Below are 56,690 nucleotides of genomic sequence, written 5' to 3' on the forward strand. Positions count from 1 at the left end.
TTCGCCATCAGGTGGCGGGTCTGGCTCAACACGCGGCTGGTTGATGACTGGATGAGCAAGGATGCCTTCTACCGCAACCGTTTTCTGGATCCGCCGGTTGAGAACCCGGATCAGCGGATCCAGAACGACATCGAAACGCACACCACCAAGTCGGTGGATCTAGTGCTCGGCGCCGTGAACAAGACCCTGCTGATTGTCATGTTCACCGGGGTGTTGTGGCAGCTCTCGGGTCCGCTGCTGTTGTGGGGATTCGAGATTCCGCGAGCCATGGTGTTCATCGCCTTCGTGTTCTCGATCACTGTCACCGTGCTGGCGTTCTGGATCGGTCGGCCGCTGGTGCGTCTGAATTTCCTAAACGAGCGATACGGCGCGAGCTTTCGATACGCGCTGGTCCGTCTGCGAGACAGCGCCGAACGAGTCGCGTTCTACCGCGGCGGGGAACGTGAACGGCGACTGCTGCATTCGCGGTTCAACGAAATCATCGCCAACATGTGGCGCATCGTGTTCGCGCAGTTGAGACTCAACGGCTGGAACCGGGGCGTCGGGGACGTGACGACGGGCATGATCCCGTACATCGTGCAGGCACCGCGCTTCTTCGCCGGCCAGATCAAGGTCGGCGATCTGCTGCAGACCGTCGCCGCGTTCGGGAATGTCTGCGGTGCCATGTCGTTCTTTCGGGACAGCTATGACGAATTCACCGTCTATCGGGCCGCCTTGCTGCGTATCGATCAGATGCTCGACAGTGACCACCGGGCTCGCGAGTTGCCCCGCATCGCCGTGACCGACGCCGACGCGGTCCTGACGCTCACCGACGTGGCGGTGCGGAACCTGCAAGGACAGGACATGATCACCGATCTGAATCTCGCGCTGACCCCGGGCGGCAGTGTCGTGGTGAAGGGGCCGTCGGGATGCGGCAAAACCACCCTGTTGCGCAGCCTGGCACAGTTGTGGCCACAGACCTCGGGCTTGGTGGCGCGTCCAGATGGATGGGCGACGTTGTTCCTGCCGCAGCTACCGTATTTGCCGCTGGGCAATCTCCGCGAGACCATCGTGTATCCGCTTCCCGTGGAAGAAGTTTCGGATGAGGAGCTGAAGCAGGCCCTGCGCGATGTCTCCCTCGGGCATCTCACCGAACGGCTGGACCAGGAGGCCGACTGGGCGGCTGTGCTCTCGCTGGGGGAGCAGCAGCGGGTCTCCTTCGTGCGGGTGCTGCTGGTGCGGCCCACAGTGGTGTTCTTGGATGAGTCCACCTCGGCCCTGGACGAAGGGCTGGAGGATGCGATGTACGCGTTGGTGCGCGAGCGGCTGCCCGCCTGCGCGGTGGTCAGTGTGGGGCACAGGTCGACGATTGACCGCCATCATCAGTCGCGGTTGGTGCTGACCGGAACCGGGGCATGGGAACTGTCCGCGACCGGAGCGTCGCCGTCTCGCTGATCGTTTGCGGAATGGAGCATCTCGGATGCTCGAAGATCATTGTCCCGGATTCCGCGCTGCTGGCAGAGGTAACATTGGGAAAGATTGCCCAGCTCCTGCGCTCCAGGGCTGTGGCGAGGTCGGCGGTGATGGTTCAGCTTGGCTGACCAATCTATATTCTCCAGTTGACGTGGCTGTATATCGATGTCACTATTTCGCTAGATCGGGGCTCCATCGATGGATATCGATGGATGCGGGGTGATGCATGCGCGCATATATGGCCGGCACGGATGTCTATGTTGCTGTATATCGCGCAAGGAAACTTCGTTGGGCTGGGGAAGATGTCGAATAGCCGGACGCGGTCCATTGCGCTGCGAGGTTCGCTACGTCCGATCAATGCGGATAGCCGGAGTTCAGACTGAGAGGCCGAAATGACCGAACCACACCTAGCGCAGCCCGTCCTTACAACGCCGGAAAAACCGACGTGGTGGAAGAACAGAAAATTCTGGACCGTCGTGGGCGTCATCCTGGCGATTGCACTTGCCGCGGGCCGATTTGTCTTGCGTGAGCACAGGGCCGAGGAACGTAGCCGCCATTCGGCGGAGAAGGAGCTGGACAGCTTCGCGGTCGGTGACTGCGTGACGATGAGCCAGAGCAAGAGCGGCACCGACCTGACCAAGACTGGCTGCGAGGTGGACCCGAGCTACACGGTCGGCCTGCATATCGACGCGAGCGCCGAATGCTCCGACGGGAAGTACACCCAGTACAGCATCACCATCAAGGATGCGGCGGTGGGGAAGCTCTGCCTGGCGAAGAATCTTGTTGTGGGGCACTGCTATCAACAGGGCGGGCCCGGGGGCAGCACCCAATTGGTCGACTGCGCGAAGGCCGGAGAGAACGCATATCGGGTGGTGCAGCGGTTCGAACTGGACGACGAGAAGCGTTGTCCGGAGGATACGACGCCCTCGCGCTACTCGGCTCCACCGCGGACCTACTGCCTGGCTTTACCGACCGGATAACTCCGACACGTCGCCCGGGTGGAAGAAGCCGGGAACTTTTGGTCACCGGCGTACGACTGATGTAGTGACGGTGCCCGCGGGCTGGGTGCGCGTCGATCGCGGTGGCGCCATGCGACGGATGTCACCGCGGAGTTCCTGACCATCGAATGAAAGGAATCACCATGCGCGACATCGCTGTAGAGATCGTTGTTGAGGACGAGGAAATCGTCACCGCGACGGAAATGGTTGCCAGCCACTAAGAGTGGTTGCCGGGGGCGGGCGGTTATCCCATTGGCCGTCCGCCCCCGGAAGCACGCATGGAGACGAAATAGTGTTCGTCCAGGATCCACGTTGGCGTCAATTCGTCGCCGATCATGCTCCGCGCTATGAAGAGACGGTCTTTCTTCCCGCATTGGTCCCGTCGCCCTCGGCGTTCAGCGAACGGATCACGGCAGCGGTCACGTCTGCGACGTCGAGCGGCGCAAAAGGATTGAGGCTGCGCGGATTCCGGGGCAGCGAGTTCGATTTCAAGCTCACCGAGCGACTCTCGCGTACGCCCCCGACGGACGGGCAGTCCCTGACCGAGTGGCTTTCCGGTGCGGCTGACGGTCGTCCGGCGTGTGTCGCCATCAACGACGTGTCATCGTGGGATCTAGGCCTCGCCGCACTCGCGCAGTCGGTGGTGCGTAGCCTGGTCCCCGGTCGGGATCTGGTTTCCGGTGCGGATATCTATACCTTTATCGCCGATGTGGAGTGGACGCCCTTCGGCATCCACAAGGATGACGAGCCGTCGTTGATCTTCCACCTAGGCCCGGGTCTCAAGGAGCTCTGGGTATGGCCGTCGGGCGGCATTGGCCAAGATCAACTGTTCGAAAACCCGTCGCTGGGCCGGGTGTCGTTCGACTTCGAACGGCTGCTGCCCGGGGCGAGCCGCTACACGCTGCGCCCTGGTGACTTCGTGTGCATTCCCCAGGGGCGCTATCACCTGTTTCGCAACGTGGGTCCGTCGATGTTCCTGGGAGTCACGCTCTTTCCGCCCGACATCCGGAAATCCTTCTCGGACTTGATGGTCGGCCACTTCGGCGCGCGGCTTGAGGAAGCGGGTGAGCCGTGCAGCTTCGCTGATGTCAGCCGGACGGTCATGGACGTGCTCCGCGATCCCGAGGCTCTCGCCGGATTGGCCACGACCATGGAATTGGCCGCGGCCAAGCAGCGCACCGCCGGATATCTGCGCGCGCCGAAGGCTGCCGCCCTGAGAATCGGTGCCCCGCCTGCCGATGCCACGCTCGCCTGGGCCTACACGGGAGTGGTGGAGTGTGTTGCCGGCGCGGACCGCACTCATCTGGTGGCCCGGGGCCGGGAGATCGTCTTCGGTGGCGCTGTGAATCTTGACGAACTTCTAGCGCTCGACGGTGAGTTCACCTTGCGCGATCTTGATGCCGTCCTGGCGCCGCAACTGGACGATGAGGACCGGCGCCGCCACGTGGTGAATGCGCTGTGGCGGTTGGGCGCCCTGTCCTTGGGTCGAGCCCCGTCTAGCGCTCTTCCAACGACTCGCGCCGCTTGCGCCGCTTCCGCTTGACGTTGACGCCACCCCACAGCGAGAACCCCTTCACTGTCACGTGGGGGGCGCCTTGTACACCATTGCCGCTCGCCGAGTGATCGAAGCCACCCATGACGGCCACGCCCTTGACGTCCACGTTGACCTCGGGTGGCAAGAGAATCGTCTGTCCGCCCATGATGGAGAAGGACCTGATCTCAACCTCGTTGGAGGTGAAGTCGGCGTAGCGCAGATCCAGCACGCCGCCACCCCACAGCGCGAATGAGGTGAGCTTGCCGGGAACATTCCAGCGGCCGCGTCGTTCGAACCCGCTCATGATGGCCATCAGCACCGTCGATGGCGCTGGCTTGCTGCCTTGACCCCGGACCGGGGAGGTGGCGACGTCGGGGAGGTCCGCGCTGAGCTGATCAAGCTCACCGTAGGTATTTGCCGAGTACACCTTGGCGAGGCGCTGCTCGAACTCGGAGAGCTCCAGCCGGCCCTGCGCGGCAGCGTCGGATAACAGCTGCGCGACACGCATGCGATCGACGTCTGCGGCCCGCATCGATGCGGTCACCCGCTCAGGGAGGTTGCTCATCACCGCCGAGCCTACGACGAACGGCGCTTAAAGGCACGCGGTTCAATAGTGTTGCTCAGCGCACTACATACGTAGTGGCGCGTGGTTCACACTTGCCAGGCGGGAGGCCGCTTCTGGAGGAACGCCAGCATGCCCTCCTGTGCCTCGGGCGACACGAACAGGCGCGCCGAGGTTTCCGTCAACTCGACTGCACGCGCGTCGAAATCGGCGAGGATCGGCGCAGTGGTGAGCCGCTTCGACTCGGCCAGTCCCTGTGGTGAACCCAGCGCGATGTCGTCCACCAACGAGGTGACCGCGGCCTCGACAGCCTCGGCGCTGTCGACGGACTGGGTGACCAAACCGATCTCCGCGGCCACCCGCGCGTCGAACTTCTCGCCGGTGACGAAGTAGCGTCCCGCGGCCCGGCTGGTGAGCCGGGGCAGCAGGGTCAGCGAGATGATCGATGGCGCCACCCCGATGCGTGCCTCGGTGAGCGCGAACGTGCTGTCCGGACCCGCCACCGCGATATCGGCCGCACCGACGAGACCGAAACCGCCGGCCCGCACATGGCCATTGACGGCGATGATGACGGGCAGTGGCAGCTCCAGGATGTCGCGCAGCAGTGCGGTGAGCTGACCCGCCCGGTCCTTGGCGATGTCCTGCGGTGACCCCTCAGAGGCCTCAGACAGATCCGCTCCGGCACAGAAGGTGTTGCCGGTGTGGGTGAGTACCACGGCGCGCACCGTCTGGTCCGCGGCGGCCCGCTGCAGTCCCTCCCGCAATTGCCGTACCAGCCCGCTGGACAACGCATTACGGTTGTGCGGCGAGTCGAGCGTCAGGCGTGCGGCACGGCCTTCGACCTCGTACTGGACCAGGGTGTCACTCATCGGGGCGTCTCCTTGAGTACGAATCAGTACGAACGGGGCAGGCCAAGGGAGGTCTGCGCGACGAAGTTGAGAATCATCTCGCGGCTGACCGGGGCGATACGCCCGAAACGGGACAGGTTCAACAGCGGTGCCACGCCGTACTCGGTGGTCAACCCGTTGCCACCCAGTGATTGCACGGCGCGGTCCGCCGCGCGGCAGGCCACATCAGCGGCCGCGTACTTGGCCATGTTGGCGGCCTCCGCGGCGCCCCAGTCATCGCCGCAGTCGTACAGTGTGGCCGCCTTCTGCATCATGAGCTTGGCCAGCTCCAGTTCGACCTTGATCTCGGCCAGCGGGTGCGCGATGGCCTGGTGTGCACCGATCGGGGTCTTCCACACCTGGCGGGTCTTCACATACTCGGTGGCCTTGTTCAGTGCGAGCCGAGTCAGGCCAACACCGCTGGCAGCGCCCATGATTCGTTCCGGGTTGAGACCGGCGAACAGCTGCATGAGTGCGGCGTCCTCGGAACCGACGAGCGCGTCACCGGGCACGCGCACATCGTCGAGGAATACCTGGAACTGCTGCTCGGGCAGCGTCAGCTGCATATCGATGGGGGTGTACTCGAATCCCTTGGTGTTGGTGGGCACCACGAACAGCGCAGGCTTGAGTTTTCCGGTCTTGGCTTCTTCGGTGCGGGCCACCACCAGCACCGCGTTGGCCTCATTGACACCAGAGATGAAGACCTTGCGTCCGTTGAGGATCCAGTCACCGCCGTCGCGCTTGGCGGTGGTGATGATGTTGTGCGAGTTGGAGCCGGCATCGGGCTCGGTGATCGCGAACGCCATCTTGAAGCTGCCCTCGGCCATCGCCGGTAGCCAGCTCTTCTTCTGGGCGTCGGTGCCGTACCGGGCGATGATGGTGGCATTGATCGCGGGGGAGACGACCATCAACAGCAGTGGGCAACCGGCCGCGGAGAGCTCTTCGAAGACGAGCCCGAGCTCGTACATGCCGGCGCCGCCGCCACCATACTCCTCCGGAATGTTCACCCCGAGGAAGCCGAGTTTCCCTGCTTCATCCCACAATTCGGCCAAGGGCTCGTGAGTCTTGGACTTCTCCAGGTAGTACTCGTGGCCGTAGCTGGCGGCCAGAGACGCCACTGCCTGACGCAGGGCCTTGCGCTCGTCGGACTCGACGTACGGGTTCGGCTGGGTCATGCTGGCTCTCCTTCTGTGGTGGCCTCGGCGGCCAACTGGGCAAGTACGGTGCCGAGCTCGACCTGTTGGCCGGGTTCGACATTCAGGATTTCGACGACACCGTCCGCGGGCGCGACGATGGTGTGTTCCATCTTCATGGCCTCCAGCCAGACGATGGGGGTCCCCGCGGTGACGGCGTCACCCACGGCGGCGCCGAGGCGCAGTACCACCCCCGGCATGGGTGCGATGAGCGATCCCGCCGCCACCTCGGTGCTGGGGTCGGTGAACCGTGGAACCACCGTCAGCGCCACCGGGCCGAGTGGGGAATCGATGTCGACGGTGTCCCCGTAGTTCGCGACATCGAAACCGCGCCGCACGCCATCGATGACGAGTGCCACGTGTTCCGGTGTCGCCGAGACCAGTTCGATAGTGGGCCAGGCCGTGTCGGATGCGCCATCGAGCTCGAGGCCGGTGCGTGTCAGGCGGTATCTGACGCGCACGGTGCTGTCACCGGCCACGAATTCCTTGGTCTGGAAACCCGAAGACGGGCCTCGCAGGTTGCGCCAGCCGCTCGGGACGGCGGCGCAGGCCACCGCCGCGGCCCGGTTCGCGGCGGCATCGGCCAGCGCGGCGGCGAGGGCCGAATACTGATGTGCGGCTTCGTCCGCCAACGGTCTGGCCAGCGTGTCCAGACCGTGTTTGTCCAAGAACGACGTATCGGTATCGCCGTCCAGGAACGCCGGATGGCGCAACACGTTGACCAGCAGGTCGCGGTTGGTGGTGAGCCCGTGTATGCGCGCGCGTTCCAGTGTCGACGCCAGTAGCCGTGCCGCTTCGGTGCGGGTGGGCGCCACCGTGATGACCTTGGCGAGCATCGGGTCGTAATGCACCGAGACGGTGGAGCCGCGAAGCGGGCGACCTTCAACCTCCGCGCCGGTCTCGATCATCGAATCCAGGCGGACGCCATTGCGTCCCGGGTGTCCCGGAAGATGGAATTCGGCAGTGGCGCCGGGGATGTCGAAGCGCCGCACCGTGCCGCTCTGCGGCTGCCACCCCGCCGCGGGATTCTCCGCGTATAGGCGCGCCTCGATCGAATGGCCCTGGATGGCGGGTGGCTCGGCGGGCAGTGTGCCGCCATCCGCCACCTGAATCTGCAGGGCCACCAAGTCAAGACCGGTGGTGCACTCGGTGACCGGATGTTCCACTTGCAGACGGGTGTTCATCTCGAGGAAGAAGAACTCACCGTCCTCGGTGGCCAGGAACTCCATGGTCCCGGCTCCGACGTAGCCGATGGCCGCCGCGGCGGTGCGAGATGCCTGGAAGAGCCGCTCTCGCATGCCGTCAATCCGCGTGACCAGTGGTGAGGGAGCCTCCTCGATGACCTTCTGGTGGCGGCGCTGAATGGAGCATTCACGTTCGCCCACCGCCCACACGGTGCCGTGGGCGTCGGCCATCACCTGCACTTCGATGTGCCTGCCCGTACCCAGGTAACGCTCACAAAAGACGGTTGGATCGCCGAACGCCGATTGTGCTTCCCGTTGTGCCGCAGCGATTTCGGCAGGAAGTTTGTCAAGTTCGGAAACGATGCGCATGCCGCGCCCGCCGCCACCGGCGGAGGCCTTGACCAGCACCGGGAGCTGCGCGGTGGTCACGGTTTCCGGATCGAGTTGGCCCAGCACCGGCACGCCCGCGGCATCCATGAGCTTCTTGGACTCGATCTTTGAGCCCATCGATTCGATGGCGGCTACGGGAGGGCCGATCCAGGTAAGGCCGGCATCGGCAACCGCCCGTGCGAAATCGGCATTCTCCGAGAGAAATCCGTAGCCGGGGTGGATCGCGTCGGCTCCGGTGGCTTTGGCCGCGGCGATGATGAGCTCGCCACGCAGGTAGGTCTCGGCGCTTGAGGTGCCGGGTAGGTGAACCGCGGCGTCGGCCTCGGAAACGTGCGGGCTGTCGGCGTCGGCATCGGAGTAGACGGCGACAGTTCCCAGGCCGAGCTTGCGACAGGTGGCGAAGACGCGACGGGCGATCTCGCCGCGGTTGGCAACCAGAACGGAGGTGATTGAAGGCACTGTCATCGATTCCTTACGTGTCACATCCGGAAGACGCCGAAGTTCGACGTCCCCTCGATGGGTCCATTGGCGATGGCGGACAGGCACATACCGAGTACGGCCCGGGTATCACGGGGATCGATAACCCCGTCGTCGTAGAGACGTCCGGACATGAACATGGGCAGCGACTCGGCCTCGATCTGCGCCTCGATGGCCGCCTTCAAAGCAGCATCAGCGGCGTCGTCGACCTGTTGGCCGCGTGCTGCCGCGGCGGCACGGCTGACTATGGAGATGACGCCCGCAAGCTGGGCGCCACCCATAACAGCGGACTTGGCACTGGGCCAGGCGAACAGGAACCGGGGGTCGTACGCGCGTCCGCACATGCCGTAGTGCCCCGCCCCATAGGAGGCGCCGACGATGAGCGACAGGTGCGGCACCGTCGAGTTCGACACGGCGTTGATCATCATCGATCCGTGTTTGATCATGCCGCCCTCCTCGTACTCCTTGCCCACCATGTACCCGGTGGTGTTATGCACGAACAACAGTGGCGTGTTGGTCTGGTTGGCTAGCTGAATGAACTGCGTGGCCTTTTGCGCCTCTTCGCTGAACAGCACGCCACGTGCGTTGGCGAGGATGCCGATCGGGTAGCCGTGCAGGCGTGCCCATCCGGTGACCAGCGAGGAACCGTACTGTTCCTTGAATTCGTCGAACTCGGAGCCGTCGACGATGCGCGCGATGACTTCACGTGGATCGAACGGGATGCGCAGATCACCCGGGACAATGCCGATCAGCTCTTCCTGATCGGCGATCGGCTCGATGACCGCGGCGGGCTTCGGCCCCTTCTTCACCCAGTTCAGGCGCGACACGATCTGGCGACCCAGGCGCACGGCATCCTGTTCGTCCACGGCCAGATAGTCGCCCAAACCGGAGACGCGGGAGTGCATCTCGGCGCCACCGAGAGATTCGTCGTCGGACTCTTCGCCGGTCGCCATCTTGACCAGTGGGGGACCTGCCAGGAAGACCTTGGAGCGTTCCTTGATCATCACGACGTGGTCGGACATGCCCGGGATATAGGCGCCGCCTGCTGTCGAGTTGCCGAACACCAGCGCGATCGTCGGGATACCGGCGGCGGAAAGCCGGGTGAGGTCGCGGAACATCTGCCCGCCCGGCACGAACACTTCCTTTTGGGTGGGCAGATCCGCGCCGCCGGACTCCACCAGTGAGATCACCGGCAAGCGATTCTTGAAGGCGATATCGTTGGCCCGCAGGACCTTACGCAGGGTCCAGGGGTTGCTGGTGCCACCCTTGACGGTGGGGTCATTGGCCACGATCATGCACTCGACACCCTCGATCACACCGATACCGGTGACCAGGGAGGCGCCCACGGTGAAATCGCTGCCCCATGCGGCGAGCGGGCACAGTTCCAGGAATGGCGAGTCGGGATCGATCAGCAGCTCGATGCGCTCCCGCGCCAGTAGCTTGCCGCGTTCATGGTGACGGGCAACGTATTTCGGCCCGCCGCCGGCAAGGGCCTTGGCGGTCTCGGCATTGACCTCGGCCAGCTTGATCAGCATGGCCTCGGCGGCGGCCATGTACTCGGGCGAGTTGGTGTTGACGGCGGTGCGCAGGACGGTCATGACTGGAATCCCAGGAGCTTGGCGGCCAGGGAGGTGAGGATTTCGGTGGTGCCACCACCGATCCCGATGATGCGCATATCGCGATACTGCCGTTCGATTTCGCTCTCGGCCATATAGCCCATGCCCCCGAATAATTGGACGCCTTGATTGGCCACCCATTCACCGGCCTCGACAGCGGTGTTCTTGGCGAAGCACACCTCGGCGATCAGGTTGCTCTCGCCCGCGATGGCACGGTCGACCAGCGCGTGTGTGTACACCCGTGCGACGTCGATCCGGCGTGCCATCTCGGCGAGTGTGTTCTGCACGGACTGCCGGGAGATGAGTGGCCGACCGAACGTCTCCCGGTTGCGGCACCACTCCACGGTCAGGTCCAGGCAGCGCTGCGCGCTCGCATACGCCTGCGCGGCAAGACCGATGCGTTCCGAGACGAAGGCGCCCGCGATCTGTGCGAAACCGGTGTTCTCGGACCCCACCAGGTTTTCGGCGGGTACACGCACGTCGGTGAAGGACAGCTCGGCGGTGTCCGAGGAACGCCAGCCCATCTTGTCGAGCTTGCGAGCCACCTCAAATCCCGGTGTGTCCTTGTCGATCAGGAGCAGCGAAACTCCGGCGGCTCCCGGGCCGCCGGTGCGGACCGCGGTCACCACATAGTCGGCGCGTACACCGGAGGTGATGAAGGTCTTGGCGCCGTTGACGATGTAGTGGTCGCCGTCCCGCTTCGCCGATGTGGTCAGGTGACCGACATCGGACCCGCCGCCGGGTTCGGTGATGGCAAGCGAGCCGATCAGTTCCCCGGCCAGGGTTGGCTTCACATAATTGTCGATGAGCCGCTGATCGCCGGAGGCGATCATGTGCGGGGTGGAGATCCCACAGGTGAACAGGGAGGCGAACACGCCACCGGGCACGCCCGCGTAGTGCAGTTCCTCGCACACGATCACCGGGTCGATGGCATCGCCACCTCCGCCGCCGACCGCTTCGGGCGAGCCGGGCCCGAGCAGGCCCAGATCACCGGCCTTGCGGTGCAATTCGCGCGGGAGCAGCCCCTCACGTTCCCATTCGTTGACATTCGGCAGGATCTCGCGCTCGGCGAAATCACGCACGGTCTCCCGAAGTGCCTTGCGTTCGGGCGTGTTCCAAGAATTCACGGCGGTCACTTTCCTTCTAACAGGGATTCAGGGATGTCGATCTCGCGGGAACGCAACCATTCGCCAATGCCCTTGGCCTGGGGATCGAACCGGGCTTGATACGCCACGCCCTTGCCGAGGATGTCTTGGATGACGAAGTTCACGGCTCGCAGTTTGGGCAGCAGATAGCGCGCGACCTCGAGGTGCTCGGTTTCCGGTAGCAGCTCGCGCAGGGCGTCGACCGTCAATGCGTGGGCAAGCCAACGATATTCCTCGTCGGTGCGCACCCAGACGCCGACATTGGCGCTGCCGCCCTTGTCGCCGCTGCGGGCGCCCGCGAGGATGCCCAGCGGTGCGCGACGCACCGGCCCGGCGGGTAGCGGTTCCGGCAATGCCGCCGCGGGGGCCTCGGCGAGTGGCTGGGTCTGCGTCGCCTGGGCGATGTCGATTCGGGTGCCATCGGCCAGCACCGCCACATGCGGAACCTTTTCCGCGGGGACGTATCCCGGGGTGAAGACGCCGTAGGGCTCGCCGTCCTTGGGCGGCGTGGTGACGTGGAAGCCCGGATAGCCCGCCAGTGCCAGCTCAACCGCCGCGTTGGAGAACTGCCGGCCCACCTTGTTCGGATCGGAGTCACGCACCATCACATGCAGTAGTGCGCTGGCGGCTTGCTCGGTGTCGGCATTCGGGTGATCGGTGCGTCCCAGGGTCCACTGGATGTCCTCGGGCGGGGAAGTCAGCGCGGCCTCCAGCTGCCTGCGGGTCAGGTCGGCCTTGGCGTCGATGTCCAGGCCGGTCAACACGAAGGTCATCTGATTACGGAAGCCGCCCAGTGCGTTCAATGACACTTTGAGATCCGGAGGCGGCGCCTCGCCCGTCACACCCGAGACACGCACTCGGTCGGGGCCTTCCTGACTCAGCTCGATGCTGTCGATGCGGGTGGTCACGTCCGGATTGGCGTAGCGGCCGCCGGTGATCTCGTAGAGCAACTGCGCGGTGACCGTGCCTACGCTGACCGCGCCGCCGGTACCGGCGTGCTTGGTGATCACGGAGGATCCGTCCTCGTAGACCTCGGCCAGGGGGAACCCGGCGTGGGAGAGGTCGGCGATCTCGGTGAAGAACGCGTAATTGCCACCGGTGGCCTGCGTGCCGCACTCGATGATGTGCCCGGCCGCGACCGCTCCGGCCAACTTGTCGTAGTCGTCGCGGCGCCAGCCGAAGTGCGCGGCGGCGGGCCCGACGATGACCGAGGCGTCGGTGACCCGACCGGTGACCACGACGTTTGCCCCGGAATTGAGGCATTCGACGATGCCCCAGGCCCCCAGGTAGGCGTTGGCGGTCAACGGTGAGCCGAGCCCGAGTTCGGCGGCGCGGGGCAAGAGATCGTCGCCCTCGACATGGGCGACGTTGGTCGGGACGCCCAGCTTCTCGGACAGCGCGCGAATGGCATCGGCCAGACCCGCGGGATTGAGTCCTCCCGCGTTGGCGACGATCCGTACACCCTTGTCTTGGGCCAAACCGAGGCACTGCTCGAGCTGGCGCAGGAAGGTCTTGGCATAGCCGCGTTCGGGCGCCTTGGCGCGATCGCGACCGAGGATGAGCATCGTCAGCTCGGCCAGATAGTCGCCGGTCAGGTAGTCCAGCTCACCGCCGGTGAGCATCTCGTGCATGGCCGATATTCGGTCACCGTAGAAGCCTGAACAGTTCCCAATTCGTGCCGGCGCAGTAGTCACGATTCCTGATCCTCTTCGCGCATGCGGCTCATCGGAAGTCCTCTCGAGGTCGGCGGCGACTGCTCGTGCGCTGCCAAATTACCCCACCCGCTAAAACGTCAATCTAGCGGTCCAACCAAGTGGTTGGCCGAGCTGCCGTGGCTGCCTCGACACGCCGTCTTATGGTGAGAAAATGCGATACGTCGTCGCCGTGACGCGGCGTGTCGGCGCGGAGGGAACAGGGCAAATTTGCAGCTCATGCCCGCTACCGGCTATCGTGTGCTGATTGTCGCTCGCTGCGCCCAACATGCTGGCGCGGCGCGGGCGAATAAACCAGAAACCTGAGAAATAAGGAGAGGGCGCGACCATGGCCGTCCCCAAGCGGAGAATGTCCCGCTCGAACACCCGTAGCCGGCGCTCGCAGTGGAAGGCCACCGCCACCGAGCTGGTCAACGTCACTGTCGGCGGACAGAACCACAAGGTTCCGCGTCGCCTGCTGAAGGCTGCCCGCCTCGGGCTCATCGACCTCGACCGTCGCTGATCGCTGATCGAGCCGATTCTCAGGCTTCCTCAGTAATATCTCAGCCGCACGGTTAACACTGTGCCTGTGCGAATTCTTGTAGTCGACGACGATCGTGCTGTGCGCGAGTCGTTGCGGCGTTCCTTGTCCTTCAATGGGTACTCGGTCGATCTGGCCGAGGACGGTGTCGATGCGCTGAACGTGATCGCCAATGATCGCCCCGACGCATTGGTGCTCGACGTGATGATGCCCAAGCTTGACGGCCTTGAGGTGTGTCGTCGCCTGCGCAGCACGGGGGATGATCTGCCGATCCTGGTCCTTACCGCTCGCGATTCGGTCTCGGAGCGGGTGGCCGGGCTGGATGCGGGCGCCGACGACTACCTGCCCAAGCCCTTTGCGCTGGAGGAGCTGCTGGCCCGGATGCGCGCGCTGCTGCGCCGCACCACGATCGATGAATCGGCCGATGCCGCCACGCTCAGCTTCGGCGACCTGACACTGGACCCCGTCACACGTGAGGTGCATCGAGGCACCCGGTCGATCAGTCTGACGCGCACGGAATTTGCGCTGCTTGAAATGCTCATGGCTAATCCCCGGCGGGTGCTCACCCGCAGCCGCATCCTCGAAGAGGTATGGGGGTTCGACTTCCCGACGTCCGGTAATGCCCTCGAGGTGTACGTCGGCTACCTACGACGCAAGACCGAGGCCGAAGGGGAGCTCCGGCTCATTCATACCGTTCGCGGTGTCGGCTACGTGCTGCGGGAGACCCCTCCGTAATCCCCATGTCGACACTACGGATGCCGAGGCGGATGCGAGACTCCAGCACGGCCATATTTACTCCACTGCGGGCAACCAGCTCATCGGTATCGCTGCGCTGGCGCGTGATGCTGCTCGCAATGTCCATGGTGGCGATGGTCGTGGTGCTCATGGCCGTCGCTTCGTACCTGCTGGTGTCCACCGCGTTGTATCGCGATGTTGACAAGCAGCTCAACGATCGCGCCAACCTGCTGATCGGCAGTGGGTTGCTCTCGGTCGATCCACGCCGCGCCATCGAAGGCACCGCATATTCGGCCGACGTCAACGCCAAGCTGATCTTCCCGGGGCTCATCACCTTCTCGGCGACGCAGCAGGGTCAAACCATTCCCTACGGCACACCCGAGCAGGCGGTAACCCGGGGCGATCTGCAGCAGTCGCTGCGTACCGTCAATCACCAACGCGTGCTTGCTCTTCGTCTCGACAACGGCAGCACGCTGATCATGGCCAAATCGCTCGATCCCACCGACACGGTGCTGCGGCGGCTGGGCTGGGTGCTGCTGATCGTCGGTGGCGTGGGTGTCGCGGTGGCAGCCGCGGCCGGGGCCATGGTGGCCGGCACCGGGCTACGTCCTGTGGCGAGGCTCACCGATGCCGCCGAACGCGTGGCCAGAACCGATGACCTGCGCCCTATCGCCGTCACCGGCAGCGACGAGCTGGCGCGGCTCACTATCAGTTTCAACACGATGCTGCGCGCCCTGGCCGAGTCTCGGGACCGCCAGGCGCGATTGGTGACCGACGCCGGCCACGAGCTGCGTACCCCGCTCACATCGCTGCGCACCAACACCGAGCTGCTGATGGCCGCCATGCAGCCGGGTGCTCCCAGGCTGCCTGACGAAGAAATGCAGGCGCTGCAGCAAGATGTGATCGCCCAAATCGAGGAATTGTCCACGCTGGTGGGCGATCTGGTCGATCTGGCACGGGGAGACGGCGCCGACATCGTGCACGAGCCAGTCGACATGGTTGAGGTGGTGGAGGGCACACTCGAGCGAGTTCGTCGCCGCCGCAACGATATTGAATTCGATGTCGTGATGCAGCCCTGGCAGGTGTACGGCGATGCGGCGGGACTGTCGCGGGCCGTCCTCAATTTGCTCGACAACGCGGCCAAATGGAGCCCCTCGGGAACCGCGGTGTCGGTGCGGCTGGCGCAGGTTGATGCCGCCCATGCCGAACTCGTCATTTCCGACCACGGCCCGGGAATCCCGCCGGCCGAACGCGACCTGGTCTTCGAGCGGTTCTACCGGGCCACCCCGGCGCGGGGAATGCCCGGCTCCGGCTTGGGGTTGGCCATCGTTAAGCAGGTAGTGCTCAAACATGGTGGCGCCATTAAGGTTGAAGAGACTGATCCCGGTGCAGTGATCGACGGTGAACCGGCCCCCGGGACATCCATGCACGTGCTTCTGCCGGGCAGGCCCGGACCCATTGTTCGGCCGAACATGGGCGATACGGCCGGCCGCCGGAACTCTGGGCCGAACGCGAGGGAGATCTCAGTGGATTCTCAGTCCGTTCCGGCAGCGTGGCGCCCAAGCTAGATGATCCCGAACGCCTATGAAGGACTGGTGAGGAAGCAGCTATGACCAACGACCCGCACGGCAGCTGGGCATACCGGCCGTCCGGCTCCTACTCGGGGCAACATGGGCATCATCAGGCGCCGAACCATCACGCCCAGTCCAGCCACCATTACCAGGGGCAGTCGTACGGATACCCGTCGCAGCAGCCACAGCAGCGTCCGGCTCAGCAGCCGCAGCGGCAGGCGCAGCCCAAGGGGCGGAGTAGCGGCGGGCTCGTGGTGGGCGCCGTTGTCCTGGCCCTGGTTTCAGGCGGTCTGGGAGGAACGGTCGGTGCCGTTGTCGCCGATCGTCAGCACAAGGCACCCGTCGTCACCAGCAGCAGCACCGGGCTGACCCCCATCGCGCCGGGCCGTCCGCCCGCTGCTCAGCCGGTCGCCTCGCTACCGGCCGGATCGGTGGAACAGGTTGCGGCCAAAGTGCTTCCGAGCGTCGTCAAGCTGGAAACCATCATGGGCCGGTCGAGTGAAGAGGGATCCGGAGTGATTCTCTCCGCCGACGGATTGGTGCTCACCAACGCCCACGTGGTGCAGGCGGCGGGGGATCCCGGCGCCAAGACCACCGCCACCATCGCTGGCGGAAAGACCTCCCCATTCACCGTGGTCGGAATCGATCCCGGCACCGATATCGCGGTGGTTCGCATCACCGGGGCCTCGGGTCTCACCCCGATAGCATTGGGTTCCTCCGCGAATTTGGTTGTGGGCCAATCGGTTGTTGCGATCGGATCTCCGCTGGGTCTCGACGGCACCGTCACCACCGGCATCGTCAGCTCACTGAACCGTCCGGTGTTCACCGCGGGGCAGGCCGGTAATCAGGACACCGTGCTGGACGCCATCCAGACGGATGCCGCGATCAACCCGGGTAACTCCGGGGGCGCGCTGGTCAATCTGAACGGCGAGCTGGTGGGGATCAACTCCGCGATCGCAACCATGGGCGGAGACTCCAGCGGCGAAACGCAGGGCGGATCTATCGGCCTCGGCTTTGCGATTCCGGTCGACCAGGCCAAACGTGTCGCCGATCAGCTGATCACCAACGGCCGCGCCACCCACGCCTCGCTCGGTGTCCGGGTAGGCAATGACAAGGAGGTCCAGGGCGCCCGGATCGTCGAGGTGGTCGCCGGCGGCGCCGCAGAGAAGGCCGGCATCCCCAATGGGGCGGTCGTCACGAAGGTCGACAACCGCCCTGTGAACAGCGCCGATGGACTCGTGGCAGCGGTGCGGTCCAAAGCGCCCGGCGACAAGGTGACATTGACGTATACCGATGGCAACGGCGGCCAGGAGAAGACCGCCGACGTGACACTGGGTGAGGTCGCCCGATGACCTCCATGTCCCCGCGAACGGTTACGGTTGCTTCCATGGCAGAGCTTGAGGCAGGACCGGTTGGGCGATCTCTGGTCGTCATCGTCAACGACAGGACAGCCCACGGTGACCAGGACACTAGTGGTCCGCTCGTCACCGAGCTGCTCGCCGAGGCCGGGTTTGTGGTCGACGGTGTGGTGGTTGTCGAAAATGACCTGTCGGAGATTCAAAACGCGGTGAACACCGCGGTCATCGGTGGAGTGGACCTGGTGGTGACCGTCGGAGGCACCGGCGTCACTCCGCGTGATGTCGCACCCGAGGCGACACAGCCCCTGCTCGATCGTGAGCTGCTGGGCATCGCCGAGGCGATCCGGTCGTCCGGGCTCGCGGCGGGCGTCACCGAGGCGGGCCTTTCGCGCGGTGTCGCGGGCATTTCGGGTAGCACGCTGGTGGTCAACATCGCCGGTTCGCGTGCAGCGGTGCGTGACGGCATGGCCACGCTGACGCCCATGGCGATTCAGATCATCGAGCAGCTATCTAGTCTGGAGATCTGACCGGGTGTCACCTCGGGATAGCCGAGATTGTGACCTTCGCCACAAAAATGGTGAAGGTGGAACAACTGCCAGCAATGCGGACATCGACCGGATCTTCGGTCAGACCATGCCTTCGCTGGGTCCAGATGAACGTGACATGAACGACTCACACGGTGCGCGTGAGGGCGACCAATGGTTGCGTGACAACGTTCCGCCTCATCACGGCTAGGGAATTCCCGCATATCGAATGCATAAATGGGGCAGGTCGCCAATCACGGATACCCATCCGGGGTGCAGGTTCCCCGATGCTCTCTGATTGTTTTCCAGCAAATTCATTGTTCACCCGGATGTTAACTTGCGGACGTCTTGGGTTTGGCTAACTTCCGGCTCACAGGCCCGCCTGGGGGTAGGTGATGCGAGGGCTACCAGATCGAATGTTCAGATTGCCGCGCCGTCACCGTGCCGATATCGTCCTTCTGTCCGTCGCTAAGGAAATTCTCATGTTCGCCATGAGGGGACTGATAGGAACAGAATGAAGCTGTTGGGCAAGGTATCGGGCTGGGCCCGCCGCGGTGTGCTGGCGGTCGGCGCTCTGCTTATGACTCTTGTTGCTCTCATTGCGACGACGGCGACGGCGCATGCGGGTCTAGATGATGAACTGACGCTGGTTGATGGCAAGGGGCGCTTGCTGCGGATTCAGCAGTGGGACACTTTTCTCAACGGTGTGTTTCCGTTGGACCGCAACCGTCTGACGCGTGAGTGGTTCCACTCGGGCCGTGCGGTTTATGAGGTGACGGGCGCAGGCTCGGACACCTTCGAGGGGACCCTGGAGTTGGGTTACCAGGTTGGTTACCCGTGGTCGTTGGGTGTGGGCTTGAACTTCAACTACACGACGCCCAACACCTCGATTCTCTACGGTATTCCGAACGCGTTCGGCGGTAGCCCCGAAGCGTCGTATGTGCAGACGACCAACCTGTTGCCCAGTGCTGGTATCAACGTCGACCTGGGCAACGGCCCCGGCATTCAGGAAGTCGCCACCTTCTCGGTAGCGGTTGCCGGTCCGAAGGGTGCGGTGGCGGTGTCCAACGCGCACGGCACCGTGACCGGTGCGGCCGGTGGTGTGCTGCTTCGTCCCTACGCGCGGTTGATCAGTTCCGCCGGGGACAGTGTGACCACCTACGGCGAGACCTGGGACATGAAGTAGGCAGGTATCCCTGCCGCAACCAGGCGCCAAGGCCTACCCCATATCGGTCATTTCGCGGACGGTTGCTCGCGATGCCTCGTCGCGGTGTTCGCGGCCGTTGGGCCGGTCTTGGGGCAACGTCGGGCGCAAGGGTGTTGTTGCGCTGACAATGCGGACGGCGCCGGGGTCGGGATGTGCCCGCGCCCTTTCTCGCCGCTACGCGTGTTTGATCGGTTCCGCGTGGCCTACGTACGGCAAGACCTGGGATATGAAGTAGTCGCCATTACTGAATAGGTCCATGGTCATAGGACACTGCATGTACACGGGATCTGTGTATCTGCTGTGAGTTAGCCTCCCCGAAACATTCAAGAAACTCACAGAGATGATTTAGCCGTTACGTTTGGCCCGCCTGAGCAACAATGTGGTCTTGGCGAGGTAGGCATTTGCCCTGGCGTTCATTCGCCCGAGAATTGAGGGAACCAAATGAGAACGGTTGGCATCCGGCGGGTTGTGCAGAGCACCCTCACGTCACTGATACTCGTCGTCGGCATGGTGGGCCTGACGGTTATCGGCACCGGTACGGCGCATGCGGGTCTAGACGATGAACTGACGCTGGTTGATGGCAAGGGGCGCTTGCTGCGGATCCAGCAGTGGGACACTTTTCTCAACGGTGTGTTTCCGTTGGACCGCAACCGCCTGACGCGTGAGTGGTTCCACTCCGGTCGCGCTGCGTACGAAGTGACGGGTGCGGGCTCGGACACCTTCGAGGGCACCTTGGAGTTGGGTTACCAGGTGGGTTACCCGTGGTCGTTGGGTGTGGGTTTGAACTTCAACTACACGACGCCCAACACCTCGATTCTCTACGGTATTCCGAACGCGTTCGGCGGTACTCCCGAGGCCTCGTATGTGCAGACGACCAACCTGTTGCCCAGTGCCGGTATCAATGTCGACCTGGGCAACGGCCCCGGCATTCAGGAAGTCGCCACCTTCTCAGTGGCTATCGCCGGTCCGAAGGGTGCGGTGGCGGTGTCCAACGCGCACGGCACCGTGACCGGTGCGGCCGGTGGTGTGCTGCTTCGTCCCTACGCGCGTTTGATCAGTTCCGCCGGGGACAGTGTGACCACCTACGGCGAGACCTGGGACATGAAGTAGTGGCGGCACGAGCAGAAGAAGGCGCTAGGACGCCTTCTTCTGCTCAGCCAGCAGGTCGCGAATCTCCACGAGCAGCTCTGCCTCGGTTTGGGCAGCAGGCTCTTCGCCGGACTTGGCCAGCCGTTCTTTGATCGTGTTGTACGGCAGCACAACCAGGAAGTAGACGACCGCCGCGATCAGGACGAAGTTGATGGTCGCGGTCACCAGGACGTTGAAGTCCAGATACTGCCCGCCACCGATGCCGACCTTGAGCGCAGGGTGATCCGAATCCGGGCCCGTGCCAATCCGATTGATCAACGGCTGAATAATGGCGTCACTGAACTTGGTGACCAGCGCGGTGAAGGCCGCTCCGATGACCACCGCAACCGCGAGGTCAATGACGTTGCCACGCAGCAGAAAATCTCTGAATCCCTTAAGCATGATCCGACCTTAACGGAAGGTCAGCGTTACCGCCTGCACTAGCGCGATTGCGGCGACACGATTTGCCTGCTGCGGCGGCAATGCGACCATTACCACCCTTTCGGTCCCAACGCCTTTGGCGGCGGGCTTCGGCGACACCAGCACCACCACCGCGCCGCTCGCCAGGACCGTCGGCTCGGCAGGGGTGTCGCGCGCCGCACCCGGCTCGTGTCCGGCCACCGTCAAGATGTCGACCACATCTCCGGTACGGATCATGTCTACGGTGGCGGCGTCGGCCAGCGGTACAGGCACTATGCGGGCGTCCTTGCCGGCGGCCGACTCCGCCAATCGGGGACCCAACACCCGTACGTCGGTCAGCATTTCGCCGCGACGAACCGGTCCGGCCAGTGTCGCGCCGAACAGTGTGGCGGATTCGGTGCGTACGCCGTCGGGAAGGATTGTTGTGGAACGCTTTTCAAGCCGCACATCGTCACTGCTCAGGATCGTGCCGGGAGACAGGTCGCGGGCGGCGACCACCACCTCGGCGCGGTCATCGGCCGGGTCGGGGCGAAATGCCAGTAATGCCGCGAAGAGCACCAGAATTGCTGCCGCGATCCTGCGAGCCAGCACCGTGCGGGCCCAATCGGGACGAAGTGCCGCCGATATGCGCTGCAGTGCAGTGGGATCGAGAGGTGATCGGGCCATGCCCTCACGCTAAGGCGACGCACATCCCCGCGTCAGCAGAGAATTTCTCGCTGTGGATAACTCGTCAGCCGGCGGCGGCGGACGCGGTGGCGGTGGAGCTGGACGAGCTCGACGAAGACGACGAGCCGGCCGACGAAGAACCGGAGGAGTCCGAGGAAGACTTGGATTCGCTCTTGGTTCCGGCGTCACTCTTGGTGGCGGCGTCCACGCTGCCCGAGCGGCTGTCGGTGCGATAGAAGCCGCTGCCCTTGAACACGATGCCCACCGAGTTGAACAGCTTGCGCAGCTTGCCCGAGCACTTCTGGCACACGGTCAGCGCATCGTCAGTGAACGACTGCACGATGTCGAACTTGTCGCCACAGTCGGCACATGCATAGGAATAGGTGGGCATGGGGGTCCTCCGAAACTGGCAAGCCGTGAAACGCCACTAGCACTCTACCGCTTGGAGTGCTAGGTCTGCCACGTCCCCGCGCCGAGTGTGACCAATCCGTCCGCCGTGATCGCATGGGTGATCGGGACATCATGTGGTCCCGCCGGGAGCTCATCGCGTATCTCGCCGACAAATAGCGGCGTGACCAGGGGCGTCGCCCGCGCGGCGAAGCCCAGGGAGCGGTCGTAGAAGCCGGCGCCCCGCCCCAACCGGTTGCCCTGCTTGTCCACCGCGAGCGCCGGGACCAGCACAAGCTGAGCCTCGGCGAGGGCGGCGGCCGAACCGGCCACCGGGTTGGCGGGTTCCCGTAGACCGAAAGGGGCATCGACCAGTTCTTCCCGCGCGTAGTACCCCCAGCGCAGCGCCATGGGGATGCCTGCCTCGTCATTGCGGGCGATGGGCAGCAGAATCCGTACCCCGCGGTCCAGCAGGGCGTCGAGCATCCGCACCGATCCGGGTTCGGACCCCACCGGCAGGTAGGCGGCGATCACGGAAAGCCCTGAGACCGCGGTGAGGACATGCGCGGCGAGCGCATCGTTTTGCTTTTCGCGCTCAGCAGGCGATATCGCCCGTCGTGCCTGCACAATCTGTTGCCGCAGGGCTTCCTTGATGTTCTGAGAAGTGCCGATTCCGTGACGCTACCGCCTTGCCAGCGGAATTCCCGGGTCAGTGGTTAGGGTGAGTGGCTATGACGGGACCTGACGTGTTGATTCCCCGAACCGCGGTTGTGCCCGCGGCGGGCCTGGGCACCCGGTTCCTGCCGGCCACCAAGACGGTGCCCAAGGAGCTGCTTCCGGTGGTCGACACCCCCGGAATCGAACTGGTGGCCGAGGAGGCCGCCGAGGCCGGCGCCGAACGTTTGGTGATCGTCACCTCCGAGGGCAAGGACGGCGTCGTCGCGCACTTCGTCGAAGACTTGGTGCTGGAAGGCACACTCGAGGCGCGCGGTAAACACGCCATGCTCGAAAAGGTGCGCAAGGCTCCGGCGCTCATCAAGGTGCAGTCGGTGGTGCAGGCCGAGCCGTTGGGGCTGGGGCATGCGGTGGGATGCGTGGAGTCGGTTCTCGACGACGACGAGGATGCCGTCGCGGTGCTGCTGCCGGACGATCTGGTGTGGCCGCGCGGCGTGCTGGAGACCATGGCCAAGGTGCGGGCCAAACGCGGCGGCTCGGTGCTGTGCGCCATCGAGGTGCCCCCGCACGAGATCAGCTCCTACGGTGCGTTCGATGTCGAGATCGTGCCCGACGCCGCGAACCCGAATGTTCTGCGCGTCAAGGGAATGGTCGAGAAGCCAAAGACCGAGGAAGCACCCTCGAACTACGCGGCGGCCGGCCGCTACCTGCTGGATCGCGCGATTTTCGACGCGCTCAAGCGGATCCCGCGCGGGGCCGGCGGCGAGCTGCAGCTCACCGACGCCATCGCTTTGTTGATCGACGAGGGGCATCCGGTGCATGTTGTGGTGCACCGCGGATCCCGACACGACCTGGGAAATCCCGGCGGCTATCTCAAGGCTGCTGTTGACTTTGCGTTGGATCGCGACGATTACGGTCCGGGCTTGCGGGAGTGGCTGGTCGAGCGGCTCGGCCGGGAATCGTCCGTGCTGCCGGAGTCGGAGTAAGAAAGGCACCAGTGCGTTCGGTCGAGGAGCAGCAGGCCAAGGTGACGGCGGCTGCGGTCGCGCCACGCCCGGTTCGGGTGGCGATCGCCGAAGCCCAGGGTTTGTTGTGCGCCGAGGAAGTAGTGACAGCCCGGCCGTTGCCGGGATTCGACCAAGCCGCCATCGATGGATATGCCGTGCGCAGTGTCGATGTGCAGGCCGCCGGCGGCGTGGTGCGCGTGATCAGTCCGGGCGAGGGCGGCAGCCCCGATGACGAGGACGATATTGAGGAATCCGCGGGCGAGATCGGAACGGTCGAGCTACCGGTCGTCGGCACCGTGCGGGTGGGGGAGCGCACACCGACCCGTCTGCAGCCGCGACAGGCGGTGCGTGTGCAGACCGGGGCCCCCATGCCGACATTGGCGGACGCGGTGCTGCCGTTGCGCTGGTCCGAGGGGGGCGAGTCGCGCGTCAAGGTGCTGCGCGCGGTGCGTTCGGGTGACTACGTGCGGCGCACCGGCGACGACGTGCAGCCCGGTGACGTCGCGGTGCGCGCAGGCACCATCATCGGTGCCGCCCAGGTAGGACTGCTGGCCGCGGTGGGACGCGACCGGGTGCTGGTGCATCCCCGTCCGCGGCTATCGGTGATCAGCGTCGGCGGTGAGCTTGTCGACGTCGACCGGACTCCGGGCAATGGCCAGGTGTACGACGTGAATTCCTACGCGCTGGCGGCCGCGGCCCGTGATGCCGGCGCCGACGTCAACCGCGTGGGCATCGTCAGTGCGGAGCCCGCCGCGTTCCGCGAGGTGGTCGAGGGCCAGCTGAACCGGGCCGAGGTTGTCGTCATCTCCGGTGCCGTCGGCGGTGCGGCGGCGGAAGGTATTCGTGAGGCACTCTCGGCGCTGGGCGATATGGAGGTAGGCCGCATCGCCATGCATCCGGGGTCGGTGCAGGGCTTCGGGCAACTGGGCCGTGACGCGGTGCCCACCTTCCTGCTCCCGGCCAATCCGGTCGGTGCGCTGGTGGTCTTCGAGGTGATGGTGCGGCCGCTGATTCGGCTGGCATTGGGCCGTAGGCAGTCGCAACGCCGAATTATTCAGGCGCGCACCGTGTCCCCTATTACTTCCATTGCCGGACGCAAGGGGTTCCTGCGCGGGCAGCTGATGCGCGATCAGGACAACGGCGAGTATTTGGTGCAGATCCTGGGCGCCCCCGGTGCGTCATCGCATCTGCTCGCGACGCTGGCTGAGGCGAACTGCCTCGTGATCGTGCCCGCCGAGGTGGAGCAGGTCCGCACGGGCGAGATCGTCGAGGTCGCGTTCCTGGCGCAGCGCGGATGAGCCGCTTGCGCGAAGACCAGGAGCGCGGATGAGCCGCTTGCGCGAAGACCAGGAGCGCGGATGAGCCGCTTGCGCGAAGACCAGGAGCGCGCATGAGTGTCTGGCGTCAGGAGAGTGCGCACCCCGGATGGCCGATGCTGCTCGGGAAGCTGAGGGTGCCCGCCGGGGTGGTGTCGGTGCGGCCCATCCGGTTGCGTGACGGGATGGCCTGGAGCCGCGCCCGGCTGGCCGACCAGTCGCATCTGCAACCGTGGGAACCGTCGTCGGAGATCGACTGGATGGCGCGCCACGGGGTGTCGTCGTGGCCGGCGCTGTGTTCGGGTCTGCGGGCCGAGGCGCGCAAGGGCCGGATGATTCCCTGTGCCATTGAGCTGAACGGACAGTTCGTCGGCCAGCTGACGATCGGCAATATCGCGCACGGCGCGTTGCGGTCGGCGTGGATCGGCTATTGGGTGGTCAGCACGGTGACCCGGCAGGGGGTGGCGACCGCGGCGCTGGCGCTGGGGCTCGATCACTGTTTTGGACCCGTCACCCTGCACCGGGTGGAGGCAACGGTGCGGCCGGAGAACGGAGCCAGTCGTGCGGTGCTGTCCAAGGTCGGTTTTCGCGAGGAGGGCCTGCTCAAGCGCTACCTCGACGTCGACGGTGCCTGGCGGGACCACTTGCTGGTGGCGATGACCGTCGAAGAGGTGCGGGGGTCTGTCGCCGCGACGCTGGTACGTTCCGGCAACGCCAGCTGGGTCTGACCCTTTTCCGTGCGCGAGTAGAGGCTTCGCGCAGGCGTTTCCTGGGCTTTCGGGGCGACGAGCATCTGTTCGCCGTGAGATTGCTGAGACTGATGTGACTATTGGGGCCTGTGATGCTTGCCCCTGTAGAATTACAGGTGTGTAATTGGTATCGGCGCGCCTCGTAACGTGCGTAGATCGCCAACCTAGCCTTGACCTGAGGCTTAGACGTAGACGCACGGAGAGCGCGCAGAAAGGAGCAGGCCGAGATGCCGAGCATCCCCCAATCGGTGTTGTGGATCGGACTGGTCGTGCTGTGGCTGTTCGTCCTGGTGCCGATGCTGATCAACAAGCGTGACGTGGTCAAGCGCACGAGCGATGTCGCCCTCGCGACGCGGGTCCTGAACGGGAAGGCCGCCAAGCTGCTGCGCCGTACCGGCCCCGCCGCCGGCCACCGCAGCGACCCGGACTTCCGCCGCGAGGACATCGACGAGCTCGATGACGAGGACGAAGAAGAGTCGACCGGTGTGATCGCCAGCGAGCCCAGCGAGGACGACAAGGACGCGGCCCGGGCCGTCAAGGCCATGGCCGTGCGCAAGGTTCGCCCAGAGAAGAAGGTGGAGGCCGACGAGCCCGTCGATGTCGACGTCGTCGACGAGGACGCCACCGCGCTGCCGGCGGGCGAGGCCACACTGTCCGATGAACTTGAGGACCTGGAGGAGGCGCCCAGCGCGCACACGGGAGCCGAAACCGATTCGGGCACCTATGAGTACGTCGACGATACGTCGGGTCTGGCCATCGCTGCCGAGCCGTCGCGGGAACGTCACCAGGCTCCGCCGGTCTACAGCTCGTCGCGGCGTCGCCGGTTTGACCCCGAGGTCATGGCCAAGGAGAACGCGCGCAAGTTCGCCTTCCGTAAGCGGGTGCTGATGGGCCTGGTGGGCGCGATGGTCGTCGCCGGGCTGCTGGCCGCGACCGCTACCAGCACCGCGTGGTGGGTCTGCGGCGGATTCGGGGTGCTCTCGGTGCTTTACCTTGGCTACCTGCGCCGTCAGACCCGCATCGAGGAGCAGCTGCGCCGTCGCCGCGCCGCGCGCTACCAGCGTGCGCGGGTTGTCGGTGTGGAGAACGTCGCGGATCGTGAGCTGGACGTGGTGCCGCAGCGCCTACGCCGCCCGGGTGCGGCCGTCCTCGAAATCGATGATGAGGACCCGGTTTTCGAACACCTGGATTACTACGACGAGCCGCGGCAGTACCGCATGCCGCATGCTGTCGGCCAGTAACGATCCGATTCGGTGAGACGCGAGACGGCTGGTAAGGTCTTAGCGTCTTGGGGCTATAGCGCAGTTGGTAGCGCGTCTCGTTCGCATCGAGAAGGTCAGGGGTTCGATTCCCCTTAGCTCCACCAAGAGGTCTTACTCGATCCGCGTCCGAAAGGATGTCGGTAAGGGCAAGAGCTAGTCCAGAAGATGAACGATCGTGCGATACTCGATCCAAGGCTCCTCCCGCAAGGGGGCCTTGTTTCGTAGGCGGTGTTGTTGATGTCGATGTTGTGACGGTTGTTCGTCTCTCCTTTGTCATGGCCAATGCAGCGTGGAACTCGTCGAATGGTGGTTTTAGCTCGCCTGCCTGTATTCCTTCCTCGTCGAGGAAGATGCGCTGGTAGTAGGTCTCGTTGAGGTTCCGGCGAATCGAATCGGTGCCGCTGGCGTAGGTTGCCGCAGGGTCAGACATGAAATCGAGCGCATCGAGAGGCGTTGTGGCGCCTACTGCCAGAACTTCGCCGGAATTGGCCAGTCGGGCTTCTGTCGCGGTTCTCTCGATTTGAATCTTGCGCAACTTCTCCCTGAACTTTGCCTGCGGTAGTCGGTCGTCGGTGAGCAGGTCGAGGAAGCGGTCCTCTTTCGTCTCCAGTTCCTTGAGTTTGCGGCTGACTGCCGCATGCAGTTCGGCCACGCTGTACTGTTCCTCGGTCAGCGCTTCATCGAGCAGCTGATGGACATCGTTGACGAAGTTCGTGGGCAGGTTCAGCGTCTCGTAGTGGTCGACGACGACTTGCTCTACCTTGTCGACGGGCAGGTGCGGGAGGTCGCATACGCCATCTTGTCGTCCGTGACACAGGAAATAGCCGTAGCGGTTTCCGACCTGTTCGTCGCTTCGGTGTAGATGAGGCGCGATGTCCGCTCGCTGCGTGTTCGCAGCGGTCGCAGAACAAGATGCCCTTGAGGTAGTGCTGGAGCGTCGATGCAGTTGCGAAACGCGCGCGACTGAGCGTAGACGATGACATTGCGTACATCGCTGTTTTCGCGCAAGAATGTCAGGATCTCTTGAAATGCCTGACGCTTCTCAATGGTGGAGGCGGAGACGCCAGCACCGCGAACTCACCGTGCATCTACCACCTCTCGTCGGTGCTGCATCCCGACCTGAAGGTCGGATGGGTCGCGGCCGACACCATGGTGGACGGCTTCACGTCGCACCGCGATGAGGCTGCCTGGTCCACCGAACAAAAGAAGAAAGGCTACGCCCTATCCGATGTGCTGGTGATTGACGACATTCAGGAGTTTGCGTACGAGGACAAGGATGAGGTGCGCTCGGCATTACTTGACGCATCGAGCGGATGCTTCGTAGCAACCGACAGGTGGTGATGGCGGCGGATCGATCGCCTGACGAGATCGGGGATGTTGCCAACCTGCTGCGGAACTATGAGTGGAGCCTCATCGCCGATGTCAGCGCGCCGGACATCGAAATGCTTGCGCATATACGGCCTCGTTCGCGCGGGTAGCGCAGTGCCTCGCAAAAGTGGCGGTCGGAAGAGCTCGGCCACCGGTGGTGAGAGACGCGGCAGCAGTCGTGATCGTCAGTGTCCACTGACCTTTTATGCCGAGACCGCGGTTATTCTCTCGATGCAGTCGAGCGCTTCGCGAACATCGTCGAGATTGCTCTGTTCGTGTGTGATTTAGTCGGACGATCGGTCCGAGATCTGAACCGCTACACCGCGATGCGTCACGCTGATCGCGATGTCGAACTCGTCCGGCATCGTGTCGTTCGGGTCGGATGTCACGGATATCCTTCTTCCGTCGGGGATTTCACAGTTATCAGGTCTGCGATTACGTGATCGCTTTAGACATCTTGAGCGTCGATCCGTTCGTTCATGTCACCAGTTGTGCGAGACGCTGTGCAACAACATCCCAGGGCACTTCCCCGGTTAAGTGGCTCCATGAGAAGCGGAGCGCACCGTCTATCTGCTTTTTCGGAAGATCGGCGGCGACGAGAACGTGGCTAGGTTCGTACTTCTGCGAGGTGCACGCGGAACCGTTCGATATCGCGACGACTTCTTTGAGGGCAACGATCGCGGCTTCCGCGTCGACGCCGGGCACCGAGAAGTTCAGTGTGTGCGGGACCGTGTGCTCTTCATCGCCGTTTGCCTGGATACCCAGTTCTGAAAGTGCGTTCAGTGCTTGATGTTTGAGCGCGAGAGCATGTCGGGCCCGTGCATCGTTTTCCTTTAGGGCGAGTTCTGCGGCAAGGCCCAAGCCGGCGATTAAAGCAACGGGCAGTGTTCCAGGTCGCAGCCCTCGTTCTTGGCCACCGCCGAACATCAGCGGCTGCAATGGCACGCGTCGGTAACCGCGTCGCCGCGCCACGAGCGCCCCAATGCCCTTCGGGGCAAACACTTTGTGGCCAGAGACACTAAGCATGTCGATCCGCGAATTTCGGAGGGGTTCGATGATCTTTCCGAATGCTTGGGCCGCGTCTACGTGAAGGTAGGCGTCGTGCGGAGCAAGCACTTCGGCGATTTCGGGAATCGGCTGGATCACGCCGGTCTCATTGTTGACGGCCATTGTCGAGACCAAGAGGGTGTCCGGCCGGACTGCGTCGGCAATGGCGCTCGGTTCGATCCGCCCTCCACGCGTCGGCGGCACGAGCGTGACCTCAAAGCCGCGATCCGTGAGGATCGCGAGCGGCTCTAGGACTGCCTTGTGCTCAATCTGGGTGGACACTATATGTCGTCGGTTCGCCTTCTCGCCTGACGGGGCCAATCCGAGGATTGCGAGGTTGTTGCTCTCGGTGGCGCCACTGGTGAATATCACATCGTCCGGCTGGGCGCGGACTACCTCCGCGACCTGCTCGCGGGCACGGGCGACTCGCTCCTTCGCCACCTGGCCATATCCGTGTGTGCGACTGCCGGCGTTCCCGAACTCGCGGGCCATGTACGTCAACACCTCGTCGGCCACCCGTGGGTCGACCGGCGTCGTGGCATTGGAATCCAGGTAGACCACCCGACCTGCGGTTTCCTTGTCGGAAAATCGCAATTGGGTCGGGTTGTCGGTGGGCGTGTCTACCGTCATGGCCAAGACCGTACGCGTAGGTTCTGACATGTGTTCGGAGAACCGCCGACGTCTGTTCGGATCACTTGTTCCGAACAACGCACTATGGTAGGACAATGAGAGGTGACGCAGACTCACACCGACGCCCAGTCGCCCACCTCGCCAGTTCGCGCCCGCACGGGTGAATTCGAGTGGGCATTCCCCGCGATCCGCGGCGTCCAAGCTGGACGCGAGTACTACGTGACGATGTGCCCGCTACGGCTCATTCCCAGAATGTTCCTGTTCGATGAGGAAGAGTTGACTGCGGAGATGCGGGCACAGCGCACGCTGAATAAGGGCCGCGTGCCGGAGATCGCCCGGTACATCGTGGAGAACAGTGATAGCTACGTGTTCTCCGCGCTGACGGCGTCGGTGGACGTCGATGTGCGATTCGATCCGCTTGCCACGGATGGTCCAAGCGATCGGGTGGGCACGCTCGTAATTCCTATGTCAGCTCGCTTCGTGATCAACGATGGTCAGCACCGGCGCGCGGCCATCCAGCAAGCACTGGCAGAGAATCCTGCCCTGGGCGACGAGAGTATCGCGATCGTCTTGTTCCTCGATATTGGCCTGGAGCGCTGCCAGCAGATGTTCGCTGATCTCAACCGCTACGCGGTTCGTCCCGCGAAGTCGATCGGCGTGCTGTATGACCACCGGGACGAGATGTCCGCGCTGACGAGGCTTGTCGTGTTGCGCTCACCTTTCTTGCGTGATCTGACAGAGATGGAGACGTCGAACCTCGCCCAGCGGTCGCGGAAGCTGTTCACGCTGTCAGCGCTACACGCCGCCACCAAGGCGCTTCTCGACGGTATCGAGGAGAGCAACTTCGAGCGTCGAGTCGATCTCGCTTCGAAGTACTGGGAACTGGTGATCGGTCAATTTCCTGAGTGGGACCAGGTTTTCAACCGCGAGATAACCGCGGGCGAAGTGCGCCGAGACTTCATTCATACGCACGGAATCGTGCTGCACGCCCTCGGCAAAGTGGGGAACAGTCTGCTGAGTCAGGGCAAAGGAGTCCGGTCTTGGTCGCCTGCCTTGAAGAAGCTGCGGGACGTGGACTGGCACCGCGCAAGCAGTACGTGGGAGGGCCGCGCCGTCATTGGCGGCCGTGTGTCGAAGAGCGCGGCCAACGTCCTGCTCACCACTGCGGCGATGCGCGCAGTTATGGGATTGCCGCTGCCGCCTGATGAGCAGCGTGCGGAAGACGTATTTGGAGGAGGGAATTAAGTGAAGCGAAGTCTGCCTATTACGCCGAAGCGGCGTTCGGCCTTTGATGAGTTGGGGTTTTCGGCGACCGTGGAGGCGGTCGTCCGTCAGGCGCAGGAACTTTATGCGGCCGATAACGTGCCGTGGGTCGTCGGATATTCGGGTGGCAAGGATTCGACTGCTGTCCTGCAGATAGTGTGGATGGCCCTGCAGGGATTGCCCAAGAAGCAACGGCACAAGCCCGTTCATGTAATCAGTACAGACACGCTGGTCGAAAACCCGGTGGTCGCCTCCTGGGTGACACATTCGCTCGAAGTGATGGAAGCCGCCGCAGTCAAGAGCGAGCTCCCCCTGACTCCTCACCGACTCACTCCTGCGGTCGCGGACACGTTTTGGGTCAACTTGATCGGTCGCGGCTATCCGGCGCCGAGACCGAAGTTTCGATGGTGCACAGAACGGCTGAAGATCAAGCCATCGAATACCTTTATCCGCGACATGGTGACGACGCACGGTGAAGCGATCCTGGTGCTCGGTACCAGGAAAGCCGAAAGTTCCGGACGGTCCCACCGGATGACGGAATTGGAGGCCCGTCGTGTCCGAGATCTACTGAGTCCCAATAACTCGCTACCGAACTGCCTTGTGTACTCACCGGTTGAGGACTGGTCCAACGATGACGTGTGGACGTTCCTGATGCAGGAAGCAAATCCGTGGGGCTATTCCAATAAGGAACTGCTGACGATGTACCAGGGTGCTTCACCAGACGGTGAGTGCCCGCTGGTTGTCGATTCCAGCACACCTAGTTGCGGAGATAGCCGATTCGGCTGCTGGACTTGCACATTGGTCGACAAGGACAAGTCGATGTCGGCGATGATCCAGAACGACGAGGAGAAAGAATGGATGCTCCCGCTGCTGGATCTTCGAAATGCACTCGACGTCGCTGATGACAGACATCTGCGTGACTTCCGGCGGATGAACGGTTCGGTGCAGCTTTTCCATGGCAAACCGATCCCCGGTCCCTACACGCAGGACTCGCGTGAAGACTGGCTGCGTAGACTGCTTGATGCACAAGCATTTATCCGTGCAGAAGGTCCCGACTACGTTCGATCTCTGGATCTGATCACGCAGGCCGAGCTGGACGAGATCCGTCGCATATGGGTGGTCGAGAAGCATGAGTTTGAGGACCACTTGCCTGCGATCTACGAGCGTGCAATGGGTGTTCCCTATCCGGGCCGACCCTTGGATGAGCACCTGCCGCTCGGACCTGAACTGATCGACACGCTGCGCGAAGTGACGGGTGGCGATCGTTTGCACTTTGAACTTGTCCGGGAACTCCTTGACGTCGAGCAACGGTATCGCACCCAATCGCGCCGCGCAGGACTGTTTGACTCTTTGGAGGCGGCCATTCGGCGGAACTTCTACGACGATCAGGACGACGCCCTTTCGAGGGCGCAACGCCGGAAAGCAGCCATGGATCGCAGTGGTGGGCAGACGGACGGACCCGATCCTTTGGATATCGCGGATGGCTATGTACGGCACGCTGAATCGGAGTTGGTGCAATGATTCTCGATAACTTGGTGTTGGAGAACATCGGCACCTTCGGCGGCAAGAACGAAATCCGTCTCACGCCATCCTCGTCTAAGAAGCCGGTGGTGCTGATTGGCGGCCTGAACGGTGCTGGCAAGACGACAATTCTCGAAGCTATCCACCTCGCGCTGTACGGGCCGTTGTCACAAGCCCGAAGTCGACGCAGCGGCAGCTACGACACGTACTTGCGAAGCCTGATACACCACGGCGTGCCAGCCTCGGAGGGCGCAGCAGTTGAGCTGAGCTTTCACCTCTTCCAACAAGGGGAGGAGCACTCGTACCGGATTAGGCGACGATGGCAAGGCGGCGGTGCGTCGCTACAAGAGTTTGTGCTCGTGTGGGTCGACGGCAAGTATGACGATGCGTTGACATCCACATGGAACGAACATGTGGAAACGTTCATCCCGCGCGGGATCGCGGGACTGTTCTTCTTCGATGGCGAGCAGATCGAAGCCCTCGCTGATTTGGAGCAATCCCAACATGTACTCAAGTCAGCGCTCGCCGCTCTCCTTGGCCTCGATCTGATCGACCGTCTATCTACAGATCTCGCCGTGTTGCGGCGGCGCCACCGCGGCGCTGAGGTTCCCGATGACTTGCGGCTGGCTGTTGAAGAGCGGCGCAAAACCGTCACGTTGGCTCGTCAGGGTGAGGAGATGGCCGCGACGTTGGCAGCGACGTCGCGGGTGGAGGCAGAACGGGCGGACAAGCGCCTTAACGAAGTCACTGAGCAGTACCGGGCGGCCGGAGGCGGTCTGCTTGAACAACGAGACGCCGCGAACACGCGGGTGACTTTAGTGCGACAACAGATCGCTGACCTTGACGATGAGCTTCGCGCGGAAGCGGCTGATACCGCTCCCTTCCTCCTGGTCGGAGGCCTGCTGGGTGATCTGGCCAATCATGTGGCACGCGAGCGGGACGCGCGCCGCGATTCGCTGGTGCTGAGCGTCGTGGGCGACCGCGATCGCGAGCTATTGGGACTGCTGCGCAAGGCAAAGGTTCGGGGAGCGGCGCTCACCGCGCTGGAAGAGTTCATGGCTTCGGATGTCGCGTCTCGCCAGGATGCATCGGCGCGCGTCCCGATGGTGAGCGGGCTACGCGATGGGGGACCTGTCGAGGCCCTACACGCAAGCGTCCTACCGTCGACACAGAATCGTGTAGCGAGCCTGGTGGAACGGCGGGTCGCGCTCGCCGAAGAACTGGTGCAGGCCGAGCGAACGCTGGTTGCCATTCCAGATCCGGAATCGCTCGCATCACTCAAGCAGGAACTTGATGAGGCGTCCGAAGCCGCTGTGAGGTGTCACGCGCTTCTCGTCCAGAACGAGGATCAGCTCGAAGCATCGCGCCAGGAGCGCGCTCGTGCCGACAGCGCATACGAAGCCGCGATGGACAAGTCGGCACAGGCAACACTCGACGCCGACGATGATCGCCGCCTGGTTGAGCACGCCGAGCGGGCTCGTGTGACCCTGGATGAGCTGAAGACCAAGGCTGCCGAGCGGCACGTCAGCCAGATTGGTCGCCTGGTACTCGAAGCACTCACCAGGCTTCTCCGCAAAGACCGCCTCGTCACCGACGTTCGCATTGACCCGACGTCATACACCGTTGAGTTGGTCGGTTCTGATGGTCAGAGTCTCGCGGCAACGGAGCTGTCTGCCGGCGAGCGGCAGCTCTTGGCGGTGGCACTTCTGTGGGGACTTGCCCAGGCGGCCGGCCAACCGCTGCCGATGGTCATTGACACACCACTCGGCCGGCTAGACGGTGCGCATCGAGGTCGGCTCATCGAACGGTACTTTCCGCATGCGGCTCATCAGGTCGTGTTGCTGTCGACCGACACTGAAGTCGACGAAGCGGCATTGAAATCGTTGCGGCCGTCCGTCGGGAGGATGTACCGGCTGGAGTTCGATAGCGCTGTTAACGCCACGACGGTTCAACTCGGATATTTTTGGGAGTGAGTATGAGCATCGAGCACATCCGGTTGACGACAACGGCTCGCGACCAGCTAGTCACTCTGAAACGTCGAACCGGCATCACACAGTGGAATGTCCTGTGCCGCTGGGCGCTCTGCCGTTCTTTGGGGGAGTCTGCACCGCCTCCTGTGGCGAAGCTGGTGTTCGACAGCAATGTGGAGATGACATGGCGGGTGTTCGCCGGGGAACACGGCGACGAGTTGCTCGCGCTGGTGCGCTATCGCTGTCACGTCGACGGATTAGCCACGGATGACGACACGATTGGGCAGCAGCTCCGTCTCCATCTTCATCGCGGGATTGGCTATCTGGTTGGTGATCCGCGTGTCACTAACATTGCGGGACTTGCCTCTCTTGTACTGGAACAGCCGCCAGCGGCATGACCGAGCAGGTCGCGCGGCATCGAACGGCGATGACGCGTGCAGCGCTTTCCCGCCCGGTGGCGCTGGCGATATCTGACGGTGTACTGAATAGCTCCCTGTCCGTCTTCGACTACGGATGTGGGCGCGGCGACGATCTGCGGAACCTGACCGCTTTGGGATTTCAGACCGACGGGTGGGACCCGAGTCACCGGCCGGAGGCTGCGCTACGTCCTGCCGATATCGTCAACATCGGGTACGTGGTCAATGTCATCGATGACCGTGCCGAGCGTCGAGAGACGTTGCAGCGCGCATGGAATCTCGCCAAGCAAGTGCTGGTTGTGTCTGCGCGGCTGGTGTGGGAAGCGCGCGATCTTGAAGGCCGTCCCTATGCCGACGGCCTTGTAACCCGTACGGGAACCTTCCAAAAGTTCTATGAACAAGCAGAACTGGCGGCCTGGATCGAGGAGTCTCTAGGCGTGAAGCCCGTCGCGGCCGCACCCGGCATTTTCTATGTTTTCCGGGATGCGGCGCGTGCTCACGAGTTTCTTGCAACACGGGCATATACGTACCGCCCGCGGATGCGCGCCGACCCGCACGCGGTGTACGAAACGCACAAGCAAACCCTCGCACCTCTGCTGGATTTTCTCAGTATGCATGCACGTAGTCCACGCAGCGGAGAACTCGAAGAATCAGCCGAGGTTCAGATCCGGGACCAATTCTCGTCAATTGCCAGTGCTACCAACTTGATTCGACAAGTTACCGATGATGACTACTGGGATGACGTTAGATTGCAGCGACGTCAGGAGATGCTCGTCTATATCGCGATGTCTCGGTTCGGGCGACGCCCGAGGTTCAGTGAACTCGCGAAAACGCTTGCCGCAGATATCAAGACACACCTCGGCAAGTACAGTGATGCCTGTCTCCAGGCCGACCGTCTTCTCCTTGCCACGGGTGATCCCGCGATCGTGCTCGTATCGGCGCGAAGTAGCAGCGTAGGCAAGCAGACGCCTTCCGCTCTGTACGTTCATCGCTCTGCGCTTGGCCATTTGCCACCGGTACTACGTGTGTATGAGGCCTGCGGGCGGGTTCTTGCTGGCACCGTCGAGCATGCCAACATGGTGAAGCTGTCAGTAAAGGAGCCGCAGGTCTCATACCTGACTTATCCTGACTTTGACCGTGATCCGCATCCGACCCTGCGGTCGGCTGTCACGGTGAATCTCCGGAGACTCAGCGTGGACTGGCGCGACTACAGCCGGTCAGAGAACCCCCCCTTGCTCCACCGCAAGGAGGAGTTCGTCGGTCCGGATCATCCGAAGCGCTCTCTCTATGAACGCTTGACGCGCGCGGAAGTGAATGCCGGGCTGTATGCGCACCCGGAGCGGATCGGAACACTTATAGGTTGGCAGTCCACGATGCACGCTGCGGGAGTGTCAGTTCGTGGGCATCGACTTGTGCTTAGACAAGCGCTAAGCGGAACTGACGCGAAGTGACGCGACAGCACTTGCTTCAGGAATGGAAATCTACCAATTCAGCTCGATTCCGGTCCAATTAGGTCTTCGAGCTCAACCGATTCTTCCGTTTCATCCTCGATGTCCCCCGATTCACCTTCAAGTTCGTCTTCGCCCGCGTCAACTTCATCAGCGGAATCCGTGGAGATTGCTGCGTCCGCCTGTGCTTCCACCCATGCGTCCCAGTCGGCGGCGCTGATGCTGAACCAGCGAAGTAATGCCGTGCGCAATTCTGACGTCGCGGATTCCTTCGCCTGTTTCCGACGCTGAGCGTCGTTCAGTCCTGGATCGGAAGTCTTGAGCGCTTTCTCCTTCTCGCCGGCGACATACTCGATGTATGCACCTCTCGCGATGTCGCGATGCGCCTTGAGCGTCGAACCTGAAATCACACCGTCGAGTTCAGGTGCTGCTTGCTCCGACCCAAGAATCTCAAGCCAGAAGTAGCGGAACTGAATCGCTCGAGGTGCGTCCATATTGGCAATCACGTTAAGAGGGTGTCGCGGAAAATCGTCGCGCCGTTTTGCGAGTGCTAGTCGTCGGTCGTAGTCGCCCGTTATTTTACTCAACATCCAGGCGTTGATCCCACGCGTCATGCAATGTGCGATATCGACGACACTGGCATCGCTTTCTCTCGCGAGCCTATGCAGAGTTCCAAGTGTCAACGCGAGTCCTAGCTGGCAGGCATGGGTATTAATTGCCTGAAAAAGCTGATTGGCGCTCTCCCGCTTAGACTTGGTTCCCAATAGTTCCTGCGCGCGAAGCTCTTCAAACTCAGCCTGCTTCTTCACAATTAGGTCCCAGGCTTTTACCACGTCGGGCTTTGTGGATGCTCCGCCCTGGAGTGCACGCTCCTCCTGGTAGTAGATGGCGGAATCCCGCAGAGTCCAGTACATGCCCACCCCGCTAAAGAGGGCGTCGTGTGCCAGCATCGCAATAGCCTCGTCGGGTAACCAGTTCTGCTTCAGTTTGGTGAGCGCGTCGGCATGGGCTTTGAATGGCAACGTCTCGCTGAGGAGGATAAGAAGTGCCCGACTCCATGTGTCTTTGTATGCGTCCGCAAGTGTGCTGATAGCGGACTCGGGAAAGGCTAGGTTCCCCAACTTATCGCGGGAGAACGGTTCGTCGCCCGGCAACGTTGGCGGAAACAACTTGTCGACGGCAAGCTGTGTTCGCATGAATGCATTACGTTCTTCTTCCGGCTCGCGCTTGCCCATTGTAACATCGACTTTATTGATGTACTTCGGAGGTCCAAATATAACCCTAGTGACCATTTGCTTAAGGACATGGATATTGGTCAGAGCCGACCAGCGTGCGGACTGTGTAGTTTTAGTATCCGGATTATCGTACTCGATGCAGTAAAGAGGAAGAAATTCGTCAGTCGCCTGGTTGCGTAGCTGGGTCAATGAGGTCCGAGTGAGAATATTAACCAGTTCACCGTCGGACAACAAGATCAGGCGGGATTCGCTCGGCGCGCGCGCCTCTTTGTTCACGTCGACAAACAGCTTGCGTGCCGCCTTATGCGGATCTTTGTCTGGTCCAAATAGGTCCGGGAACCAGAGCACATTAACCGGCACTTCGATGTCATCGAGAGCAACATTGCCGAGGCTCTTAACTATCTCTTTAATGCGAGTCTCATAGAAGTAGCGATAGCGTGCACCGCCGCTGTCTTGCCACATAGACCGGAGCGTGCGATCGATGGCCAGTAGCGCCATCGCGCGGTGCTGGCCATCGATAACGACGATCCGACAGAACTCTTTATTCCACCACAGCTGTCCTAGGGCGACCGGATTCGTTTTGCCATCCGCCCCAAGCAGCCGACGTGTGCGGAGGTGTTGCCCTGCATCTTGCTGTGCCCATGAGAGACCCGAATCAGACACGGTTGTAGCGAGATCGAGCGATGGAAACTCTGAGGGGTGCTGGTGCTCGAAAGGCAACGCGATAGCGACGATCGGCGGAAAGAACGCAGGTCCAGTGGAATCGGGGTTGAGCAGATACGGGACTAGGCTCACTGCAACGCGATGGTCGTCAAGATCGCGCTGAAGGAGCTGGCTGAAATCCAGCTCTTCGGCCTCAATCACCTCGCGTACTGGCGCTAGATGTTGCGTGAGCCGTCGTTCGGGGTCTGTGGCTTCGGCGCCCAGGCGCGCCTTGGTCATCAGGTAGTTGACCCTGCCCGCCGGTGTTCTGAACTGGCCGACCGTGCCTTGGACGTGGTTCTGAAACGTCGGTCCGCCGCCGAGTTGACTCAGGCTCATGTTTACTGTCTCCCTAGAATGGGTTGGAAGATTCGCTGGACAATCCATTCGGCGGCTTGGGCAACCGATCGCTGGTTGGTGGTTGGCCCACTGTCGGCGGGTGGCGGTTGTGGCGCCGTCATAATCCAACACTCAAGTCGTTCGAGCGGTATCCCTGCCCCCGCGAGTCGCGCACCAAGGTCGCGGCCGAGAAATTGCAAGTTGGCGGCTTGTTCTGGCTTGCTTCGGAGCAGTGTGTTTGCCTTCTCAAAGCTAGCGCGGTGTTCAGCAAGTCGCTCTCGCAGGTTCGTCGCGACGCCGATGTAGAGCGGACTGGCGAAGACAGGCGGAGCCGAAAGTAGCAGCTGGGTGAGGAGCCGACGATTGTCTGCAGTCGCAGCTAGCTCTCCAAGTCGGTCGTTGATGGGTGATTCGGCCGAACCAGCGGACCGTCGGGTGATGGACTGTCGTCGTATCGAGCCGAACCAGTTCAACCCGTAGGTGGCTGCTCCTTTGAGTTCCACCGCCGCGGGCTCATGGATGCGGGCGTAATCTTCGATCGCATTTACTAGGTCGAATCCCGCGACGTCGAATCCATTGCGCATCCGCGGATGCCAATCATCCTCAGACAAGGCAAGCTGCGCATACCACGCGTAGATCCCGGGAAGATCGGGTGCGAGATCGAGTTCAAGAGCGCCGAGCCGCGTCGGTGGTGATCCGGGGTCGTTCCCAGTCGGCGGCGGCATGGCCTGATCCTAGGTCGTGGCTTGTCGCCGAGGTGACGCATATCCACGGGCCAAACTGTCGTGTCTTCCCATGACGGGGGCACCTGCGCTGGTAGCGTCGCAAATCGAAGGGGGGACCGCGATGTTGTATGGAGCGGCCTCGGTTGAGGCCAAGAGCATGACCGTCGGTGAGGTCATGAACGAACGCTTCCCCTTCGCTGTGCCCCGATACCAGCGTTCCTACGCGTGGGGGGACGAGGCAGTCGGCTTCTTCATCCGTGATATCGAGGCGATGCTGGACCAGCCGGCAGGACAGACGAGTCACTTCTTTGGTGGAGTGGTGTGTATCCAGCTCACCGACAACCAAAAGACGCGCCCCACGAGCTACGAGGTGGTCGACGGGCAGCAGCGCTTGGCCACGTTAATGCTCGCGCTGTCCTGCGTTGTTGAGGTCGCCGAGGATCTGATTAAGCGGTGCGCCAAGAAGGATCCCCAGATAGCGGCGAGCGCCAGCACACTTCGCGATGAGATCGTCGAGAACTTCGTTACCTGGAAGGAGTCCGACGTCGCGGCCGGGATTTCCACGGTCCGCCGACGGATGACGCTCTCGCTCGCCGACGACGCTGTCTTCGAGGCTCTTGTCATGCGCAAGCGGGTACCGACGCCAGCGCGAGAGGGCCACACGCTCCTGATCGAGGCGCATGAGGCTTTGATGGCGATGACCTACCGTTTCGTCGGCACAAAGGGAACGCTCAAGGAGCGCCTTGATCGGCTTCTCCGACTGCGGCAGGCACTTCTGCAGGATGCGCACGTGATTCATATCGTATCGAAGGAGCGCGCACAGGCGTACCGACTCTTCTCTGTACTCAACCATCGTGGCGAATCTCTATCTGATGCCGACCTCCTTCGCAGTCGGAGCTTGGAGATGCTTGAAGGATTTCTGTCCCACCAGGAGGCCGCGGCTCTGATCTGGGACGATCTGTTGTCAAATAAGGCACGAGATGTGGAACTGTTCTTCCAAGCCATCTATCCCTCTGTCACCGGCAAGCGCGCCCAGGGTGACCTGTTCGAGGCGCTGGAGAAGGCATTTCTTCCGAGCGTCGTCCCAACCTCTACGGCGGATGCCGAGCGGGTTGTTGCGCGAGTCGAGTGGTTCCGCGACGAATTCCTGCTCTACGCGAAATTAGTCGCCGGAGACTGGCCGTATCCACGACAGCCGCCCGGGCAGCAGCGAGTGAACAGTTGGCAGATAGAGCGGCTGCGGCGACTTACCGTAACGTTGCGGCACGATTTGGCGTTGCCACTGTTGCTGGCAGCAGCGCGGTCGCTGTCGGAGACGGACTTTGCGGCTCTGGCATACATGTTGGAGATCTTCGCTTTTCGTTACAAGATTATCTGCGGTGCGCACGCTACGAAGCCTTCGAATCTGTACTACGAGCACGCCTATCTGATGCGGATGGCGACTAAATCGAAGCCCTATACGCTCAAAACGCTCAAGCAGGAGTTGCGGCAGCTCATCGCCGATAAGGCGGGGGACGCACTCTTTAAGCAATTGTTGTTAGAGAAGTTGCGGTATTCCAACTCCAGTCAGCGGGTCAACATCCGGGAGTTCCTAACTGTTCTAGAGGAACATCGAGCGTGGTTGGCGAAGCCGGCATCCAAGCAGGGTGTGGCCGCACCAAGGCCTTCGATGACCAAGGTCATCGACATTGACGAAGCGACGATCGAGCACATCTATCCACAGGGCGCTTCCACGACCGACAAGGATGCCGCACTGGAGCAGAAGAAGCACTGGCTCGCTAATCTGACGTTCTTCGGTCCAAAGGACAACTCTGACACCGGCAATAAGCCCTTCTCGGTCAAGCGAACCACAAGCTATCCTGCCAGTGAGATTGCGATGACGGCAGATCTAGCGAAACTAAATTCCTGGACGGATGTGGAGTTTGACGACCGTGAGAAGAATCTACTTGACCTGGCTATCCTTGTGTTTGTAATTTGAGTAAGCGGCCATTTTTGCAAGACGACATCAAACATACTGGCGTCAAGCAATTGCGCGGCACAGTGCAAGCGATATCTGTCGTTGACGGAAGTAGAGATTTTATGTCGATGTCCGAACTGCTTAGCGAGGGATACCGTTTCTACAAGGCGACTCCGTTGAGTACGGTCGATTGCGTGGCTCTCCGAGGGCTCGACGATCATGCCCGTGGATTGAAAGCGATCATCGAGTTTCTTGGTCTACCCGCCCACAAGCCGCATATGACTGATAAAGAGATCAGGCATGAGTGGACTCAGGTGGAGCAGTGGCTAGGAATGGCGGCCGGGTTGCGCTTTGTTGACATCGAATTTCTCGACGGCAGAGATTCGTGGTTGTGCTCGGTTGCTGGTGACTACAACGACGCCCATAATTCTCTGGTAAGCGCCTATGCGACCGAACAGAATCGTCTACTGTACGTGTGGAGCGCCGCCGAGAGGCTATTGAAATTGCTGATTCTTCCGGATAACGTGCCGGATAAATTTAGAAACAATTACAACCGAGCATCTTCGCTATTGACTCAATCTTATGAACTGGCAGATTTGCCCGAACACTACATGTGCGTGTACGAGCACCTCTGTCAGCACGTTCAGAATGATGCAGCGCTTCAGTCGGAAAAGAGTTTGTCTCGATCGCTCCTGAAAACCTCATGGCGAAGAGAACCTGGCTTGCTGCTTTCGATCGGAAATTCGATGCGGAACATTCCAGCTCACGGTGTCGACACAGGTCCTGCCGTGACGGACTGGGACCGAGACGATCCTCGTTCAGAGGTAGCGTTGTCGACCGCGTATCACGCGCCTATGCTCGCGACACGGGGACTTTTGCTTAGCATTCAGATGCTCTTGGCCACGAGTTGCCAGTACTTTCCGGACGACCTAGACGACGACATCGTGGACGGTCGATGGGTTCGTGCTGCGGGCAAGTGGGAGTGGGTCACAAACCTGGAACCTGCGTTGCGAGATATCATATTATCGGCGCACCTGCGGAACCCTGACGAGTTCGATGACGGCTCGATGTGATCGCTAGTACCTTCTTCCTCGCGGCCGCACCGCCACCCCGGCAGCCTTCAGGATCTTCAGGACTGTCGTTCTCCCGATAGCGAACGTTTCTGCAACCTCCCGGCTAGTCTGTCCGGACTCGTACGCCGCGACCACCTGGGCTCGAAGTCGGTCAGTGACCCGTTGTCGTTGACGTGGGGGAGACACGAACGACAGAGGTGATTCAACTTCACCAACACCATCTTGCGCATCCGTCAACAATGTGTTCGGACTGAACCGTCCCAGGGCTGGTTGCATGTCCGCAGCCGGCGACTGCGGATGAGAAAATCACCGAGACCACCAACCCTGCGAGACGTGAGAGGCGGGTTCGTGGCGATGCGGCCGCGCTGCTGTCGCGGGCGGGTCTGGCTGTCTCGGTCGGACCATCGAGGGCAAGCACAAGTTCTTCCTCAACATTGAGGGAATGACCGAGACAGTGCTGCATGTAGTTGATCGCGAAAAGCGGCGGATCGATCAGTGGACGGCCGAGTGTTGCTTCTGCTGAGGGCTGTTCGAGAACCAAGATGGTGGACATGGTTGGTACGGGCGATTCATTGATGGCCCATGAAACCGGTAGTTCAACAGATGAACTGGGCCACGTCCGACTGGTGGTGGACATCGGATCCTCCTCGTCTGGATTGCGGTGGAGCGGGTCGTGAATTGATGCGTCTACCGTCTCGTGGGAGTCGTGGCCGCGATACCCAGCCCAGCGCCCGATTTCGGAGCGAATCGACCCGTAAACTCATGTGTCCGCTGGGTAGTGGGCACTGGATCGGTGTGGGAGGCGCGAGATGACGGCCGAATCCGTGGAGGAGTCAACGTCGCCGAGGACGCTGCCGTCGTTAAGCCAGGTTGAGAGTGACCTGACGAAGGTACGTCAGCATGAGGGTGCTTCACTCGCTCGCGTGACTGAATACGGCAAGAACCTGCAGCGCCTACGCATCAGTCAGCATGAGTTTGCTCCGCGCGGAGGCAACGCGGGCACGACACTGCCCATCACGACGATTAGGGCGCTTGATTGTGCGCTGCAAAGCTATCACGCCGAAGACACCCACGCAGTAATCCTGAAAGCGATATTGAACTTAAGGAATGCGCCCGGCAACCTGACCGACCGGCGACAGGATGCGATGCTGAATCTAGGTATCTATGGAAAAGATACCTATAGCCGAGCAGAAGCAGCCGCAATCCTTATGTTTGCGGACCTGATATGTAATCAGGAGCTGTCCTTCTGCGAGAAACGCAACAAAGATGAAGCAGTGATGTCGATCGTGAGGGCATCGTTCGACGAGCATCGACGCCAGATTCATCTCATCCTCGACTTGCACGAGGACGATGGTCAAGTTGCGATCGATTTGTCCTGCAGATTGTCCATCGTGGCTTCGAGCGATGCGTTCCCGGTAGAAGTCGATGAGCACGGAAAGCTACGAGGACCCGTCGCGCGGGATCTTCCGGATAGTTTCTGCTGTTCGCATCGCCTGCGCATGGGTTCGATCGTTCTCACGCTGCAGGCTTTCGATTAGGTCTGCAAGGGCCGATTGGGATTCACCTACCCACCCTGGCAACGCCGCTCGCATCCGGGCGAGCGCTCCGTCATGTGAGGCTCGCCGACGGTGGGCGAGCATTGCCACTCGGTCGGCCACTTGCTCAGGTGTTAAATCTGCGCCTTCGGCTTGCGATGACACGAAACCATTCCTTTCCGTCAGCCAAATGTCGCCGCTCTACGCCGAACTTCCCTCCGGCCAGCCAGGATCGTTCGGCAGCGTGAGCGGCGGGTCGGGCCGGACGTACGGTTTGGGCCAGTTGTTGGGTATGCCGGGCGCGAGCTTTTTGCACTGCGGCAGATCTGTGGCCGCGAAATCTATGCAGGTCAGCACCCAGGTACCAAACACGTTGTCCGTAGGCCGCTTGGCTGGCCCCCGCTGGTTCGCCAAAGGCGGGTGTTGTTGCCCGGCAGGAAGTTTCGGGTCTGGGCCGAATATGAGCCACTGGGCATGCCCTAGAGATTGCGAGCCGCCACTGTGGTACGTGCCGTCCGTCATCTTTCCCGCTGTGAGAGAACCGTAACCACAAACCCCCGCCGTGAACTGGTCACCGTCCTGGCGCAGCTCCACAATCTCGGCGTAGTCGGTGCCGACATTCTCGACCAGGTTTGGATAGAGATAGTCAAACCCTTGAGACTCGCCAAAAAAATCTAGATCCCACCCGTTGTTGAACGCATGATCGAAGCCGGGGTACCCCACTGCTCGGATCGCGTCGATGCCTCGCCCGGGCCCAGATTGTGCCGCAGTAAAGGACTCGGTGATCGCGCGCACGAAGGTGCCTTCGGGGAACATGAGGTCGGCTACCGGGTTGGGAATCCACCGCATGGTGGTGCGGTCCTTGTTCTCCCAGGTGAGTGCTGGTTGTTTGGGTTTCTCGTGCGTGCACGAGGTGACAAGCAGAGCACACATCGCAGCTGCGGTCAGCGTGAGGGTCCGAGGGCTCACTGGTGGGGGTCCCACTGCCAGTTCGGGTATTTCCCGCCCATCTGTTCCTGGGCTTGCCAGTGGTCCAGGTTGACGTTGTAGTCGCGTGGGGCCGTGGTCTTGAACCAGTCATCCAGGGCCCTTTGAGCTTCCTTCACGCTCTGTGGCTCCGCCGAGATGGTGCTGGGGTCGAAGTGTCCGCCGTTGATGTATTTGCCGACGATGGGGTCATCGGCGATGCCGGGGTGGGCCTGTGCAAGTGCGTCTAGGACGCTGGCTTGGTAGGCGGAGGGGTTGCCGAAACTGCCGGACTGGGCAAGGTCTTGGGCGAATCCTTCGGGCAGTTTCGTGGTGTTTTCCATCTGTTTTTGTGCGCTGTCGAGAACGTCCATAGCGTCGCTAGCGAAGGGCACCTTGCCGATCAGTTTCTTGAGGTCCTCGACATTCTGGTCCGTGGGTTTCTCGCCGACAGAGTCCAGCGCCCCGTCGAGCATGCCTTGGGAGAGCCGTCCAGCGGCTTTGAGGTCGTGGTCGCTGCCGGTACGGGCAGCATCGTTGAGGAGCTGCTGGTGCTGTTCCTGGGCTTGTTCGTTGATGATTTCGCCTGCGTAGTGGCCTTTGTCGGACGTGGACACCATGTCCCGCATTTCGCCGATGTTCTTGAACGGCTTGATGGCGGGGTCTTGCCGGTATGAGGGGTCCGAATCGGCGTATTGGCTCAGGTATTCGCCCTGCACCTTCCAAAGGCGACATTGAGACCTACCACGAGGACGGGGTCTGGAAGAACCGGGCGCAGGGCGGACAGCGAGCGTCGAACACCGCCGAGACGAAGGCCGAAGCTCAGGCGGGGCCGGACGGCAGATGGCGATCGATCGCGGCGTCGAGCACGTGATCAAGAAGATGGACGGCACGATCGGCGAGCGCAACACCTATCCGCGGAGCCGTGACAAGAATCCACCGAAGGGATAGCTGCGTGCCTCGCGAAGCGGCCCCTGCTGTCGGGCCTGTCCGGGCTGCGCCCGCCTTCGATGGAAGCACCGTCGCGGGGCCCGCGTGGCGATGCGGAGGTCCTCTGCATGTGTTCGCCGCAGTATTCCGATAGACCGACTAAAGCTGTTGCAGCACAGCGCTATTGACGCCCTGGACGCGGCCTGATCTGGACGCCATGCTGGCGAAGTTTAGCGGCGATGGCGGTGTTAGAGACACTGAATCGGGCACTAAGCGCCGCAAGTGAGCTGCCAGCGGCGTAAAGGTCGGCGGCTTCCCTCGCCTGCTCGTCGGCGAGACCTTGGCTGCGGATGGTGACGCCCTGCTCGCGGAGCACCGTGGCGACCCTGGTCTTCGAGATGCCGTAGTGAGTGCCGATCTGCTGAGCGGTCTCACCTGCTTCGTACCGAGCAACGATGTCGGCAGTGTCCCCGCGCTTCAAGAACCGTTTCGACTGTATTCTCGGCTTGTTGCGATGCAATGAGCGTGGACGAGGCGCAGACTCGTCAATCCGTTCCCGCAGTTCAGACCACTTTTTTGACAAGTGTGCATGTTTCGAGTTTCTTCCCCTTAGCTCCACCAAGAGAACCCCCGGCCAGGCCGGGGGATTTCATTTTTGCGGTTCGTCGGGCGACTCGGCCTCGTCGTTCGCCTTGGCGGCACGGCCCGGATTGCCGATACGGCGGTTGAGTGCGTATACAGGGGCAGCCGCCCGTGCCACCAGCGGTGGAATTGCCTGGCGCGCCCTGCGGGTGTTGAAGAGCCCAGCATTCATGCCGATACCTATGAAGGTCATCGCCACGATCGCCGCTATCCCGACGAACGTTGTCGTCATACGACCCACAGTATCGTCAAGCGCTGACCAGCGCCTCCGAGGTGTTGCGGCGGGCGATCACGACGGTGCGAAGCGCCGTGCTCCCCACCAACCGATGCCCGCCACGGCCGCGGGCACCCCGAATACCGCCAGCAACACGGGCAGTTCCTCGGCCACGCCATAGCCCGCCTCGAAGACACCCACGCCCATATTGAACACAGCAACGCCTGCCCAGGCGACAAGAAAATGCGTGACGGCGCTCTGTATCCCGACCTTCTTGACTACGGCGCCCACGGCGAGGAACGCCAGCGCTGCGACAACTCCAACGACGATGATGATCGCGGTCCGGCTCATAGCGATGGACTCTAGGTCATCGAACGCTGGACGGGGCAATGTTGAACGCCCGGCCAAAGGCATAGGAGAACGCGGCCGGGGTGGCGTAGCCCAGCCGCCCGGCAACCTGAGTCACCGAATGGTCGCGCAGCAGCGGCACCGCCGCCAGCAGCCGTGCCCGCACACGCCACGCGGCGGGGCTCATCGCGACCTCGTCCCGGAAGCGGCGCGTCAGCGCGCGTTCGCTTGTACGCAGTCGCCGTGCCCATTCGGCGTTGGTCACCGACACATCGGGTGCGTCGAGGTATGTGCGGCACAGCTCGGCCAGATCGGCCGACCATGGGATGTCCACGTGCAGCGGCAGCGCGGTGAAGGACGCAATCTCATGCAGCAACAGTGTGATGAGGGCTCCGCCGCGGCCCGATCTGTCATAGTCGACATCCAGATCGGCTGCCGCACTGAGTAGCTCATGCATGAGCGGGCTGACGTCGACCACCACACACGATGTCGGCCACCACGGCGCCGCCGACGGCTCAACGTAGAGACTGCCGGTGCGTACCTCGAACATGCGCACCCGGTGCCTGGTACGCGCGGGGATCATCACCGCGCGGTGGGTGGGCACGGTCCACGTCCCGGCATCGGTGTCCACGATCATGGTGCCGGTGGTGGCGTACAGGAACTGTGCGCGCCGATGCCGGTGCCAGTCCAGTAGCTGCCCATCCGCGTAGTCGGTGCTGATCGGCAATACCTCATGGGGCAGGTGATCGACATCGGCCAGCGGTATGTTCCGCATCTGGTCAGGATACGGCTGAAAGTCGAATGTATTGAGCTGTCATTCGATTGTCTGCGGAGACGGCGTCGGATGAACTGTTCTCATGCTGGTGCTCGTGCTGATCGGGATTCTCGCCGGGCTGACCACCGTGCTGTTTGGCTTCGGGGGCGGCTTTGTCACCGTGCCGGTGATCGTCTGGGCCGATGGCGCGCTGGGTGCGGCGGCGCCGGCGGTGGCCGTAGCGACGTCCGCGGTGGTGATGGTGGTCAACGCGGCCGCCGCTACCGCGGCAACATCGCGTGCCACGTTGGCCCATCTGCGAAGCGCCGTACCCCTCGTGGCCTTGCTGGGGTGCGGTGGGGCGCTCGGCGCGGGCCTGGCCCGGCTGGCGCCACCGCAGCTGACCACCTGGGGTTTCGTCGGCTACCTGGTGATCACGATCGCCGATGTACTGCTGCGGCCCGGATTTCTGCGCCCTCCCGCCGTGATCGACGGCCCCCGACGCGAGTTCGCGATCCCTGCGGGTCTGGGCATCCCCATCGGTGCGACAGCCTCGTTTCTGGGCGTAGGCGGCAGCGTGATGACGGTTCCATTGCTGCGCCGCGGCGGTCAGCCCATGAGTGTGGCTACCGCACTTGCGAATCCGTTGACATTGGCCATCAGCGTGCCGGCCCTGGCGGTCTTTCTGACGAGCACCGCGGCGGTGGCAGGTGAGCCGTACTTCGCCGGGGCGGTCGATTGTCGTGCCGCGGCCGCGCTGTTGGCCGGGGCGCTACCGTTGGTGATGTGGTTGCGACGGCGGCCCCCACGGCTACCCGACACCGTGCACGCCTGGGCCTATGTTGGGCTGCTTGTCGTTTCAGCCGTGGCGATGCTCACTGCCGGCGCACCGTGAGCAGGACCTTGCCGACGGTCTCCGGCGAGTCCAGCAGCCGGTGCGCTTCTGCGGCGTCGGTCACCGGGACCTCGGCGGAGACGACGGGCGCCACGGTGCCCTCGGCGATCAAGGGCCACAAATGCTGCCGCAGTTCGGCGATGATCTCGGCCTTGGAGCCTGGTCCCTGTTCGGGCCTGCGACGCAGGTTGGTCGCGTGCACCGAGCCTCGCTTGAACAGCAGTGCGCCCAGATTCAGTTCGGCGGCGGCCCCGCCCTGCAGTCCGATGATCGTCAGGTGGCCGTTTTCGGCCAGCGCCTCCACATTCTTGGCTAGGTAGCCGCCGCCCACGATGTCCAGAATGACGTTGGCACCGGAGTATGCCGCGTTGACCACCGCGGGGAAATCCTGCTCCCGATAATTGATCAGGGTGTGCGCGCCCAGCTCGCGGCACCGGTCCAACTTGAATTGCGTACCCGCCGTCACCGCCACATTCGCGCCCAGCGCGCGGCCCACTTGTATTGCGTGCGTGCCGATTCCGCTGCCACCACCGTGAATCAGCAGTGTCTGTCCGCTGCGCAGACCGCCCGTCATCACCACGTTCGACCACACCGTGGCGGCGGTCTCCGGCAGGGCTGCGGCGGCGGTGATGCTGACGCCCCTCGGCACGGGCAGCACTTGGGTGGCGGCCACGTTCACTCGCTCGGCGTATCCGCCGCCCGCCATCAGCGCGCATACCGCATCACCGGGCACCCAGCCCTGTACTGCGGGGCCAACTTCGGCGATATGGCCGGAAACCTCGAGACCCGGTATTTCACTGACACCGGGTGGCGGTGGATAGAGACCCAGGCGCTGCATCACGTCGGCCCGGTTCACCCCTGCCGCCACCACGTCGATGGTCACTTCCCCGGGGCCGGGTGCGGGCAGGTCGGCTACCTGCGTCCACTGCATGACCTCGGGATCGCCAAAACCGTTGAGCGTTATCGCATACATGGGGTTGTCTCCTTGGGTCGCTCGCCGAACGTGGCGCAAGGCTTCGGCCGGCGGGGGTGAGCCCGGCTAATGTTCGGACGGGGAGATCTCGATGGCGACCGACGCCCGCTGCCGCCGCGTTATCCAGACGCCGAATTCGCTCAGCGGCCCCAGCAACCGGTACTTGCGGTTCATGATCTTGCGGACGCCCGGGCCGTCGGCGAATTCGAGAATACGGGCGGTGCCCTCGACCACCGGGGAGTCCGCGGTGAGCTTCCCGCGCACATCGCAGGGCTGCAACGTCACCGCCGGATTGCGGCGGACCCGTTTCACCTTGTATGCGCCGACCTCCGAGAAGAAGTAAAGCTTGCCGTCCGCGGGCGCGATCCAGACCGGGCTGGAAACGGCGGTGCCGTCCTTGCGGTAACTCGTAAACGACACATAGTTGGCCCGGCCGACGGCATCCCAATCGGTCATCGTTGTCTCCCTTGCATTTTGCTTATCCCTCCGATTGTGGCGCAAGGAACATCTGGCCGCACGGCTCTGATGAGGAACGAGCATCGCGCGCCGCGTAGCGTGGTGTGGGTGTCGTCTCCGGATCTGCAGCAGCTCGCCCCTTCGCTGTTCCGTCTGCGTATTCCGGGTGGCCGGGCACATCTGCTGAACTGCTATCTGTGGCTGGCGCCGGACGGCGTGACGCTGATCGACACGGGATGGCCCGATAGCGCGGAGCTGATCGAGCAGGCGCTCCATCAGCTCGGCAGGGGCCGCACAGACATCGTCCGGATCGTGCTCACCCATTTTCACGAGGACCATGTGGGAGCCGCGGCCGAGATAGCCGCCTGGTCGCGGGCCGAAGTAATTGCGGGAGAGCCTGACTCACCCTTCATCACCGGTGAACGCGGCGGGCCGGTGCCCGTGTTGACCGCGGGAGAGCAAGCCCTGCATCCCGGGTTCACCGAGCCACCACACGGGCCGGTGTGCCGCGTGGACCGCGCGGTGAAAGACGGTGAGGTGCTGGATTTCGCGGGCGGCGCGCACGTTATCGCGGTGCCGGGGCACACCCCCGGCAGTATTGCCTTGTATCTGCCCGCCGCCGATGCTGTGCTGACCGGCGATGCGGTGGCCGAATTCAACGGGCAGGTCATTCTCGGCGTGTTCAACTCTGATCGGCAGGTGGCGGCGAGGTCGCTGTCCAGGCTGGCTGCCACCGGCGCCGAGATCGGGGGTTTCGGCCACGGTGAGGCCATCCTGGAGAAGGCCAGTGCGCGCATTGCCACGGCCATCGACGCGTTTGGTGAGTGAGATGTCCCACTTTCCAGCGTGTTCCCAGGTTGGCAGTCCACACTTCTAAGGTGACGCGGACACGGTGGGCCGGGTTGGGCCTTCTCGCCAGTGTTGTGGTCGCGGGCTGCTCGCAACCGATCAGCCCTGAGGTGCAGAAGCCTCCGACTCCTGAGCTCACGGACTTGAAAATCGATGCTGCCGCGGCAGATTCGTTGTTCGCGGGGCTCGACGAGATCAAATCCCTCGGCTTCCCGTCGGCCGATACGACACATACCGATACTGCGCCGGTCTATGGACCGGCCATCAACCCCGCGGACCCGTGCGGAATGCTGCACGCGACCTCGCAGGGCGACTTGGGCGACGGCTGGCAGGCGTTCCGCCAGCTCAATGTGGCCAGCACCAGCGACTCGCGTCAGACGCTGCACGAGACCGTCGCGATTTTTCCGGACAAGGCCACCGCTCAAGCCGAATTTCAACGGCTGACAGAGGCATTCAACAAGTGCAATTCGCTATCTCCCAGTGCGTACTCGTTCGGGATGCGTAACGCGATCACACTCTCGTGGGCCGACAACACCGGCGCCACACGCATCTACACCACGGGGAACGTCGTGTACGGGGTGACGTCATCGGGTGCCACCGACAACGCCGAAGTCGCCGGGCAGGTGGCCAACCAGTTGAAGACCAACATCATCGACCCTGCTTAGAACCACCGTTCAGTCGGTACCGTCGCCCTGTCCATTCATCGCGGGTATCGCCAGACCTTTCCTACCGAATACCCGCGTGAGCGCAAGGCGATCGTTCCGCGGCTGCGGTCGGGGACCTACGACTCAATATTTACGCACTACTTCAAAACGTAAGCGATTCGTGTAACACTGAGTTACACGATTGAGGTGGAGGTGGTGCGACATGGCTGCTCCGGCGACGGCCCCATACCCGAAGACCCGGCGCATCCGGTTCTGGTTCGGCGACCCGGTTCCGATGCGAAGGCACTTTGCCGACAATGACATTGCGTTGAGCCACGTGCTGGCGGGCGCTTCCGCGGTGTTCCCGCCGGGGGAGGAGTTCTTCGTCCGGTCGGTGCGTCGCTATGCCGACAGAATCACCGAGCCGACGCTCAAGAAGCGGGTCGCCGGATTCATTGGTCAAGAGGTCACCCACGGTCTGCATCACCGGGAGCTCAACGAGAAGCTCACCGAGATGGGCTATCGCAGCAAGATGGTCGAGAACATCGGGCGGCGTTCGGGCAAGGTCGAGGATCTGGTCGACAAATATCTGCCGAACATGGACCGCCTCAAATACGTCCGGCTGACCATGCTGGCCGCGACGGCCGCGCTGGAGCACTACACTGCCGTGCTGGCCGAACGCCTACTCGAGAGCAGTGAGCTGCAGGACATGGTGACCGACGACGAAGTGCGGAATCTGTTGTACTGGCATGCGATCGAGGAACTTGAGCATAAATCGGTCGCCTTCGACGTGTACCGCGCGGTCGGCGGTCCAGAATGGTTGCGGCGCGCGGTCATGGCGGTCATCTGGACGGGAACGGTGCCGTTCGCGACGGCGGGCTCGTGGTTCTCCATCGCATGGAGTGATCCCGACGGGCGGCGCCAGCCGGGGCGGGTGCTGCGCGAAACGGTGGGATTGATCCGCGGCCCGCTGCTCAACGACGGCATGATCGGCAGACTGGCCGTCTACATGAAGAAGGATTTCCATCCCGACGACCTCGATACGGACGCCCTGTTGGACCAATGGCGCGCCGAGTTGTTCGGTGCCGACGGCACGCTCGTCGATCACTTGAAATAGAGACAACGATGGCCCGGGCTTGTGGCCCGGGCCATCGTCAGGTCCTGCTGTACTCAGCAGCTCAGTGCGACATGCGCGACCTTGCGGTCGATCGTCGGCACGGTCGTGGGGTTGTTACGCACATCTCGGGCCGGCTGCACATTGCTCACCGGTGACTCCTGCGTGACCGACTCGACGGTGCACTTGGTCAGGTCGCCGGCGCCCGTCTTGGAGACGATCACTCGGTACCCGTTGGACTTGAGGTCATTGATGACGGCGTTGGCATCGCCCGATCCAGCCGGCCCGGCGAGCGCGACACTTGCCGATCCCAGCGACGCCCCGATGAGGCCGACTGCGGCAATGCCTGCAAATAACAACTTCTTCACGATTTCACTCCTCTCTCCTCACTCCTCGTGGCCCAGCTGTTACAGAAATGTTTCCGCGTATCACATCAAGGCCGGATCCTCGACTCGCCAAATCATCAACGTTCGTGAATCTGTCCTGTCCAACGCGGTAATACTCAGAATGATTCCCGGTTTCGGAAATTGACATCAAATTCATAGACGCGCTTGCGTCCACTCTTAGGTGACGCTGAGTGGGTCAGCCGCGGCGGGGTGTACCCCAGCGAACCGGCAAATATGGTTAGGTAAGGCTAACTAGACGTTGCAGTTAAGGGAGATGTACACCAGCTTGTGGTCGAGCACCCGGACGGGAAGCACCAGCCACTTTCCATTGGGCATCCACGTGCGCTGATACTCCGTGCGGTAAACGTCCTGCCCGTTGCGGATGTTGGACACGGTGCACTTGTTGGTGGGCGCGCTGCCGCTGCGGTCGATGATGACCTGGTAACCCTGCGATTGGTACTGGTTGATGACTGACTGCGCGTCATCGGCGAGCGCCGTCGCGGGGGTGAGGGCCATCAGTGCGCCGGCTCCCACGGCTGTCAGGCACAACCGGGCCAACCGAGCTGCCGTCTTCATCTCACACCGTCCTCACAGTTTTTAACTCTGGGTCACACAGACATTGTTCCCTATAGGTGCCATCGATTTTTCGTTCCAAATCGATACAGTGGCCGGGTGTTGAAGCCGGTGACCGTCAAGAGCTGGGGAATCTGGGCCATCTGTGCGCTCGCGGCCGTCGTGGTGGCCGGGTGCGGCCGGTCCGTCCAGAACCCCGTCAACCACAACATCACGATCGGAAACATCGTCTCGCTGCAGAGCGAGTTCGGGCCGGAATTCACGGTCAAGACCATGAAACCGGCCGGGATGGATCCCAAGCTGCTCTCTCCGGCTCCGTTGCCCCCGGGGGTGACGGTAGATCCACCCGATTGTGCCAAGTACAGCGGCGGCAGTGCGGTGCCCGCGGAACTCAAGGGCAACATGGCGGCGCTGACCGCGACCGGTGCGGGCAATCAGTACGTGGCGGTCGCCGTCGAGACATCGCAGGAGGTCCCGTTCGATCCTGCCGTGTCGGAGAATTGTAAGAAGGTCGGGTTCCGTGGCAACGGGATCGCTGGGCAGACCGAGGTGATCGACGCGCCCTCCATCGACGGTGCTCGCACACTCGGCATGAAGCGCGATGTGCTCAGCGGAACCTCGGGCAGGGCGATTGGCCAAGAAGTGCTGAACTACTCGGCTTATCTGGGCCGCTACATGGTGGTGGTGACGGTAAGTCCCATCGCCGTCGGAAAAGTTCCGCCCGCCATGCCCGACGGTAAGCGTGCCTCCGATCTGCTGGTCAAGGCGGTTGCGGCGGTGCGCTCCTAACGCACGTCGCGAGGCCGGTACTGCAGGCTGATCCGGGGGCCCACCGGCTTAGACGTTTTCGGGATGGCGTGCTCCCACGTCCGTTGGCACGAGCCGCCCATCACCAACAGATCGCCGTGTCCGATATTGATGCGGATCGATTCGCCGCCGAGTCGTGGTCGCAGGGCGAAAGTTCGTGTGGCGCCGATGCTTACGATCGCGACCATGGTGTCTTCACGCAGGCCGCGGCCGATGGTGTCGCCGTGCCAGGCGACGCTGTCGGTGCCGTCGCGGTACTGGCATAGGCCCACGGTGGTAAACGGCTCGCCGAGTTCATCGGTGTACTCGCCATTGAGGCGGTCGCAGATGGTTTCCAGCACCGGATGCGGTGGCGGTCCCGAGGTCAGGTCGTGGAAGCTGACCAGGCGGGGCACGTCGAGGGTGCGGTCGTACATGCGGCGCCGCTCGGCTCGCCAGGGCACCTGTGCCAGCAACTGGCCCATCAGATTGTCCGCACGCCCGAGCCATTCGTGGTGCACCTCAAGCCATGCGCCGCCGGCCAGCTCGCGGCGCGGGACCGGCGGTGCGCCGAACAGTGATGCTTGAACCGCGTGTGTCACACCCACATGGTATCGCACATACGTTCGATTGCGCGGCAAGCTAACGTCTTCTCATGACGGATGTCCCTGTACTGGGTGCCAATTCGGAGGTGGGACGGCTGCGGGCGGTGGTGTTGCACCGGCCCGGCGACGAACTCAAGCGGTTGACTCCACGAAACAACGATCAGCTGCTGTTCGACGGGCTGCCCTGGGTCGCTCGCGCCCAGGAGGAGCACGACGCTTTCGCGGAGGTGCTGCGTTCCCGTGGTGTCGAGGTGCTGTTGCTCTCGGATTTGCTGCGGGAGGCGCTTGCCAGCGGCGCGGCCCGGGTGCAGGGCATCGCGGCGGCTGTTAATGCGCGTCGATTGGGTTACGCGCTGGCGCAAGACCTTTCGGCGTATCTGCGATCGCTGGATGCCGCCGATCTGGCGTATGTGCTCATGTGCGGGATGACGTTCGACGAGCTTCCGCTGGGCGGTGGGGTGGCGCAACCGTCGCTGGTGCGCACCATGCACCACGGATCGGATTTCGTCATCGAACCATTGCCAAATCTGCTGTTCACCCGCGACTCGTCCTTTTGGATCGGACGCAAGTTCGCGATCACCACGCTGGCCCTGCCCGCGCGGGTGCGTGAGACCTCGCTGACGGATCTCATCTACGCCCATCATCCGCGCTTCCTCGGGGTCCGGCGTGCCTACGAGTCGCATTCGGCGCCGGTCGAAGGTGGCGATGTGCTGCTGTTGGGGCCCGGTGTGGTCGCCGTCGGGGTGGGCGAGCGCACCACTCCCGCGGGCGCGGAAGCGTTGGCGCGCAGTCTGTTCGATGATGGTCTGGCGCATACCGTGCTCGCGGTGCCCATCGCCCAGGAGCGAGCGTCGATGCACCTGGACACCGTCTGCACGATGGTGGACACCGACGCGGTCGTGATGTACCCGGCGATACAGGATTCGTTGTCGGCGTTCACTATCCGCCGCACGGACAGCGGGGTCAGCATCTCGGGTGCGGAGCCGTTCGTCGAGGCCGCGGCCGACGCGATGGGCATCGGAAAGCTGCGCGTCATCGACACCGGGCTGGATCCGGTGACCGCCGAACGTGAGCAGTGGGACGACGGAAACAACACCCTGGCGTTGGCGCCCGGGGTCGTCGTCGCCTATGAACGCAATGTGGAAACCAATGCCCGCCTGGAGGACTCGGGGATCGAGGTGCTCGCGATCTCCGCCTCGGAGCTGGGCACCGGCCGCGGCGGACCACGCTGCATGTCCTGCCCGGTCTCACGCGATCTGCTCTAGTCACTGCGGGCCGACACGCCGTGTTCTGCGCGCTGCGCTCGGCATGTCACGGCGTGTCGGCGCAGGGGAGGGGTCAGCGCCAGCTGGGCAGCCACATCTCCATGTTCCACATGAACGGTGAGATGGCGGCACCGGTGAGGATCGGATACAGCCAGGCGAAATTGGTGACCACCAGCGCCAGATAGAACGTTGCGATGAACATTCGCAACTTCTTTCGTTCCGGGTTATCCGTCGGCTTGCGCAGGAAGTCACCGATGATGAACGCGATCATCATCACCAGGAACGGCACCATGGGCGTGGCGTAGAAGAAGTACATCTGCCGGTCGATGTTCGCGAACCAGGGCAGCCACCCCGCGCAATAGCCGACGAGCGCCGCCGCGTATCGC

The 56,690-nt window shown here is 62.8% G+C and carries 60 protein-coding genes and 1 tRNA gene (2 of these 61 cut by a window edge); 34 read left to right on the plus strand and 27 right to left on the minus strand.

Features of this window, described 5'->3' with window-relative positions:
• A protein-coding gene (locus tag MAB_RS05535) for an ABC transporter ATP-binding protein/permease (protein ID WP_005092824.1) crosses the window boundary here: on the plus strand, positions 1-1,434 show its 3' portion. The gene continues 432 nt to the left of window position 1, outside the view; only the last 1,434 of its 1,866 coding nucleotides appear in the window; its start codon lies beyond the left edge, outside the window; its stop codon occupies positions 1,432-1,434.
• A gap of 494 nt (positions 1,435-1,928) precedes the next feature.
• Entirely contained in the window at positions 1,929-2,432 is a 504-nt protein-coding gene (locus tag MAB_RS05540; RefSeq protein WP_005109755.1) for an LppU/SCO3897 family protein, read from the plus strand.
• Here the strand turns inward: MAB_RS05540 and MAB_RS25370 are convergent.
• Positions 2,405-2,668, minus strand: a complete 264-nt coding sequence (locus MAB_RS25370; protein ID WP_005109757.1) for a hypothetical protein — start codon at positions 2,666-2,668, stop codon at positions 2,405-2,407. The genes MAB_RS05540 and MAB_RS25370 overlap by 28 nt on opposite strands.
• Before the next feature lie 74 nt (positions 2,669-2,742).
• On the opposite strand from MAB_RS25370, the gene MAB_RS05550 reads away from it, so the two are divergent.
• Positions 2,743-3,993: a hypothetical protein gene (locus tag MAB_RS05550; protein WP_005109760.1), complete on the plus strand. Its 1,251-nt coding sequence runs from the start codon at positions 2,743-2,745 to the stop codon at positions 3,991-3,993.
• On the opposite strand, the gene MAB_RS05555 is transcribed toward MAB_RS05550, so the two are convergent.
• The 7 genes from MAB_RS05555 to MAB_RS05585 all read right to left on the minus strand — a co-directional run bounded on the left by MAB_RS05555 (position 3,947) and on the right by MAB_RS05585 (position 13,132).
• Positions 3,947-4,549, minus strand: coding sequence for a DUF1707 SHOCT-like domain-containing protein (locus tag MAB_RS05555; RefSeq protein WP_005092831.1), 603 nt, complete (start codon positions 4,547-4,549; stop codon positions 3,947-3,949). The two genes, MAB_RS05550 and MAB_RS05555, sit on opposite strands and share 47 nt — an antisense overlap.
• Positions 4,550-4,635: 86 nt before the next feature.
• Positions 4,636-5,415, minus strand: coding sequence for an enoyl-CoA hydratase family protein (locus MAB_RS05560; RefSeq protein ID WP_005082912.1), 780 nt, complete (start codon positions 5,413-5,415; stop codon positions 4,636-4,638).
• Positions 5,416-5,438: 23 nt separating this feature from the next.
• Positions 5,439-6,608: an acyl-CoA dehydrogenase family protein gene (locus MAB_RS05565; RefSeq protein ID WP_005082911.1), complete on the minus strand. Its 1,170-nt coding sequence runs from the start codon at positions 6,606-6,608 to the stop codon at positions 5,439-5,441.
• Complete coding sequence (locus tag MAB_RS05570; RefSeq protein WP_005082909.1) at positions 6,605-8,665, minus strand: ATP-binding protein; 2,061 nt, start codon at positions 8,663-8,665, stop codon at positions 6,605-6,607. The genes MAB_RS05565 and MAB_RS05570 overlap by 4 nt, the downstream gene beginning before the upstream one ends.
• 14 nt (positions 8,666-8,679) lie before the next feature.
• Positions 8,680-10,275, minus strand: coding sequence for an acyl-CoA carboxylase subunit beta (locus tag MAB_RS05575; RefSeq protein WP_005092832.1), 1,596 nt, complete (start codon positions 10,273-10,275; stop codon positions 8,680-8,682).
• The gene (locus MAB_RS05580; RefSeq protein ID WP_005092833.1) at positions 10,272-11,420 is read right to left on the minus strand and encodes an acyl-CoA dehydrogenase family protein; all 1,149 of its coding nucleotides are present in this window, start codon (positions 11,418-11,420) and stop codon (positions 10,272-10,274) included. The genes MAB_RS05575 and MAB_RS05580 overlap by 4 nt, the downstream gene beginning before the upstream one ends.
• A gap of 5 nt (positions 11,421-11,425) precedes the next feature.
• Positions 11,426-13,132, minus strand: coding sequence for an acyclic terpene utilization AtuA family protein (locus MAB_RS05585; RefSeq protein WP_005115787.1), 1,707 nt, complete (start codon positions 13,130-13,132; stop codon positions 11,426-11,428).
• Between the two features lie 346 nt (positions 13,133-13,478).
• On the opposite strand from MAB_RS05585, the gene rpmF reads away from it, so the two are divergent.
• The 8 genes from rpmF to MAB_RS05625 all read left to right on the plus strand — a co-directional run bounded on the left by rpmF (position 13,479) and on the right by MAB_RS05625 (position 20,175).
• On the plus strand, positions 13,479-13,652 hold the full coding sequence (gene rpmF, locus MAB_RS05590) for a 50S ribosomal protein L32 (protein ID WP_005063395.1): 174 nt from the start codon (positions 13,479-13,481) through the stop codon (positions 13,650-13,652).
• A gap of 66 nt (positions 13,653-13,718) precedes the next feature.
• Positions 13,719-14,405, plus strand: a complete 687-nt coding sequence (locus MAB_RS05595; protein ID WP_005063392.1) for a response regulator transcription factor — start codon at positions 13,719-13,721, stop codon at positions 14,403-14,405.
• 32 nt (positions 14,406-14,437) lie between these two features.
• The gene (locus MAB_RS05600; RefSeq protein ID WP_005082904.1) at positions 14,438-15,973 is read left to right on the plus strand and encodes a HAMP domain-containing sensor histidine kinase; all 1,536 of its coding nucleotides are present in this window, start codon (positions 14,438-14,440) and stop codon (positions 15,971-15,973) included.
• A 41-nt stretch (positions 15,974-16,014) separates the two neighbouring features.
• On the plus strand, positions 16,015-17,328 hold the full coding sequence (locus MAB_RS05605) for a S1C family serine protease (protein ID WP_005073821.1): 1,314 nt from the start codon (positions 16,015-16,017) through the stop codon (positions 17,326-17,328).
• Positions 17,329-17,363: 35 nt separating this feature from the next.
• On the plus strand, positions 17,364-17,861 hold the full coding sequence (locus tag MAB_RS05610; RefSeq protein ID WP_005063383.1) for a MogA/MoaB family molybdenum cofactor biosynthesis protein: 498 nt from the start codon (positions 17,364-17,366) through the stop codon (positions 17,859-17,861).
• Between the two features lie 4 nt (positions 17,862-17,865).
• Entirely contained in the window at positions 17,866-18,069 is a 204-nt protein-coding gene (locus tag MAB_RS05615; RefSeq protein ID WP_005092836.1) for a hypothetical protein, read from the plus strand.
• A 303-nt stretch (positions 18,070-18,372) separates the two neighbouring features.
• Entirely contained in the window at positions 18,373-19,044 is a 672-nt protein-coding gene (locus MAB_RS05620; RefSeq protein WP_005082903.1) for a porin MspA, read from the plus strand.
• Positions 19,045-19,506: 462 nt separating this feature from the next.
• Positions 19,507-20,175 (plus strand): porin MspA, encoded by a 669-nt coding sequence (locus tag MAB_RS05625; protein WP_005082902.1) that lies wholly within the window; start codon positions 19,507-19,509, stop codon positions 20,173-20,175.
• Positions 20,176-20,199: 24 nt separating this feature from the next.
• Here the strand turns inward: MAB_RS05625 and mscL are convergent, their stop codons facing one another.
• The 4 genes from mscL to MAB_RS05645 all read right to left on the minus strand — a co-directional run bounded on the left by mscL (position 20,200) and on the right by MAB_RS05645 (position 22,338).
• Positions 20,200-20,595: a large-conductance mechanosensitive channel protein MscL gene (gene mscL / locus MAB_RS05630; RefSeq protein ID WP_005063375.1), complete on the minus strand. Its 396-nt coding sequence runs from the start codon at positions 20,593-20,595 to the stop codon at positions 20,200-20,202.
• A 9-nt stretch (positions 20,596-20,604) separates the two neighbouring features.
• A complete protein-coding gene (locus MAB_RS05635) occupies positions 20,605-21,279 on the minus strand; it encodes an SAF domain-containing protein (protein WP_005066393.1) in 675 nt (224 codons plus the stop codon).
• 64 nt (positions 21,280-21,343) lie between these two features.
• On the minus strand, positions 21,344-21,670 hold the full coding sequence (locus MAB_RS05640; protein WP_005082900.1) for an FmdB family zinc ribbon protein: 327 nt from the start codon (positions 21,668-21,670) through the stop codon (positions 21,344-21,346).
• Positions 21,671-21,729: 59 nt separating this feature from the next.
• Positions 21,730-22,338: a 5-formyltetrahydrofolate cyclo-ligase gene (locus MAB_RS05645; protein WP_307784790.1), complete on the minus strand. Its 609-nt coding sequence runs from the start codon at positions 22,336-22,338 to the stop codon at positions 21,730-21,732.
• A 59-nt stretch (positions 22,339-22,397) separates the two neighbouring features.
• On the opposite strand from MAB_RS05645, the gene MAB_RS05650 reads away from it, so the two are divergent.
• From MAB_RS05650 to MAB_RS05680, 7 genes are all read left to right on the plus strand, one after another.
• Positions 22,398-23,327: a UTP--glucose-1-phosphate uridylyltransferase gene (locus MAB_RS05650; protein WP_005082898.1), complete on the plus strand. Its 930-nt coding sequence runs from the start codon at positions 22,398-22,400 to the stop codon at positions 23,325-23,327.
• A gap of 11 nt (positions 23,328-23,338) precedes the next feature.
• Positions 23,339-24,646, plus strand: coding sequence for a molybdotransferase-like divisome protein Glp (glp, locus tag MAB_RS05655; protein ID WP_005063361.1), 1,308 nt, complete (start codon positions 23,339-23,341; stop codon positions 24,644-24,646).
• 92 nt (positions 24,647-24,738) lie between these two features.
• Complete coding sequence (locus MAB_RS05660) at positions 24,739-25,392, plus strand: GNAT family N-acetyltransferase (RefSeq protein ID WP_005092841.1); 654 nt, start codon at positions 24,739-24,741, stop codon at positions 25,390-25,392.
• Between the two features lie 248 nt (positions 25,393-25,640).
• Positions 25,641-26,654 carry a divisome protein SepX/GlpR gene (gene sepX, locus MAB_RS05665; RefSeq protein ID WP_005082897.1) on the plus strand — a complete coding sequence of 338 codons (1,014 nt, stop codon included), beginning with the start codon at positions 25,641-25,643 and terminating at the stop codon, positions 26,652-26,654.
• Positions 26,655-26,703: 49 nt separating this feature from the next.
• Positions 26,704-26,779, plus strand: a tRNA-Ala gene (locus MAB_RS05670).
• 533 nt (positions 26,780-27,312) lie between these two features.
• Positions 27,313-27,537: a hypothetical protein gene (locus MAB_RS05675; protein WP_021269224.1), complete on the plus strand. Its 225-nt coding sequence runs from the start codon at positions 27,313-27,315 to the stop codon at positions 27,535-27,537.
• A 161-nt stretch (positions 27,538-27,698) separates the two neighbouring features.
• A complete protein-coding gene (locus tag MAB_RS05680; RefSeq protein WP_005109912.1) occupies positions 27,699-28,016 on the plus strand; it encodes a P-loop NTPase family protein in 318 nt (105 codons plus the stop codon).
• Between the two features lie 504 nt (positions 28,017-28,520).
• Here MAB_RS05680 and dndA read toward each other — a convergent pair.
• Positions 28,521-29,720: a cysteine desulfurase DndA gene (dndA, locus tag MAB_RS05690; RefSeq protein WP_005109917.1), complete on the minus strand. Its 1,200-nt coding sequence runs from the start codon at positions 29,718-29,720 to the stop codon at positions 28,521-28,523.
• 102 nt (positions 29,721-29,822) lie between these two features.
• Between dndA and dndB the strand changes: the two genes are divergently transcribed.
• From dndB to MAB_RS05715, 5 genes are read left to right on the plus strand one after another with little or no spacing between them, the layout of a single operon-like run.
• Entirely contained in the window at positions 29,823-30,965 is a 1,143-nt protein-coding gene (gene dndB, locus MAB_RS05695; protein ID WP_005134924.1) for a DNA sulfur modification protein DndB, read from the plus strand.
• Positions 30,966-32,504: a DNA phosphorothioation system sulfurtransferase DndC gene (gene dndC, locus MAB_RS05700; RefSeq protein ID WP_005109921.1), complete on the plus strand. Its 1,539-nt coding sequence runs from the start codon at positions 30,966-30,968 to the stop codon at positions 32,502-32,504.
• Positions 32,501-34,477, plus strand: a complete 1,977-nt coding sequence (gene dndD, locus MAB_RS05705; protein ID WP_005109923.1) for a DNA sulfur modification protein DndD — start codon at positions 32,501-32,503, stop codon at positions 34,475-34,477. Before dndC ends, dndD begins: the two co-directional genes overlap by 4 nt.
• Positions 34,478-34,479: 2 nt before the next feature.
• Entirely contained in the window at positions 34,480-34,872 is a 393-nt protein-coding gene (gene dndE, locus MAB_RS05710) for a DNA sulfur modification protein DndE (RefSeq protein WP_012296384.1), read from the plus strand.
• Positions 34,869-36,341, plus strand: a complete 1,473-nt coding sequence (locus tag MAB_RS05715) for a DNA phosphorothioation-associated putative methyltransferase (RefSeq protein ID WP_005109925.1) — start codon at positions 34,869-34,871, stop codon at positions 36,339-36,341. Before dndE ends, MAB_RS05715 begins: the two co-directional genes overlap by 4 nt.
• A 38-nt stretch (positions 36,342-36,379) precedes the next feature.
• On the opposite strand, the gene MAB_RS05720 is transcribed toward MAB_RS05715, so the two are convergent.
• Positions 36,380-38,614, minus strand: a complete 2,235-nt coding sequence (locus tag MAB_RS05720) for a ParB N-terminal domain-containing protein (RefSeq protein WP_005109927.1) — start codon at positions 38,612-38,614, stop codon at positions 36,380-36,382.
• 2 nt (positions 38,615-38,616) lie between these two features.
• The gene (locus MAB_RS05725; RefSeq protein WP_005109928.1) at positions 38,617-39,339 is read right to left on the minus strand and encodes a hypothetical protein; all 723 of its coding nucleotides are present in this window, start codon (positions 39,337-39,339) and stop codon (positions 38,617-38,619) included.
• A gap of 121 nt (positions 39,340-39,460) precedes the next feature.
• Here MAB_RS05725 and MAB_RS05730 point away from each other — a divergent pair, with 121 nt between their 5' ends.
• The 3 genes from MAB_RS05730 (at position 39,461) to MAB_RS05745 (ending at position 43,907) form a co-directional block, all read left to right on the plus strand.
• Positions 39,461-41,317, plus strand: a complete 1,857-nt coding sequence (locus tag MAB_RS05730; protein ID WP_005109929.1) for a DUF262 domain-containing protein — start codon at positions 39,461-39,463, stop codon at positions 41,315-41,317.
• A 101-nt stretch (positions 41,318-41,418) separates the two neighbouring features.
• Entirely contained in the window at positions 41,419-42,369 is a 951-nt protein-coding gene (locus tag MAB_RS05735) for a hypothetical protein (RefSeq protein WP_005109930.1), read from the plus strand.
• Between the two features lie 809 nt (positions 42,370-43,178).
• Positions 43,179-43,907: a hypothetical protein gene (locus MAB_RS05745; RefSeq protein WP_005115151.1), complete on the plus strand. Its 729-nt coding sequence runs from the start codon at positions 43,179-43,181 to the stop codon at positions 43,905-43,907.
• Positions 43,908-44,105: 198 nt separating this feature from the next.
• Here the strand turns inward: MAB_RS05745 and MAB_RS05750 are convergent, their stop codons facing one another.
• Positions 44,106-44,837 carry a hypothetical protein gene (locus MAB_RS05750; protein ID WP_005109933.1) on the minus strand — a complete coding sequence of 244 codons (732 nt, stop codon included), beginning with the start codon at positions 44,835-44,837 and terminating at the stop codon, positions 44,106-44,108.
• Between the two features lie 32 nt (positions 44,838-44,869).
• Positions 44,870-45,589 (minus strand): hypothetical protein, encoded by a 720-nt coding sequence (locus tag MAB_RS05755; RefSeq protein WP_005109934.1) that lies wholly within the window; start codon positions 45,587-45,589, stop codon positions 44,870-44,872.
• Between MAB_RS05755 and MAB_RS05760 the strand changes: the two genes are divergently transcribed.
• Both MAB_RS05760 and MAB_RS25135 read left to right on the plus strand, forming a co-directional pair.
• On the plus strand, positions 45,544-45,744 hold the full coding sequence (locus tag MAB_RS05760) for a DUF2188 domain-containing protein (protein WP_250635713.1): 201 nt from the start codon (positions 45,544-45,546) through the stop codon (positions 45,742-45,744). The genes MAB_RS05755 and MAB_RS05760 overlap by 46 nt on opposite strands.
• Positions 45,714-45,821 carry a DUF2188 domain-containing protein gene (locus MAB_RS25135; protein ID WP_021269229.1) on the plus strand — a complete coding sequence of 36 codons (108 nt, stop codon included), beginning with the start codon at positions 45,714-45,716 and terminating at the stop codon, positions 45,819-45,821. The genes MAB_RS05760 and MAB_RS25135 overlap by 31 nt, the downstream gene beginning before the upstream one ends.
• Before the next feature lie 160 nt (positions 45,822-45,981).
• On the opposite strand, the gene MAB_RS05765 is transcribed toward MAB_RS25135, so the two are convergent.
• The 4 genes from MAB_RS05765 to MAB_RS05780 form a co-directional block, all read right to left on the minus strand.
• The gene (locus MAB_RS05765; RefSeq protein ID WP_005109936.1) at positions 45,982-46,281 is read right to left on the minus strand and encodes a hypothetical protein; all 300 of its coding nucleotides are present in this window, start codon (positions 46,279-46,281) and stop codon (positions 45,982-45,984) included.
• Between the two features lie 168 nt (positions 46,282-46,449).
• Positions 46,450-46,674 (minus strand): hypothetical protein, encoded by a 225-nt coding sequence (locus MAB_RS05770; RefSeq protein ID WP_005087266.1) that lies wholly within the window; start codon positions 46,672-46,674, stop codon positions 46,450-46,452.
• 57 nt (positions 46,675-46,731) lie between these two features.
• Complete coding sequence (locus MAB_RS05775; protein WP_005109937.1) at positions 46,732-47,007, minus strand: hypothetical protein; 276 nt, start codon at positions 47,005-47,007, stop codon at positions 46,732-46,734.
• A gap of 16 nt (positions 47,008-47,023) precedes the next feature.
• Entirely contained in the window at positions 47,024-47,779 is a 756-nt protein-coding gene (locus tag MAB_RS05780) for an AraC family transcriptional regulator (RefSeq protein WP_005092845.1), read from the minus strand.
• Positions 47,780-47,861: 82 nt separating this feature from the next.
• Here MAB_RS05780 and MAB_RS05785 point away from each other — a divergent pair, with 82 nt between their 5' ends.
• A complete protein-coding gene (locus MAB_RS05785; protein ID WP_005109939.1) occupies positions 47,862-48,653 on the plus strand; it encodes a sulfite exporter TauE/SafE family protein in 792 nt (263 codons plus the stop codon).
• Here the strand turns inward: MAB_RS05785 and MAB_RS05790 are convergent.
• Together MAB_RS05790 and MAB_RS05795 are read right to left on the minus strand one after the other, a co-directional pair.
• Entirely contained in the window at positions 48,634-49,626 is a 993-nt protein-coding gene (locus MAB_RS05790) for an NAD(P)H-quinone oxidoreductase (RefSeq protein WP_005109941.1), read from the minus strand. The genes MAB_RS05785 and MAB_RS05790 overlap by 20 nt on opposite strands.
• Positions 49,627-49,692: 66 nt before the next feature.
• On the minus strand, positions 49,693-50,082 hold the full coding sequence (locus MAB_RS05795; RefSeq protein WP_005082890.1) for a PPOX class F420-dependent oxidoreductase: 390 nt from the start codon (positions 50,080-50,082) through the stop codon (positions 49,693-49,695).
• Between the two features lie 108 nt (positions 50,083-50,190).
• On the opposite strand from MAB_RS05795, the gene MAB_RS05800 reads away from it, so the two are divergent.
• The 3 genes from MAB_RS05800 to MAB_RS05810 all read left to right on the plus strand — a co-directional run bounded on the left by MAB_RS05800 (position 50,191) and on the right by MAB_RS05810 (position 52,692).
• A complete protein-coding gene (locus MAB_RS05800; RefSeq protein WP_005109943.1) occupies positions 50,191-50,910 on the plus strand; it encodes an MBL fold metallo-hydrolase in 720 nt (239 codons plus the stop codon).
• 131 nt (positions 50,911-51,041) lie between these two features.
• Entirely contained in the window at positions 51,042-51,596 is a 555-nt protein-coding gene (locus MAB_RS05805) for a sensor domain-containing protein (RefSeq protein WP_005122101.1), read from the plus strand.
• Between the two features lie 202 nt (positions 51,597-51,798).
• Positions 51,799-52,692 (plus strand): metal-dependent hydrolase, encoded by an 894-nt coding sequence (locus tag MAB_RS05810; RefSeq protein WP_005082887.1) that lies wholly within the window; start codon positions 51,799-51,801, stop codon positions 52,690-52,692.
• Between the two features lie 53 nt (positions 52,693-52,745).
• On the opposite strand, the gene MAB_RS05815 is transcribed toward MAB_RS05810, so the two are convergent.
• Both MAB_RS05815 and MAB_RS05820 read right to left on the minus strand, forming a co-directional pair.
• Positions 52,746-53,057, minus strand: coding sequence for a hypothetical protein (locus MAB_RS05815; RefSeq protein ID WP_005109946.1), 312 nt, complete (start codon positions 53,055-53,057; stop codon positions 52,746-52,748).
• A gap of 270 nt (positions 53,058-53,327) precedes the next feature.
• A complete protein-coding gene (locus MAB_RS05820; RefSeq protein WP_005063327.1) occupies positions 53,328-53,651 on the minus strand; it encodes a hypothetical protein in 324 nt (107 codons plus the stop codon).
• A gap of 96 nt (positions 53,652-53,747) precedes the next feature.
• On the opposite strand from MAB_RS05820, the gene MAB_RS05825 reads away from it, so the two are divergent.
• Positions 53,748-54,437: a DUF5642 family protein gene (locus tag MAB_RS05825; RefSeq protein WP_005109947.1), complete on the plus strand. Its 690-nt coding sequence runs from the start codon at positions 53,748-53,750 to the stop codon at positions 54,435-54,437.
• Here the strand turns inward: MAB_RS05825 and MAB_RS05830 are convergent.
• Positions 54,434-55,036, minus strand: coding sequence for an alpha-ketoglutarate-dependent dioxygenase AlkB family protein (locus MAB_RS05830; RefSeq protein WP_005092853.1), 603 nt, complete (start codon positions 55,034-55,036; stop codon positions 54,434-54,436). The two genes, MAB_RS05825 and MAB_RS05830, sit on opposite strands and share 4 nt — an antisense overlap.
• A gap of 53 nt (positions 55,037-55,089) precedes the next feature.
• Between MAB_RS05830 and arcA the strand changes: the two genes are divergently transcribed.
• The gene (gene arcA / locus MAB_RS05835) at positions 55,090-56,304 is read left to right on the plus strand and encodes an arginine deiminase (RefSeq protein ID WP_005082883.1); all 1,215 of its coding nucleotides are present in this window, start codon (positions 55,090-55,092) and stop codon (positions 56,302-56,304) included.
• 73 nt (positions 56,305-56,377) lie between these two features.
• On the opposite strand, the gene MAB_RS05840 is transcribed toward arcA, so the two are convergent.
• On the minus strand, positions 56,378-56,690 hold the final stretch of the coding sequence (locus MAB_RS05840) for a dolichyl-phosphate-mannose--protein mannosyltransferase (RefSeq protein WP_005109948.1). The gene runs 1,232 nt beyond the window's last position; 313 of the gene's 1,545 nt are visible here — the last part of the coding sequence; the start codon falls outside the window, past its right edge — the gene reads right to left on this strand; it ends in the stop codon at positions 56,378-56,380.

It is taken from the genome of Mycobacteroides abscessus ATCC 19977 (genome assembly GCF_000069185.1).
GTDB classification, from domain to species: domain Bacteria; phylum Actinomycetota; class Actinomycetes; order Mycobacteriales; family Mycobacteriaceae; genus Mycobacterium; species Mycobacterium abscessus.

Coding starts and splice junctions, on each gene's coding strand:
- MAB_RS05560 (WP_005082912.1), bottom strand. CDS start 5,415: ATGAGTGACACCCTGGTCCAGTACGAGGTCGAAGGCCGTGCCGCACGC.
- MAB_RS05605 (WP_005073821.1), top strand. CDS start 16,015: ATGACCAACGACCCGCACGGCAGCTGGGCATACCGGCCGTCCGGCTCC.
- MAB_RS05760 (WP_250635713.1), top strand. CDS start 45,544: ATGAGGGGTCCGAATCGGCGTATTGGCTCAGGTATTCGCCCTGCACCT.
- MAB_RS05715 (WP_005109925.1), top strand. CDS start 34,869: ATGACCGAGCAGGTCGCGCGGCATCGAACGGCGATGACGCGTGCAGCG.
- MAB_RS05675 (WP_021269224.1), top strand. CDS start 27,313: ATGCAGTTCGGCCACGCTGTACTGTTCCTCGGTCAGCGCTTCATCGAG.
- MAB_RS05725 (WP_005109928.1), bottom strand. CDS start 39,339: ATGCCGCCGCCGACTGGGAACGACCCCGGATCACCACCGACGCGGCTC.
- MAB_RS05555 (WP_005092831.1), bottom strand. CDS start 4,549: ATGAGCAACCTCCCTGAGCGGGTGACCGCATCGATGCGGGCCGCAGAC.
- MAB_RS05750 (WP_005109933.1), bottom strand. CDS start 44,837: ATGTGTGCTCTGCTTGTCACCTCGTGCACGCACGAGAAACCCAAACAA.
- MAB_RS25135 (WP_021269229.1), top strand. CDS start 45,714: ATGGCGATCGATCGCGGCGTCGAGCACGTGATCAAGAAGATGGACGGC.
- MAB_RS05790 (WP_005109941.1), bottom strand. CDS start 49,626: ATGTATGCGATAACGCTCAACGGTTTTGGCGATCCCGAGGTCATGCAG.
- mscL (WP_005063375.1), bottom strand. CDS start 20,595: ATGCTTAAGGGATTCAGAGATTTTCTGCTGCGTGGCAACGTCATTGAC.
- MAB_RS05570 (WP_005082909.1), bottom strand. CDS start 8,665: ATGACAGTGCCTTCAATCACCTCCGTTCTGGTTGCCAACCGCGGCGAG.
- MAB_RS05730 (WP_005109929.1), top strand. CDS start 39,461: ATGTTGTATGGAGCGGCCTCGGTTGAGGCCAAGAGCATGACCGTCGGT.
- MAB_RS05635 (WP_005066393.1), bottom strand. CDS start 21,279: ATGGCCCGATCACCTCTCGATCCCACTGCACTGCAGCGCATATCGGCG.
- MAB_RS05745 (WP_005115151.1), top strand. CDS start 43,179: ATGACGGCCGAATCCGTGGAGGAGTCAACGTCGCCGAGGACGCTGCCG.
- MAB_RS05640 (WP_005082900.1), bottom strand. CDS start 21,670: ATGCCCACCTATTCCTATGCATGTGCCGACTGTGGCGACAAGTTCGAC.
- MAB_RS05650 (WP_005082898.1), top strand. CDS start 22,398: ATGACGGGACCTGACGTGTTGATTCCCCGAACCGCGGTTGTGCCCGCG.
- rpmF (WP_005063395.1), top strand. CDS start 13,479: ATGGCCGTCCCCAAGCGGAGAATGTCCCGCTCGAACACCCGTAGCCGG.
- MAB_RS05810 (WP_005082887.1), top strand. CDS start 51,799: ATGGCTGCTCCGGCGACGGCCCCATACCCGAAGACCCGGCGCATCCGG.
- arcA (WP_005082883.1), top strand. CDS start 55,090: ATGACGGATGTCCCTGTACTGGGTGCCAATTCGGAGGTGGGACGGCTG.
- MAB_RS05575 (WP_005092832.1), bottom strand. CDS start 10,275: ATGACCGTCCTGCGCACCGCCGTCAACACCAACTCGCCCGAGTACATG.
- MAB_RS05820 (WP_005063327.1), bottom strand. CDS start 53,651: ATGAAGACGGCAGCTCGGTTGGCCCGGTTGTGCCTGACAGCCGTGGGA.
- MAB_RS05735 (WP_005109930.1), top strand. CDS start 41,419: ATGTCGATGTCCGAACTGCTTAGCGAGGGATACCGTTTCTACAAGGCG.
- MAB_RS05780 (WP_005092845.1), bottom strand. CDS start 47,779: ATGCGGAACATACCGCTGGCCGATGTCGATCACCTGCCCCATGAGGTA.
- dndD (WP_005109923.1), top strand. CDS start 32,501: ATGATTCTCGATAACTTGGTGTTGGAGAACATCGGCACCTTCGGCGGC.
- dndE (WP_012296384.1), top strand. CDS start 34,480: ATGAGCATCGAGCACATCCGGTTGACGACAACGGCTCGCGACCAGCTA.
- MAB_RS05610 (WP_005063383.1), top strand. CDS start 17,364: ATGGCAGAGCTTGAGGCAGGACCGGTTGGGCGATCTCTGGTCGTCATC.
- MAB_RS05775 (WP_005109937.1), bottom strand. CDS start 47,007: ATGAGCCGGACCGCGATCATCATCGTCGTTGGAGTTGTCGCAGCGCTG.
- MAB_RS05600 (WP_005082904.1), top strand. CDS start 14,438: ATGCGAGACTCCAGCACGGCCATATTTACTCCACTGCGGGCAACCAGC.
- MAB_RS05785 (WP_005109939.1), top strand. CDS start 47,862: ATGCTGGTGCTCGTGCTGATCGGGATTCTCGCCGGGCTGACCACCGTG.
- MAB_RS05720 (WP_005109927.1), bottom strand. CDS start 38,614: ATGAGCCTGAGTCAACTCGGCGGCGGACCGACGTTTCAGAACCACGTC.
- MAB_RS05625 (WP_005082902.1), top strand. CDS start 19,507: ATGAGAACGGTTGGCATCCGGCGGGTTGTGCAGAGCACCCTCACGTCA.
- MAB_RS05565 (WP_005082911.1), bottom strand. CDS start 6,608: ATGACCCAGCCGAACCCGTACGTCGAGTCCGACGAGCGCAAGGCCCTG.
- MAB_RS05660 (WP_005092841.1), top strand. CDS start 24,739: ATGAGTGTCTGGCGTCAGGAGAGTGCGCACCCCGGATGGCCGATGCTG.
- sepX (WP_005082897.1), top strand. CDS start 25,641: ATGCCGAGCATCCCCCAATCGGTGTTGTGGATCGGACTGGTCGTGCTG.
- MAB_RS05770 (WP_005087266.1), bottom strand. CDS start 46,674: ATGACGACAACGTTCGTCGGGATAGCGGCGATCGTGGCGATGACCTTC.
- MAB_RS05795 (WP_005082890.1), bottom strand. CDS start 50,082: ATGACCGATTGGGATGCCGTCGGCCGGGCCAACTATGTGTCGTTTACG.
- dndA (WP_005109917.1), bottom strand. CDS start 29,720: ATGACGGTAGACACGCCCACCGACAACCCGACCCAATTGCGATTTTCC.
- MAB_RS05620 (WP_005082903.1), top strand. CDS start 18,373: ATGAAGCTGTTGGGCAAGGTATCGGGCTGGGCCCGCCGCGGTGTGCTG.